Source organism: Pseudoalteromonas sp. NEC-BIFX-2020_002, from assembly GCF_013002825.1.
Taxonomy (GTDB): domain Bacteria; phylum Pseudomonadota; class Gammaproteobacteria; order Enterobacterales; family Alteromonadaceae; genus Pseudoalteromonas; species Pseudoalteromonas neustonica.
Window position 1 is genome coordinate 1 of the sequence record NZ_JABEPJ010000028.1, and the last position, 40,376, is coordinate 40,376.

Sequence of the window (40,376 nt, forward strand, 5' to 3'; positions counted from 1 at the left end):
AATGATCTTGTAGTGCATGACTACATCTCAACGTGCTTGCAACATATTGCAGAGCAGCCAAGTAACCTTGAGCCACTGCTACCTTGGAATATTAAGCAAGGCTAGGTGTCGTTAGCTATACGCTTACAAAGCACACTAATTTAGTCTTGTATGTTTATCATAAAAAGCCAATAGACTTAATGTTAAAGCCATTATTCCAAGCTGGCATAAGCTGGCATAAGCTGCGTAAAGGTACGTTACAGACGAAAAGTATGTACAGAGCGAAAAATTGCGTAAAGCAGAGCGTACTTTTTTAATCAAATGGTTGCGCAATACCGAGAACGTTTAAGGCGTATTGGTAGCCTGAGCCGGTATGGCATACGTTGATTTAATTCTAATGATGCTCGCATTTTGAGGTCACTTGGCTATATTCGCTTTGATTACAAATTATATGTTGTAACTATGGCTTAATGATGTAAAGTTTTAGCTGTATTTGTTAAATTATGTTTGTTTGTAATAATGTGTAATATTAAGCATGCAATAGAGTTGTTAATATATCCATTGCAAATGAATATATTGCCATTTCATTAATTTTAAAATATTTGTATTTAGCAGCAGTCTATTAATAATGATAATTTTATTAAAGATACGCTAATTGAAAAGGAATAAAAAGGACCCCCCATGCTTACTAATAAAAAAACGTTACTTGCTTTGTCTGTCGCTTCTGTTTTTGTTTTATCTGGTTGTAATGATAATGACAAAGATGTTGTTCCACCAGTTGTAGTGCCTCCTGTTGTTGTCGCGCCTGACGCGCCTACGGAGCTATCTGTTGTTGTTAATGCGAATGTTGTTGATTCAGTGACTAATAACGCTATTGCTGCAAAGGTTACATTTTTTGAAAATGGTGTGGCTTCTGAAAATATAGTTGATGTTGATGGTAATGAACTAACATCTGTTGACTTGGCTGATGGTAGCTTAGCGTTTACAGTTAAAGATGATGCAAATATCAGTGAAGTTACAGTCAATGTTTCTGCTGATGATTACATTGGTAAAAGCTTTATTGTTGACTTAACGACTGCAGAAGGCGTGATGAGCGTAAATGCTTTACTTGCCCTTGTTTCTGAGTCTGCTGATGGTATCTCTAATAAATCGGTAGTGTCTACTGTTGAAGCTGGTGGTACAACGTCAGCGGTAATTTCTGCTGCAACGGATCCTGGTAAATCAAGTGCATCAGCAAGCGTTCCTGCTGGCGTAATTTTATATGATGCGAGTGAACAACCAGTTTCAGGCGAAATTACGTTAAAAGTTAATGGCGCTGACTCATCTACTGGTGCGGCTTCATCAATTGTTCCAGCTGGTTTAAACGATGCAGATGCAACGTCAATTGTAAAATCAGTGGGTGTTGCAAATGTAACGATGGCTGATGGCACAGGCAAAAAAGTTAAAAAATTCTCAGACCCAATTACAGTATCAATGACTATTCCGGCGACGACCATGCTCAATGGTGAAGCTATTCAGCCGGGTGATATGCTAGGTCTTAAATCACACAATGAAGATACAGGTGTGTGGGCAAGTGAAACTAACAAAGTAGAAGTGGGTGCTTTAAACGCACAGACAAATACTTACACTGGTACTTTTAAAACAACGCATTTAACCTTTTTCGCCTCAACTGTAAGTGCTCCTATTTGTACTGACGGTATTGCAGTAAACTTAAGTGGTGATGCAGTGCCTGCATCAGGTTTGTATGTATCTATGAGCTCATCAGATGCAAGTGCTACAAGCTATTTAAGAGCCAATGCGGCGAGTAATGTTATTGTTTCACCATTAAATACAAAGCGCTTTGGCATTTCAGCAAATGCTAAAGCAACTGTAAAAGTATTTGATGTTAACGGAACACCTTGGTTTACTTCAGATGGCGAAGTTAATGTGTGTGGTGCCGCTGCAGTGGTACTGGCAAACCCAGCTACGTTAGTAAATGAAGACTTTGCAGTGACGGCTGCGTGCGCGAATGACACAACTAAAACGGTTGATATGAGTAATGCTGTTGTTAGTTATAGCTTAGCTGGTAAGGCTAAAACACTGGCTTCTGGTACTGCGGGCACATTCACACTTGCAGATTTAGTTGATGGCAGCACATACAATGTATTTGTTAATGCGCGTACTCCACTAGTTGGCGATACGACTAAAGCAACTACAACGATTACAGCCGATGGTACAGCTGAGTCTTTAGCACTTGAAGTGGTTTGTCAAACTACAACGGGTACTACTGGTTCAGGCAGCTAATACATTAATATAACTTTTAAAAGCCGCATTAATTGCGGCTTTTTAATGTCTGTCGTATATTAAAAATACGGGGCTAGTTAAAACGTACTTGTTTTATTTCTGATCTGTAATTTAGCTTAGTTATTATGCTTGTGTATTTTTTTGTTCTATTTCAATTATTTGTTTGTCTATTTGATCTGCTTCAAAAGTGAGTTGAGAATATGTGCGTATATCACCTTTGCGTTGAGCTTCCATCGCTTCTTTTAACTTAATCGAAAGAAGTTTATTTAATTTTTTGGTTGGATCTTTCTTAAATAGTGAAAACATAAATTGCTCTGTTAGTCTTTTATGTACATATATACGCTTTAACATGCATATTGGTTTACATTATGCTCAAATAACAGAGTGCTTAAATACGTAGTATGTGTTTTAGTTTATCAGCACCTGCGCGGCTAGTACTGAGCTCTGATTTTTCTTCATCATTAATAATCACCATGAGCTTGCCATTAAACCAACGTTGAATTTCTTTAATATGATCGATATTAACGAGGTAACTGCGATGAATACGAATAAAGCTTTGTGATGATAGAACTTGTTCTAACTGATCTAAGGTATCAGTTAAGTGATAAAATACCTCCCCATTCCAAGCTAAACTGTTTCCTTGTTCTGATTTTATAAATTTAATGTCTGCTGGTGATAAAAGAAATATTCTTTCGCCATTTTTACTGATCAATTTGTTGAGCTTATTTTCATTATGTGAAAATTGAGGCTGTACAGTTTGTTTATTTACATGCGCTACGGCGTGTTGTTGGTTCAGCTGGGCTTGTACTTTGGCGAGTGCTTTTTTCAATCGGGCAATAGGGAATGGCTTTAACAAATAATCTATTGAGGCATGTTCAAAAGCTGCAATTGCAAATTGATCGTACGCAGTCGTATAAATAATCATGGGTTGGTAGTTAAGTAAATCAACTAACTCTAAGCCATTGATTTCAGGCATTTGAATATCCAGTAATACAACGTCTGGGGTGAGTGAGTTGATCAGCGAAATAGCTTCTTTACCATTTGTAGCAACTCCAACCACGTCTATATTGTCCATTAAACTTAATTGATGGCTTAGCTTTTCACGTGCAGGGAGTTCATCATCTGCAAACACTAAGCGAATTTTTTCACTGTTTGCAGCGGGTGTATGTTTGCTCATAATGTTATATCCAATGTGATTACTGCACCATTATTATTACTTAGCATGACTTTACTATTACTTAATTGTTGAATACGTTGCTGCATGTTTTTCATTCCAACACCTTTGCCATAACCTTGTTGTAATACGTGTTGGTTAAAGCCTTTGCCATTATCGCTAATAATAATTTTTATGCCGTTATCAGTTGTAGATATAGCAATGTTTAGGATTAGTTTGGTTTGTTGGGCATTATGCTTAACGGCATTTTCAATAATGGGCTGAATAAGGAGTGGGGGTATTTTTATATTTTTAAGCGGCGTGGGGATGTTGTAGTTTATCTGGAGTTTTTCACCAAACCGTGCTTTTTCAATATTTAAATATTTCTCAATAATAGCAAGTTCTTGTTGCAGTGGGATAAATTGTTGCTCTGCGGTATCTAATGAGTAGCGCAAAATATCAGCTAGCTCGTGCAGTACTTCATCGGCTAAATCTGGGTTGGTATGAATATAAGCCGAAATAGTATTGAGACTGTTAAACATAAAGTGTGGATTTAGCTGATAGCGTAAGGTGGCTAATTGAGCTTGTTTGCGAGCGTGCTTTTCAGTTACCACCTTTTTTTTACTCTCTATATAAATCGTTGCAAGGTAAATGCCTGATCCCCAAAACAAGCCATTAAATATTACAAAAATTCCTAATGGTTGGTATTGGTCAAACAGGGTGGTTAACGTCAAGTCTGTGATGGTGTTACCTAGCGCCATAAATGAGGTTACAATTAACCATTCAAGTGCGAGCTTATTTATGTTTTTTGATCTTAAATAAAAAATTAAAATAGCCGCTGCCCAAACAGGTAACCAATAAAAGGTTACAAACCATACGAGTGCTGCAAGAGCAGTGTCGCCTGAAATAGGTGAAGAGGTTGCAATAGCAATACCTAATGCATAGGCGATATCAATGGCAAGTAATATAAAAAAGCTATATTTAAAAAAAGGCTGTTTAAACATTTTGGTCATTTTGTTTTTAAAGTTATATGGCAGTTTATACAAAACCAAAACAAAGGCTAATTTTGGTTTTAATAGTGTAAACTAGAGTTTAGGTTAAATGACTTTTAAAAGTACACGAGTTCTTTTATTTCAAGTGTGTTTTTTAAGATGTCGTCACTGGCACCGGGCATTTTTCGCCACATTAAGTTAAAACCGGAGAGTTTAGTTGCTGACCATTTCACTTGATTACCAAAGCCAAATTGCTTGAAGTCACTAAATGGGATCTCAAGGGTCTTCCAGTCATTGCTAGGCATTAAAAGCGCAGAAAAGTTATCCCAGTCTTTTACTTCACTATGATAAATAGACAGTGCAAATGGGGTGCTCGACCCTTTATAAGTCAAGCGGATACCTTTGAATGTAGATGCATCAACTAGTTGCGGGTATTTTATTTCAGCGCCCGCCCATGCACCAAAGTTAGTTGCCTTAGCAACTGCTGTGTTAATTGTTAAGCTTTGTTTTTCTGACTTTAGTTCAACGGATGATTGTCCGCCCATTACTTTGTCGCTTAATGCTTGCCATGGTGACTCTCCAATAAAGTCGTCTATCATTATGTGTGCTTTACGGCTTGTAATTGTTGGGTTACAGGCTGGGCCTTGTGGCTCTATGGTTTTATTTTCAGCTATTAATTTTGAACGATCGATTCTTTGTCCTGATTTAAATACCTCTGCAATGTTATGAAGCGATTTAAGATCAACGAGTGGATTTTGTGCGAGCAATATAAAACTGGCTTCATATCCTGGTGCTAATTTACCAATATGGGCGCCTTGGTTTATTGCTTGAGCACCATTGAGCGTCGCCGCATTAATTATTTGGTCATTTGATAGCCCTGCTTTTTTGAGCGCATCTAGCTCATTGTGAAGCCCTGTGCCGTGTAATGTGTACGGATTACCCGCATCTGATCCTGTGCCAATAACAACGCCTGCTTGATGGAGCTTTTTAATATTGGCGTAGGCCGTATTTCGAGCTTGCCATGCATTGTCTGTCCACTTAGACGGGGCTGGTACTTTTTCAAATAAACATTTTTGTAATTTAGCGGGCACTGTTCTTAGTAATTGGCTTTGTGAACTTACTCCATGGTTATGTTTTTCGTCACTGTGATTATGATACACAGCCAGTGTTGGTATATAAGTTACTCTGTGGTGCTTCATTAAGGTAATAAATTCTTCATCAATGGCTTCATTATTAATCCCATGAGCAAGTGCCGTAGCGCCTGCTTTGATAGCGCGTTTACCATCAAGTAACGTTGATACATGCACAAAATAAGGTAAATTAGCGGCTTTTGAACGTTTGCCAAGTTCAGTGAGTTGGCTGTCAGTTAACGATTTTCCCATACCACCGAATGTTTCAATAACGGCTTTAGTAATATGTGGGTTAGTGGCTATATGCTTGTTCCATAATGTATCAATATCTTCATCTTTTGTAATTTCGTACACACTGCCACCAAATTGGGTGCCATGCCCGCCAGGATTGGTGAATAACGTACCAGCATAAAATAAGTTAGGCGTTACGTGTGTCGCTTTTAATTGTGCAGCTTCATCAAGGGTTTGCTTAAATGAAAACAAATCGACTATGTTTGTGACGCCTAAATAAAGATTTGAATTAAAATGCGACTTAACAGGCAAGTATTGAAACTCAGAGAAGTTGCTGCCTGACGAGCCCAAATGAACATGTAAATCAATTAGTCCTGGCAGTGCAAATTGGTTGTTAGCGTTTATAGTGGCATCTGCTTTTTGCTTAGTATCAGTTGCTTTAGTGATAGTAACTATTTTTCCGTTTTCTATATAAAGCGTGCTTGGGGGTGAAAAATTAGCAGTACTATTTTGATATAGACGAATATTATCTACACGTAAATCAATTGCGTGTGCATTAAACTGGCTCAATAAACTCAAGGTGATGGCTGTTTTAGTGATTACTTTCATTATTATATTCCTTATTAAACTGTGTACGGTGTAACGTGCTGTTGATAGGGAATGTAGGAGATTTTATTCGTGTGTTCAGCACCATTCGCGTGAACCGACATGATTTAAGGTTGAACCGACATAAACGAATAAATAACCCAAGGACTGGATAAAGAAACTATCAGTCGTTACTTTTTGAATGGCATGACTATTAATGAGACTAAACGTGAGTGTGAGTTTGATGTACTAAATTCTTTTAAGCCAATGTTAAGAGTATCATCACTTAGTTTTGCATAGGGCGTATAACTGCCAAATAGGCGATCCCACCACGTTACACTAAAACCAAAGTTACTGTTGGTTTCAGTCACAGTTTGGCTGTGGTGAATACGATGTAATTGCTGGGTAATAAGTACATACCGCAGTACACGTTCCACTTTATTTGGCAGGCTAATATTCGCGTGGTTAAATAATGCTAAGCCATTGAGGGCAATTTCAAATATTAATACCGCTAATGCTGGCACGCCTAATAGGACTACAATAATCAGTTTGATTATAATACTTAAAATAATCTCAAGCGGGTGAAAGCGCAGGCCTGTACTAGTATCAACATGAGGGTCTGCGTGGTGAACGCGGTGCAAGCGCCACAGTAGCGGCACTTTATGAAATAACCGATGTTGCCAATAAATAACGATATCGAGGAGCAGTAAACTCAAAACTACCGCCAGCCACAAAGGCAACATAAATTGATTAAATACACCAATTGTGTGTTGTTGGCAATAAAGCGCGACGCTGGTTAAACCTATAGGAATGGTTAGTCGAGCTAGTACTGAAGCCAGTACGACTAGCGAAAAATTTGCAAACCAACGTTTACGTGCCGCTACAGGTGATGTGCGCGCAGGGCTAATTGCTTCTACTATCATCATAACTGTCAAAATAGTAAGGAAAGCGCCTAATCGCCACAGTGCTTCATTCGTCATTATTTATTTGCCTTAAAGTATGATAACCACCATGAATACGCGTAAAAATAGTGATACTGCCAAGTACTGCAAAACTATATGCAAGCAAGCTAAAGTGCTGCGGCCAAATACAAAACGCGACGAAAAATGCGATGGTTTCAGTGCCTTCAGTTAAGCCGTTTAAATAGTAAAAGCTTTTATATTTAAACTGAGGTTTAGCTAAGCTAAATTTTTCAGCGGCAATGGCAAAGGCTAAAAAGCTTGATCCTGTGCCAATAAAAACCAGCAATAATGCGGCTGCGGCAACAGCATTTTGTGCGGGATCGGCTAAAGCAAAACCTAGTACAATCGCGCCGTAGAATAAAAAGTCGAGGCAAATATCTAAAAACCCACCCGCTGATGAACTTTGCTGTTGATGACGCGCAAGTGCACCATCTAAACCATCAAACACGCGATTTAAAATGATCACCACTAAAGCGCCATAATAAAATTCAAACGCGAGTAATGGTAAGGCAAACATACCAATAATAAAGCCAATAACAGTGAGCTTATCGGCATTGAGGCCACACTTATCCAGTATTATAACCACAGGTTTTAAAAGTGGTTTTATAGCAGGTGTAATAAATTTATCTAACATGTTGTTTCCTGAATATGTGCGCTGAGAGTAATTACTTTCCCCCCAGCAGCATGTGCATCGCTGTCATCATGGGTGACCATTACTGCGGGAAGTTGGCGTTGACGAATTTGCTCAAATACCAGCTCGCGGGTATCTTTTCGCAGTGTTGCATCAAGTTTACTAAACGGTTCATCAAGTAAAATTGCTTTTGGCTCGCTCAGTAATACACGTAAAAGCGCAACCCTTGCTTGTTGCCCGCCTGATAAACTATGTGGGTGGCGTGCTGCCATGCCCTCTAATCCTAGTTGTGTTAGCGAGTCGTTGATTTTTTCTATACGCTGCTTTTTATTCCCTTTAGGCATCGCAAAGGCAATGTTATCAGCTACATTTAAGTGCGGAAATAATAAAGGATCTTGATACAGTAACCCCACATGACGTTGATGGCTGGCTAACTGAGTAATGTTTTGTTCGTTTAAAAGCAAGGTCCCCTGTGCGCTAAAACCATGTGGCAGCATGCCAGTTAACCAATTTAGTAACGTTGATTTACCACTGCCTGATGGACCCATAATACTGAGAACTTCACCGCCTTTAATGCGTTCATTTAAGGAGATAAGTTGCGTTTTTTCTCGCCAAATAGTGAGGTTTTTTATATTAAGTGACGAATGCATATTAGGCCTTAGATTGTTGTTTTAAGGTTGGGTGTTGAAGTTTATGCGGGGATGCAGTTTGTTTTGCAAAAACGAGCTTAGGGATAAACCAAGCTAGAAAAAACGCAATAGCAGGTAACAACATTTGCATTAATGCATAAACGGCACTCACTCGACGACTTGCACCACCTGCAAGGGCGACGGCTTCGGTGGTAATGGTGTTAATACGCCCACCGCCGCTGAGTAACGTGGGTAAATATTGACTAAAACTAACCGCTAAGCCAAGTGCGAATGCAATCAGGATAGGCGCTAATAATTGTGGTAGTTTTACCCGTAAAAACACCTTGCTGGGTGTGGCTCCTAGGCTTGCCGCAAGGTGAGAAAAACGAGGGTCTAAACGTCGGTAACTACTTGCTAATGATAAAAACACATAGGGCAGTACAAATAATAAATGCCCAAATATCACATTAAAATACGCATGATGGCTACCAACTTGCTCCTGCAACCAGACTAAGCCGAATAAAAACGCAATGCTTGGGATCAGCATAGGTAAATAAATTAGCAAACTGGCAAAATTGGATAAATTACGCGTACGCAATTGTTCTGCCTCTAAGGTAAATAAGGTCAAAATAACAGCCACTAAGGTAGCAACAAACCCGATAACAACCGTGTTAAGTAAAGGTGTTTGCATTTGTTGTAAAGCATGCTGCCAATGCAGTAACACAAATTGTGATGGCAACGCATCAGGAAAACGCCAATACCCCGCAAATGACCATAGAATGAGCCCCGCTAATGAGAGCATAATTATACTGAGCAAAATAAACGTTAATACCTGAGTAAAACGCTGAATAAGTTGCCCAGCATATTCGCGTCTGCCGTTGATTAAGCTGCCATGGCTAAACTTTTTTGTGAGCTTTTCAAGTAGCCACCAGCTGAGTAACAAGCCCATGGTCAACAGTAATTGCATGATTGCTCCCGCAGAGGCTTGAATGCGCAAGGTTAAATCAACATCGTTAAACCAGTGCATAATAGCAACCGCGAGTGTAGGAGGCGCATTTGGACCAAGGATCAGCGGTATTTCAACACTGGCACTGGCATAAGCAAGTACGGCTAAAATTGGTAAGCGTAAAAATGGGTATAGGTTAGGTAATACTACTTTAAAGAAAGCGGTCATTGGGCAATAACCTAAACTCAAAGCGACTTTATGTTGGGCTCGTAGTTTTGCACCTAAATCGGCTTGGGCAAGGGCACCTAGCGCCATCAGTAATAAAAAAGGTAGCTCTTTTAACGTTAAGCCTAGCACCATACTTATCCCCCATGAATCGTGTGGAAACATCCAGTCAGGTGGGCTGTCCCATTGACTAAGCCAAGGAGAAAATAAGCGCGAAATCATGCCTGATGGGGTGATCAAAAAGCTAATTGCAATTGCCGCGGCGGCATGGGGGATCACTAAAATAGGCCCCAATAAACGCTGTATACGATAAAGCCAAGGGCTATTAAAATAACAGGCTAAAATTAATACGGTAATAATAAATGCCAATAACGTGCTAACAAGACTGCTAATCGCACTCAGTAGCAGCATGTTTGCAAAACCAGCGGTATTAAATAGCGAATAAAAACCGCGAAGGGTAAACGTGGTTTTATCAAGTGCAGGGATATAGCCAAACGCGGGTAATAATACACCAATTAGTCCACCTACAACTGGGATCACTAATAGCGCCATTAATAGCGTTGGGGTTAATTTTATGCTCCGAGTAAATATATCACGCGCGTGTATCATTATTGCGCTCCATATCGTTCAAGCCATTGTTGCTCAATTACTTTTACCCAACTTGGGTGAGGCTCTGCAAGGGCTGGGCTATTATGGTTTGGCGCTAAACTGCTTGGGTGCGGGTTTGATAATTGGAATTGAGTTACTTGATCTGCAGCTAAAATAGATAAATCCAATACGGTATTATCACCCCAAGTAGTTGGGCGTTGCTTTTTAGCTTGTGCATTTACGCTGAGCATGAAATTAGCGACCAACTTAGCACTGTCTGTATGCGCTGCATTGTAAGGTATAGCAACAAAGTGAATATTACTGAGGCTACCATCACTCATAGCATAACTGCGAATGCTGGTGGGGAGATCAAAGCGGGTGACAGCAGCAGGGACTTCGGGCGCTGAGAATGTCATGGCAAGGCTCAATTCAGTATCACCCATTAAACGTCTAAGTGCGGTGCTGCTAGAGACAAAATGCTGGCCTGCACGCCATAAATTAGGGTGTAGTGTATCTAAAAACTGCCATAATTTAGGCAATAATAAAGCGCTGTTTTGCTTTGTAACAGGTTGATAAAGCTTCGCTTGTAGTGATGCTGGCGTTAAACTAATCAGTGCATACTTTAAAAAGCTTACGCCAATAAAATCAGGCGGTTTGGGATAAGTAAATCGACCTTTATGTTGTGTGCTCCAAGTAAGTAATTGCGTGAGAGTTTTAGGTGGCGAAGTTATTGCAACGCTGTCGTAGTAAAAAGTAAGTGCAGCTTGCCCCCACGGTGATTCCATGCCTTGAGTTGGCACGCCAAAGTCTAAACTCATCGCTGGGTTTTTTGCGGGATTAGTTAATGAAAAATTAGGTAATTTAGTGGCCCAATTAGGCGTTAGTAAACCGTGCTTTGCCATTGCCGCAAAATTTGCACCGTTGATCCAAATAAGATCGACTTTTCCTTCGCTGTGATTACCTGCTGATTTTTCAGCTAAAACGCGGCTTACAGCTTCACTGGTATCGGTGAGTTTGATATGGTGTAGATCAATATTATATTGCTGCTTAACTTGCTGTTCAAGCCACTGAATATAGGCATTTATTTGTGGGTCGCCACCCCAAGCATGAAAATATACACTGTGGTTTTGGCCGTTATCGAGTACAGTTTGCCAATTTTTTGCAGCGCTGTTTGATGAAAATATAAAACTAAGCATAGCAATAAATACCAAGGCGTAGTGTTTAATACGCTTTGGTTGTAATAACAGATAATTACTGGTTGTCATTCAATGCCCAGTTGTAATCTAAAAATTTCACTTTCATGGTGTTACTTTTAAGTTTTGCTTGTTGACTTGGCGTTAAGTTTAGCGCATCTGGGTATAATAAGATAAATGCTTGTAATGATTGCGTATCACGAAAGCTATTTTCAAAATCATCTTGGTACCATTTAAAAATAGAAGATAAATAAAGCGTGTTATCTTTTACATAGTTACGGGTTATATCAGCTAAAAATCGCTGAGTTTGTTGCTCAAGTTGAGTATCAAGTTTAGCGGCAGTATACGCTTCTTCGCGCAGTGCCGGGCAGCCGATGCTGGCACAATTAACCGCAAAGTGGATGCGCGGTTCGTTGTATTTACCACTGCCACGAATAAGCGTATGTTCAATATTATCAAGGCTACGGGTTTCGCCTAATAATGGCACAAACTCCTTGCTCCACGGGGAACTAAAAAAACTCCCTAAGTCTTTAATTGATTCAATGTTTGGGTATTCAGTTAGAATCAATTCGACCGTCCATGCGTTGTATGCGTTGATCAAAAAAGCTAACTGCTGCGCATTATCCCATTGTTCAAATTGCGCCTGGGTAACATCGCTAAGGGTACTCAAGTAACCTTTTAGTTGTGCATGTTGCTTTTTAAATGCGCTGTAATCTACTGCTGTACTAACGCCGTGGTTAATCGATTTTACGTGGCTGCTGAGCAGTTGCTGCCAAGGCTGATGAAGTGAATCATCAGCTTTAGCATGCGTTATAAATAGCAGACTCGTTAATACAATAAAAAATAACGATTTCAAAATACTACCCTCGACGCCATGTATGGTATTTCTCAAGCCAATTAAGTACCGTTTGCGGTGCGTGGGCGCGTTTCCACTCTCCTGCGGCGTATTTGTTGCCCTCAGCCCAGGTTGGGTAGCTGTGAATAGTGCCTAAAATTTTATTAAGGCCTAAACCATGTTTCATCGCCAGTACAAACTCAGCAATTAAATCGCCAGCGTGCTCAGAGACCACAGTAACGCCGAGTATTTTGTCTTTACCCTTTGGTGTGATCACTTTAATAAAGCCTTGCGTGGCACTGTCGGTAATTGCGCGGTCAAGCTCTTTAAATTCAAAGCGGGTGATTTCATAATCAATACCTTGGTCAATCGCATCTTGCTCGTTTATACCCACGCGGGCGACTTCAGGGTCAATAAAGGTAGTCCATGGGATCACGCGGTAGTCCACTTTAAACTTCTTCAAATTCCCAAATAAGCCGTTGACTGCGGCGTACCACCCTTGATGGGCGGCTACATGGGTAAATTGATACGGGCCGACAATATCGCCAGCCGCAAAAATATTAGGGTAAAGGGTTTCTAAGTACTCATTGGTCACGATAGTGCGGTTGGTTTCAATGCCTAATTCTTCAAGACCATAACCGCTTAAACGGGCGCTGCGTCCAACGGCACACAGTAGCTCATCGTATTCAATTTCGAGCTCTTGCTCAGCATGCTTAACAATAATGAATTTCTGCTCGCCGCGTTTTTCACAACGTAATGCTTGGTGATTAGTTAATACATTCACACCACTTGCTTTAAGGGCGTGTGTTGCAAACTCTGATACTTCGCTATCTTCTTTGATCATCACGCGATCAGCCATTTCGATTTGTGTTACTGATGAGCCTAATCGTGCAAAGCTTTGCGCAAGCTCGGAGCCAATAGGCCCGCCGCCTAACACCACGAGTTTTTTAGGTGCTTCATCAAGCTCGGCAAATTTGCTCCATAACGTATCGCTTGTGACATAACCTGCATCTTCAATGCCTGGCAGTGGCGGCACAAATGGGCGTGCGCCTGTGGCGATTACAATGGTGCGAGCAGTAAGAGTTTGTGTGCCACCATTGTTGAGTTTAATCTCAACGGTCCAAGGGTCAGTAATTTTTGCGTAGCCTTTAAGTACTTCTACTCCTAAATTTGTGTAACGTTCAACACTGTCGTGTGGGGCAATATCAGCAATCACTTGATGCACACGTGCCATTACTTTTTTAAACGAAAATTGCGGTGTGCTATTTTCTAGGCCGTACTTATCGGCGTGCTTAATTTGCTCCGCGATTTTGGCGCTTTTGATAATTGCTTTACTGGGTACACAGCCGTAATTTAAGCAATCACCGCCCATTTCGCCCGCTTCAATTAAGGTCACTTTCGCTTTAACAGCAGCGGCAATGTAACTTGTCACTAAGCCACCAGCACCACCACCAATAACTATCATGTTACGGTCAAATTGTTTAGGTTTAGTATAGTTTTTATAAACACGGCGCTTTTTAATCGTGTTGAGGATTGCTTTCGCTATTAATGGGAATATGCCAAGCAACACAAATGATAAGATCAAGTTAAGCGATAAAATGCCCGATAAACTGTCAATTTGTGCCAGTTGAGTGCCTGCATTAACAAACACAAAAGTACCTGCCAGCATACCAATTTGGCTTACCCAGTAAAAAGTCCATGACTTGATTGACGTAACCCCCATTAATAAGTTAATTAAAAAGAACGGGAATACCGGCACTAAACGTAAGGTAAATAAGTAAAAACTGCCTTCTTTTTCAACGCCAGCATCAATTGCGGCTAAACGCTCAGGAAAACGCTTTTTAATCGCATCACGTAATAAGTAACGCGATACTAAAAAGGCTAATGTGGCGCCAATGGTTGAGGCAAATGAGGCAACTAATAAGCCTTCAACTAAGCCAAATAAAGCACCTGCTGCAAGGGTTAAAATAGCCGCCCCTGGTAGCGATAGGGCTGTTACGATAACGTATAATAGAAAGAATCCACCAATGACTAATAAAGGGGATTGCTCTTTGTATTGGTTAAATTGATCCATTGATCCTTTTAACCCATCAAGTGTTAAAAGCTGATGTAAATCAAAGTGAAAAAACAGCCCAATGGTGAGCAAAGCAACAATAAGTAATGTAATTTTTTTAAACATAGGGTTCGCTCTTAAAAGCTGTGCTGAAATGTCAGCTTGGCATTAATTGGTAGCTCAGGAAATACTAAGGTCGAGCCAAAGTAACCGCCCTCAAACACGGGTCGCCAGTTGTCTTGATTTGTAACGTTGTTAATATCTAATCGCAGCTTTGTTTGCTCAGTAAAGTCATAACTTGTATTGATATTTAATGTGTATTGATCACGAATATTAACGGTTGCTAAGAAATCAAGCGGGTAGCTTTTTGTATAAATACCACCAAAGCCAATTTGCCAATTGCTTAAGATAGACCAGCCTCCATTAATACTCACGGATTGCTCTGGAATGCCTTGTACTCGCTGCGTTGAAGGCGCAAATGCAGTAAAACTGGGTGCGCCAACACTTGTACCATTGATGATGTCTGGGCGTGAATTATCAAAGGCGTCGGCCACTTGACTTGAGTCTTGGCTACTCGCTGAATTATCATAGCGAGCATCAATATAGCTATAGCCTGCACTTAACCAATAAGGGGATGCATCATAAAATAACTGGGTTTCAAAACCTTGAGTGCGAATGCCAGTATTACTACCATCACGGTTTCGTAAACTACGACGCTGATTAAATACCGCACCGTCAATATACCATGGGCTATCCTCTGGCGCGTATTTTACACCCACTTCAAGCAATGTGTTGTCGGTTGCAAAGTTTTGCTCGCTAATTTTGTTATCACTGCCAAGCGTGTGACCACCTGCCATACTGTTTGACGTAGCTTGATTATAACTGCCGGCAATATAGCCTGTAGTGCTTGGGATAAATTTATAATTGATACTTGCCTGACCTGAATGCAGCGTTTCATAGATACTGTCTTGCGCGGCACTGTGTCCTTGTGGCGGGAGCGCATCTTTGGCTACTACATCATAATAATCTAGTCTATAGCCAATACTGGTGCGCAGTTTATTTGTCCATTGACTGTCGTGTTGAAATGCAACACCTGTTTGCCAGCTGGTTGAGTCAGTGGTGTCAGATAGTGAAAAATCACCATTGCCATCATTGTTTATATCGTATTGCGCACCAGGAGAGACAAAAACACCGGGGCGCAGTTCAACTAAACGTGCTTGCTGCTGTGCGGTTAAAGGAATGCGGCGATTTTCAAGTGGCCCAGTTAAATCAATCGGTAAATCGGCCTCAGTCGTAAATTGGCTATAGCCTTTTACTTTGTTATAACGTACATCAAATGCAAATACCGTTGTTTGTGAATCATTCCATTGATAACTCAGTTCGGTACGGTTTTGTGCTGTGTCTGCGCCATCAATAATTTCAACAAAGCTGTTTTTAGCGAGTGACTCGCGCTGTAAATGCTGAAAGTAAGTAATGTTTTTAAGCGTTGCTTGGTTGTTTAATTCACGTTTATAAATACTGTGAAATAAATACGTTGTGGCATTATTGATATTATCTGGATCGGTTAAAACTTGGTTTCTCGGGATCACAACTTGCCCCGTTGGTGACACAATAGCACCTGCACCAGGCACGTTACTGCCATTTGGCTGTATGCCTTGACCAGTAATATAAAGGCCATCATCAATTAATGCTTGAGTTGGCCTATTTATACCAGCGTTGTCGGTATAATCTACACTGTAAAGCTCAAAGTTGAGATCCCAGCTGCTTTTGTCATCTGGTAAAAAGCGCAGTGCAGCAAACAAACTATCACTTTCATATCCTGCGTAGTCGTAAAAGCTACCGTTATCGATATGTTCAGCACTGACTCTAAAGCCGCTCTGGCCTTCAACAATAGGCGCACTGTAATCAACTAGCGCCCGATATTGATCCCAACGTCCTGCTGACAGCTGAACTTTACCTTGCTGCTGATCAGTGCTGGCTGTTTTTGAGCGTAAATTTACAAATCCCCCGTTACGCTGACTACTACCAAAAAGTACCGGTGGCGCGCCTTTTACTATATCTATTTGTTCAATGGCATTAAATGAAACTGGGATCCCAAACCCATTATTCCCCGCTTGGCGGCGAACACCATCTTGAAATAATTCACCTAGTTGAGCGCGTAAAGTTGGCAAGCTTGGCGCGCCAAAGCCACTTGCAGAATAACTGTTTGGAGCCACTGCGAGCATGTCTTGTAGGGTCGTAATGTTAAGTTGTTCGATCATCGCACTCGAAATTGGTGTTACTGCACGTGCAATATCTGACAGCGCTAAATTATCACCAAACGGTCCATCAACGGTGCTATCTTTTGGTGAAAGACTATGAAGTTTCACCGCTTCACCAGATACTTGAATAACCTCAATAGGGTCATTAGTTTTTGCCAATGTTGAAAAGCTAAGGGAAATGCTAAGTGCTAAAAATGCGTATTTCAAAACTCTCTCGCTGTGGTTAAATATGTTATATACGATGGATTAGACCGTAAGGTTTTAAAAATACTTTCATTGATACTGATTAATTTAATTAGATACAGGATATTAGGGCGTGTTGACCTTTGTGGATTGAAATTTGTTCAATCTAGGGGCGGTTTAATCACGGCGCGAGGTTTGTAAACTAGCGGGCTCGATAACTGCTCCTGCATTATTCTACTGGTTCACATCCATGTGAGAATAAGTAAAAACCGAGCAAAGCTTGTGCGCCCTGCTCACACCCATTATCTTCATCCGTGTCTGTCTCTTGATCACAAGTTAGTATCCTGCTGCAGCGTTTTTAATAGCTCAGTAGCTTCAACCATATCCATTAGCCTATTCCAGCCTAGCCTGTAAGGCTCATAAAAAGTAAAAGTTATGCAATAAAACTTTAAAAAGACGGTCTTGTTAGATTCATTACTGAAATGACAACACTTAATTTAAGGAATTTAAATGTCTCACTCTTTCTCATCGGATTTAAAAAATCGCTTGCAATGGTCTCTTTTTTCATTACGTTTAGGCGTTTTTATTGTAATGCTTATGTGGACCTTGGATAAATTTGTAAACCCAGGGCACAGTGCACGTATATTTGAGCACTTTTATGGGATTAGCGGGTCAACTGATGTTGTCGCTTATATATTAGGGGCATTGCAATTGATTTTGGTTTTAGCTTTTATGGCCGGAATTAAAAAGCGTATTACTTATGGACTGATATTTTTAATGCATGGCGCATCAACACTTTCATCATACGGCCAATATATTGATGGTTTTAATAACTTACTATTCTTTGCTGCTTGGCCAATGTGGGCGGCATGTTTTGCGCTATATTTACTGCGTGATGAAGATGTAAAGTTTACAGTTAAATCATAATTTAACTGTAAACACAAAAGCCCAGCATTGCTGGGCTTTTTAACTTATAGCAATGCTGAATTAAAAGCTATAACTCATCGATACCCAAAAACTACGGGCTTTTTGAGTCGTATTATAATCAGACGTGCATTCATACTCGTCTTCTGTCGCTGCTAATAAGCAAGAGCGGCTAGATAAATCATCATCCAGTAAATTATTAATGCGTGCATTTATCGCTAGACTATCGTTTACTTTATAGGTAGCTGCTAAGTGATATAAATCATAGGCTTTGTAGTACAGCTTTTGTGTTTCAGGTCCTTGTGGGCCAGATACATTAGCGGTGCCTCGATAACGATTACTGCGAATTTCTGAGATAAGCGACACACTCAGATCATCAAGTGGTTGCCATGCTAGTGTTAAGTTATACATATTTTTAGGCGTGTTAACTAAAGGAAGGCCTGTATCACGGCCACTTTTAACTTCACTGTCCGTGTATGTATAGTTACCACGCAGTGATAGGCTGTCAATGATCTTCCAATTTGCGGCTATCTCGATACCGCGTGTGGCAGATTCATCAACGTTAGCTGCTTGACTAAACGTGGTGCTACCAATACCCGCCCAGCCTTTGCCAATTTCTACACAAGGTTCGTCGGCAATGGCTATTTCACAGTTTGGTAATCTGTCTTGGCGAATTATTTTGTCATTAAAGTCATTGTAAAACACTGTGATATTACCGCTGAAACTATCCATACCATTAAAGTAAGCCGCTACTTCATAGTTAACGCTAGTTTCTGGCTGTAAATCAGGTGTGCCTACGAATGGAATAGTGCCTTGACCACCAAACCCAGTAATTCCTGGAAATAATTGGTTTGGCTCAGGGGTTTTATAGCCGGTACTGATACCGCCTTTAAATGTCCACTCATCAGCAGGTGAGTAAGCTAGATAAGCACGAGGGCTCACTTGCGAACCAAAAATGTTATGGTGATCGTAACGTGCACCTAACGTTGCGGTTAAGTTAGAGGTGATTTCCCAATTATCTTCAGCAAATACGGCCGTTTGACGATGATCTTGAGTTGTGCCTGCTTTATAAGCATCACCATACATACCAAATACGCCATCTTCCATTTCAGCATCAAAATATTGTGCGCCAATAACAAAGTAGTGATTATCAATGTTTGACTCAAACTTAGTATTAATAATGAGGTTATCAAGTTTTAGAGCACGTAATGGGCGCGGTAAAAAGGTTTCATCAAGTTGCGTGTAAATTTCATCTGTTAGCTTTGGTTTGTCAGTACCCTGATCTTGTACTGCTTTATCCCAAATAGCTTGAACGCCTAAGCGTTCTTGTACATTCAATGGTAATGAGCGGCCAAAATTTTCACTGCTGCTACGGGTAATACTGCTGGTTAAAGTGCCAGCATCGTAGCGGCCAACGTGCGCGAGAACAAACTGTTCACGTTCAACACGTTGGTAAGGTGTATAACCTACGCGAGGATGCACAATGCCTTTTCGTATACGCCATAAACTATTAGGGCTATCAAGCGTGCCAGTTTGCCCTTGAGTATTATCATAACGTTGCTTTGCAATGTCATACTCAAAAGTAATGTCATTTTGTTTATCAATTTGATAATTAACGCTAAGGCCTGCATTGAAGTTACGTGCAGCAACGACTTTTTTATCACCAAAACTGCCATCATCTACCCACATGCTACCATCTGGAAGTGGTAAATTTTCACTGTATGTAGGCTTACTTTCTTGGCGGTCATAAAAACTACCGCGAACGCCATAGGTTAGACCTTCCACACCAGTAGGGCCTGTAAGGTATAAATCGATCTTGTTATCATCGCCGTACTGATCATCAGTCTGAATATTGCTACTTACAGTAACGCTACCATGCGTGCTGTCGAGGTTTTTTCGTGTGATAATATTGATCACACCACCGATTGCATCTGCACCATATAAAGTAGACATAGGGCCACGTACAACTTCGATTCGGTCAATGGCTTCAAGAGGTGGCATATACATAAATTGGCTATTACCAAAATTATTTGGGCCAATATTCCCAACGTCACTTTGGCGACGGCCATCAATTAACACTAGGGTATAGCTGGCAGGCAAACCACGCATTGTAATACTAATATTGCCGTTTTTATCTTGTCCCGCACCTACATCAATACCTTCGATATCACGAAGTGCATCCGCAAGGCTAGTAAAAGGCTTATTTTGTAAATCTTCACGTGAAACAACCGAGACACTGGCTGGTGCATCAATTAATTTTTGCTCATAACCAGAAGCAGTAACAATCATTACTTCCATGTTTTCTGCTGTTACATCGTCTGCAAGTAATGTCGTCGATGTAAGTAATGTGCTGATCAGTGAGGCCAAGTAAAGCGGGCGGGATTTCATTGTACTTCCTTTAATAATGATAACTAAATCGTTAGTGTAACTTTTGCGGTTATGATAATGATTATCAGCATCATTATCAATTGAAATGTGAAGTATTTACTTTAAATAATAAGCAGTAAAAATTTAGTAGTGGTTATACGCGCTATAACAATATATTTCGGTTTTGATGATCTTGGTTAAAAAAGTACGTAAACACGCCACAGATGGTAGCGTATTTTATATGCAGGCAGAGGAGAACTAAAAGGTTAGTTCATGGCTTCAGTGTACTGTTTTGCTAGTGTTATTTTTTGAGTGTCAGTAAGTACTTTTCCTGCTAGTTGAAAAGCTTCATGTTCTTCTTCCGCAAGGTGATGATGCACAAGGTGATGCAATTTTTTAGCGGTAATCAGCCATGCTGATGAAGTCATTTTAGTGTCTTCAAGTTTTTCAATTAGGTCGTCAATTTCATGGTGCTCTGCTATGCCATGTCGCGCTTTCTCTTGGGTAAGATCATCACATATCAATGGATTATAAAAGTAGCGCTCTTCAAACTTTGCATGCTCTTCTAACTCATTTTTTAAGTCTTTCATTATTGATTGTCGATCAGATGACTCGCCATGTGTGTTTATCAATGCATCGACAAGTGAACGTTGTTTGTCATGATCGTGACGTAGTGCTTCAAAAATGTTCATGGTTTTTCCTTACATTGTTCATTAATTTCAATGAATGTTGCAAGGTAAAAGCCATATTTTAAGCTTTTGTTATATAATGATTTATTTTTAAATTCATAATTTCAGGTAAGGTTTTTTTGTAAGTTTTACTGATAGCAGTATTTATATTACACCTAACGATAGCTATGTTTAAAAATAAAAAGGCCAACGTGAACGTTGGCCAGTTAACTTATTTAACGCAAAAATAATGTTATTTGTTTGCGTCTTTCGCTGCTTTTAATTTTGCTGCATGATCGATCTCAAATGCTGGCATGTCTTTTTTACCATCAATTAAGTAGTTATCCATCCAGCGCATTAAGCGCAAGCTGTAGTCGTATTGTGCAGCTACTTTACGGTTACCATGGCCTTCACCTGGGTAGTAAACTAGACGCACGTCCTTACCTTGCACTTTCATATAACGGTAAAGTTCCATTGATTGCGCCGGGTGTACGCGCGGATCTTCTTTACCATGCATTATTAGCAGTGGTGTCTTAGATTGGCCAGCCCAGTAAATAGGGCTACGCTCTAAATACCACTGCCATTTATCCCACGGATATGAACGCGCATGCACTAGGTTCATTTCATTTGAAATGTCAGTAGTACCAAATTTAGACAATTGGTTTGTGACACCAACAAACATCACGCTTGCCGCAAAATGTTCAGTCAGTTTTGTTGCGCCCCATGCAGACGCATATCCGCCATAAGAGCCACCGGTAATACCAACACGTTTAGTATCAACTAGGCCCATTTCGACAAGGTGCTGCTTAAAATCAACTAAATCGTCAAATTCTTTACCTGCGTAATCGTTTTGGCCAAGCTTTGAATAATCAACGCCTTTACCTGTTGAACCACGATAGTTTGGATAAAATACTGCATAACCGCGCGCCGCACCCATTTGACCAGGACGAGAGTAGTTAGTTACCCAGCCATCTTTATCATGGCTTTCAGGACCACCGTGCACAGACATGATTAACGGGTAGCGAGTACCTTCACTGTAATCAAGAGGATAGACAAGTACGCCGTCAATCTCAACGCCGTCACGGGCTTTAAGAGAAATAGTTTCTTGTTTAGCAAAACGTTTGTCATCTAACCATGTATTTGAATTAGTTAAACGCTCTGTTTTTTTACCACGAATGATAAATACTTCGTTAGGGTGTGTTGCTGTATTGCCACGTAGCGCCAAGGTTTTATCTGAATCAGATATACTTAGGTTTGCTGCAATAAATTTGCCTTCTTTAATAACTTTTTTGTACTTATTAGAGCCAGTTTTAATCGTTGCTACAAAACTTTGTGTGCCAACATTGGCAATAAAGTTAAGTGTGTTACGTTTATGAGACCATTCAAAGTCAACAACATGGCCCATAAAGTTAGGCAGCCAGTCAGTTACATCGCCGGTTTTTGTATCAGCTAAAAATAAACGACCTGTTGATGGGTCATGCTTATCTTCTGCGCCTAAGATTGCAATGTATTTACCATCATGCGATAACTCAGCATCACCTAATTTGCCTTCGGTAGCAAATGACATGGTTACTTTATTGCTCGCGATATCAAATAAGTGCCATTGTGACTTAGTATATTTATCGTCAATTAAAGCGGTTGGCTGAGTTTTAACCAGTAACTTTTCACCATCGGCTGCCCAGTTAACTTCACTCACGTAGTTGGCAATGCTCAGTGCATTAGGAGTGAGAGGCTTGTCAGCTTTGGCTAGATCAATAATAAAAAGCTGTTTATCTTTTAAGCCAAGCTCATAAACTTCAGCCATAAAGCCAAGCTTTTTAAGTTCTTTTTCAGATTTATCAGCCGCTGGCATAGCTAAAATAGCTAGCTGCTTGTTATTTGGGCTTAATTCATAGCTTGAAATTGATGTGCCTTTTAACGAAAGCACTTTGCTCGCTTGACCGCCATCTACAGGAATTTGGTACAGTGAGGTAAATTTATCTTCATTTAGCTTGGCTAAAAAATAGATTGTTTTACTGTCATTAGACCATTGAATGCTCTTGATACTAACGGAGCCTGTGATAAACGGGCGCTCTACGCCTTGGTCGTCAACAACGTAAAGCTCACTATAGTTAGTGCCATTTTTGTCTACGTAAAGTTCACGCGGTACAGAGCGAGTAAATGCAACATTGTCGCCATCAGGACTAATGCTGGTTTGAATAACCGATTGAATTTTTGGTATATCTTCAACGGTTAAAGGCGTTGCGGCAAATGCCAACGAGCTTGTAAGCCCAATTGCCAGTGCTAAGCTAGTTTTTAGCATTGTTATTTTCCTTCGCAAGTTTAATTATCGAAGGATTATATCAGGATGTACCTAACAAACGAATAAATGCGATTAAGCTCCGTATTTGACGATTAATGACTATAACGAACGCCAAGATAAAAGCGACGACCATTTTGGTAAATCCCCGTTGGTGCATATTCATTACGTTCATACAGGTAAGTGATCTCATCGGTTAGGTTTATCGCTTCAATAACAAAGTCAAAACTATCAGATACTTTAAAGGTAATACTGCCATCAAGCTGACCAAAGTCATCCATCATGGTTTCCCCTACGCCAGTGGCAAAATGAGTGCGGTAGTTGTACGCAAGACGTGAACTTATCCAATCATTTTCATAGTAACTGGTTAAATTAATGGTGTGTTTTGAGGTGCCAGGAACATAATTATTGCGCCCTGAGACACTATCTGTGCGATCACCATTAACAAAGGTATAATTGGTGATTAAGCCGAATCCATAAATGAGTTCTTGTTGGTAGCCAATCTCAACACCGCGGATAGTACCGCCGCTGCCATTTATCGGTCTATCTATTGTCATATCAATGCCTTCGTGTTGTTCAATGCTACGCTTAAATTCAACAAACGATTCAACATCTTTATTAAATAAGGCAAATGAGAGCAGGGCGGCATCATCAAAATACCACTCGACGCTTAAATCAAATTGATTGGCACGATAAGGATCGAGATCAGGGTTGCCGCCTTGGCCTTGTGCTTGAGTAACATTATAATTTGTTGAAGGCATTAAGTGATTATACTGCGGACGTGACATTACTCGCGCAGCACTTACTCTGGCGATTATATTTTCGCTGAGATCGATACTGATGTTGGCGCTGGGTAAAATGTCTAGATAATCCTTTTTATGTTGCTGCCACATAAAACGATCTTGCTCGGAGCCAACAGAACTAATGCGTCGGTATGCTCCCGAGTTTTGCTGAGTGTTAACAAGCCTTACACCGAGGTTCGCGCGGTACTCATCACCATCAAGCATTAATTTAACATAACCTGCGGTAGTGCGCTCTTGAATATCAAAGCGGCTGGCTTTTTCTTCTTGTTGGATAAAATCGATGTCTGCGAAGTCTGCAGACAACGCACCTATATCAGCATAGCTATAATTTTTTAGCGTGTGTTGATTGCCAATACCAGCTAGAAATCCTTGAGGGAACGTTGCTGGGTAATCAGCTAAGGTCCAGTCAAGTTGCTGCGCTATGCCATCAAATGCACCATTGAATGAGCGATAACGAATAAAATCGCGTTGATGATCGCGGTACTTTGCCCCTATTTTGATCGCGCTGATAATTGAATGATCAATAGCGCGTTCAAAGTCTCCTTGCAAATATAATTCTTGATCATTGGAGTCTTGGCTGTCGTTGCGCGCTTGTGTGAGTTGCCATGATTTTGCATCGAGTGGGGAAGTGTCGTAACTGGCAACAATGTTTTTCCGCTGCCTAGTGTCGACGCTAAACGCGGTATTCGCTGAAAACTGTGATGTATGATCTTGTTTTGAGCCGCCACCTCCTTTGGTAAAACCAAGTTGATATTGATTTTGCCACAAGTGAGCTTGCTGACTGATAATTAGATGAACACTGCTAGTATTGATTTGTGAATCACGCCAAATAGCCTCCATTGCAGTACTAAAAGGTAAGTTTTGCGAATTATCACCTGGGACTTGTGAGTAACGAGCGTAGCTCAATGTATTGTCGTTTATAAGTACATTACTTATGCTACCACCGCGAGCAAATACGCTACTTGGTTGCCATAAAAAATTTTGATTATTGTTGTCGGCATTGAGGACAGAGTACAAGGTGTTAAGCTGTATATTCCAATCTAAGTTTGGTTGGTATTCAAAATTGGCAGTGGCACTGGTTAAAACACGTTGCTGTTGAAAAATGGCTGAGCCGCCGCCGCCGGGTGTCCAAAGGTTTTTAATATCAGCATTTTCATTGGTCGTGGGGCTTAGAGTATCATCGGGGTTTTTATTAAAATTTTGTTCATGCCAGCCCCATGACTCAAGGCCATCTCGGCGCAGTGAGCGTTTATTTCGCGTTACAGTAATAAGCGCACCAAAATCTTTTTCTGGATTTGTCCAATTATAAAAAATGGCTAGTTGTGGATCAAATTCGCCAGATAAATCATTGTATTGCACTTGTGCGTTAGCAACAAAGTGGTTGCTATCTGTGTGCAGCGGTCGTTGTGTTTTAATATTAACAGAGCCACCTAATGAACCTTCATTATGATCGGCTTGTGGTGTTTTATAAACCTCAAGTGAAGAGACGAGGTCTGCAGGTAATAAGGTATAGTTAAAGCCACGGTTTGGTTGAGTTGAAATCCACCAGTCTGCGGAGGCGATAGCTTGGCCATTTAAAAAGGTGCGATTTTGTTCTGGGGTTGTGCCTCTTACACCTACGCGTTCACCTTCCCCCTGTGCGCGTGATAAAGAAATTCCCGTGATCCGTTGGAGTGCTTCAGCAACATTTTTATCAGGAAATTTACCGATATCTTGTGCGCTAATAGCCTCTATAATCGAATTACTATCACGTTTATCTTGTAGTGATTTGATAGCGCTGTCATGAAACCCCCTAATTTGTATGGTTTCTAGCTGCTTTTTATTAGTGTCAGCTACAGCGCTCGTTATACCCATAAAAAAACAAAGAGGGAAAAGAATCGTTATGTTAACAAATTTTAGTGTGTTTATCGTCATACCCGACCCAATTAAAACGATTTGAAAATTTCGCTACGGATTAAGTGCTTATAAAATAAGTAGCTATTAATGTGCTGTGTTATGATGAATCATATTTATCTATAATACGCCTTCTTGGCTTATTTAACCATAGATTAACGTGTGTGAAAAACGAGCGATGCCTACAACCATACCAAAACAGTTATTACTTAATGATGTACTTGTTGACTTTGCAGCCTTAAAAATAAAAGTTGCTGGAAGTTGGTGTGCAGTTGAAGCTAAGCAATTGGTATTGCTAAAGTTACTATTAAACAATCAAGGGCAGCCAGTATCTCGAGATTTAATTATGGATACGCTGTGGCCTAATGTTGTTGTAAGTGATAATTCAGTAAGCCAGTTGGTCACGCAATTACGAAAAAGCTTGCATGATGATAAAAATACGGCTTTGTTTATTCGTACTGTACCGCGGGTTGGTTATCAGCTAATAGCAAAAGTAAGTGATGCCCCTTCGTTCCTAGAAAAAGTGACCCCTACAACGCCGCGAATATCTGCTTTATTTGTTGCTGTAGGCTTAATTTTAGGTGCCGGGCTTACATTAGTTAGTCAGTATTTACTCTCTCCTAACGTGCCCATTCTAAACTATGAATATCAATCTCGTATTACTTCAGCTCCTGGTGCCGAAGTATTTTTACGTTACTCACCCAGTGGCAGATATTTAGCGTTTAGCCAATCAAACGATCAGCAAAGTCAGTTTGATTTAGCTGTTTATGATCACCAAAGTAAAACGGTACATAGTATTAAAAGTTCCGGTTATTCAGAAGAAGCGCCAGTATGGTCACCCGATGGTAAATGGCTTGCTTACTTTAGGTATGATCCTATTAGCTGTGATATCCGTGTTATGCCAGTATCGAATGCGATTGAAACTTGGCGTTTGAGCCCTGAATTTAGATTAACCCGATGCCAACAAAGCCATGGGCCCACCAAATTACATTGGGTGGATGAGAGCACTATTTATACGACTCATTGGCAAGATGAGCAGCCACGCCTTGTAAAATATACGTTAGGCTTCTCGCCTACGCCAACCTTATTAGATCAAGAAATAGTCGGTGATTTTAAGCCAATCACATTTGATATAAACGACCATAAAAAAATGTTGTTACTTGAAAAAGATCAGGGGTGGTTTAGCGTCAGTGAGGTCGATTTAACAGGCTCACTTAAACGCAATGAAATAAAACGAAGCCGTCATAGCCATGCACCGTTATTATTTGATACGCAAGACAATTATTATTGGTTAGGAGATGATGCATTACGTCGTTATGATTATCAAGGTAACGAACAGGTAGTACACCAACCATTAGGTTTTATTGCTGATTTAGCAGTTAACCCGCAAACCGGAGATATCGCTCATGCTGAAGGGCAGGCAAGGGTGAATTTGTATCAAATTGAATTAGATCTAAGCAAAGATACCCCAGAGATCCTAAGTACGATGCAACTATCATCGTCAGCACGGATGGATATTTTGCCTGCCGTATCACCAGACGGGCAGCAAAGTGCGTTTATTTCATTGCAAAGAAGAGGCATCACAGGGTTTAAGCATATCGAGGTGTGGTTAAAACATAAGCAGCGTAAAGCGGCTAACCTTATTGCCACATTACCCAGTGATATTACACCAAAGTATCTACTTTTCTCTCCTAATGGTGACAATGTGTTGTTGGCTGACGAGCAGCAGAATATCTATTTGATTAACACTTTTTCACGCCGCTTAGTGCCCATTATTTCTGGTTTTGATCAACTCAACGGGGTGCATTGGTCACAAGACAGCCACAGTATTTATTATCAAGTGAAAAGCGCACGAGGCATTAATAAGCAACCACAATGGCAAGATTGGCGCTACGATATTCAGCTAATGAGTAATACATTGGTTGCAGATAATACTAATTTTGAAACATTAGATGAAGAGCATGCTTTATGGCAGCTCAATAGTTCCTATTTAGAACATGATTTACATGTACGTACTTACCTATCGAGGGTATTGGAACATCAATTACCGCTTTCGCAGTTGTTACCTTCGCTTGAGCTTTTTAAACCCGCGGTTTTTAAACAAGGGATTTATTATGTGTTACGTCAAGGTCATCAACTATTGCTGTATTGTTATTTAACACAGCAAAACCGAAATGTATTTATAAAAGAGCTTGGTGTATATGGTTATGATATTGATATTAATCTCAATATCAGTAGCTCTGAAGATGGAAGTCAAGTTGTGTTTAGTCAAGTAGATGGGATTGAGACTGATATTTTATTACACAAAGCAGCTAAGGCAATGTCGCAATAAAGTGCCTAATGCTACTTTGATCCCAGTTGCGGGTTTGCGCCTCCTTTAGTGCGCTATTAGAAAGCTTTCTAGCATCATTTGAATTACCAGTAGCAGCGTGTATTTTCGCTTTTAGCAATAATAATTGTGGGTGTTCATTATCACCAGCCAACGCTTCATTAAGGGCAGTGCTGACTTGCTGCATTGGTCTTTTTAAATCAAAAAGTAACAAGGCAATATCGCGTTTTGCACTAAATAGCCCTTGTTCCGCTGCGGCTCTTAGCCATTTTAGCGCCTTATTTGGGGCGTAATCGACATACTGGCTATTTAATAGCTCTCGGCCTAAGCGGTATTGCGCACTAGCAAAACCACTTTGTGCGGCAAGTAAAATCCAGTTTAAGCCTTTTTCGCGATCAACTTTGCCATATTTACCTCGCAGCATATTTGCACCAATTCGATACTGCGAATTAGCATAGCCGTTTACGGCAGAGCGTAACAAGAGCTCACCATTGGCGTTGGCTTGTTGCCAATGATATTTTAGTAAGCGTGTAGCATTGTAATCATTTGAACTCAGCCAATTCGCAATATAATATTGGACTAACGCGTTGCCTTGTTCAGCAGCATCGATTAGATCTGAAATTTTTTCGTTATATTCACGCTGTTGACTCTTAAAGCTTTGTTCGTATTGCTTGCCTTTGTAGGTTGTAAAATGGTAAAGCAAAGAGCGATTATAGTAAGGTAAGGTTTGGTTATTACCTTGGTATTGCCAACGTCTAACGGCATTAATAATTGCTTTATCAAAGGTTTTTTCAGGGTATGAATCAATTAAAGTAATATCAGTGACTGCGCCACTTTTATCAATATCAAACTCTAACCATACCCAACCTTCAATGCCATTTTTGTATGCGTGTTCGGGGTATTTAGGCTCGACTGTGTAGCGACGTTCAGGGCTCAAATGCAATGCAGGACTGGCGTTTAATTCTGGCCGTAATTGTTGGTCATACCATTGAAAGCTAAGTTGTTTTAGTAATGCATTATAGGCATCATCAAGTGGTTGCTTATTATCTGTTTGCTCCGCAATCAGCATAGCTGTATCGCGAGCATCAAGTAGGCCAAAATCTGCTGCTAAACTAAACCAAGCAAATGCTTGGGCTTTGTTTTTTTCGACACCTTGACCATGTAAATACATCACTGCAACATTATAAATCGCATCTGCATTACCTAAATGGGCAAGTTGTAAAAATTCACGTTTCGCTTCGCTATAGCTTCCTTGGTGGTAATTAAGCGTCGCGCTGAGTAAATCTGCTTTCGTTAATGGCGTAAAAATCAGGCAAAACAATATTACTAAGGATTTGTAACTACAAAACCCTATGTATTGTATTTTAAGATGAATTGCTGCGCTTGTTGACACGTATTAAGTTTCGCCGATGTTGACCAAGTAACGTTTTTAACTATTGATTGTACTTGTTTTGTTTATTATTACTAGGGCGGGTTTGCCTTAGTAATACTTTAATTTGCCTACAACGAAAAAAAGCAGATAGTCAAATGACTACCTGCTTTAAACCCCTGGGCATAGGGGCTGCCATCCATGGCGAGAGTCGAATACCTGTGTTAGCTTGGAGTTCGACAAAAACGACTTTAAAAGTTAAAGCGAATTCCAGCTACAAACCGGCGACCATCAGCATACACACCTGTAAGTGCTTGTTGTACGCCTTCTTCTTGATAGCTAAACGTATGCTCATCAGTTAGGTTAATGGCTTCGAATACCAGTGCTAAGTTATCATTTACATTATAAGTAAAGTTAGCATCTACTTGACCGTAATCATCTACATAGCCATGGCCTTGGCCTGAGTTATAACCAGTACGGAAATTATATGAAATACGCGTGCTAAAGGTCTCTGTTTCATAGTAAGTGCTTAAGTTAACTGTGTGCTCAGAGTTGCCAGGAATAATAGTATCGTTACCGTCTGCGTCTTTTGCTTCGCCATCTACAAACGTATAGTTTGCATTTACACCAAAGCCATCATAGATCTCTTGTTGATAACCAAGCTCTAAACCTTGAATTCGTCCAGAACGACCATTAGTAGGGCGGTTTACTAATATTTCTACGCCTTCGTGTGTTTCTAGGCTGGGTGTAACATCTAAAAATGATTGAATATCTTTGTAAAATACGACCGCAGAGAACAAGCCTGCTTCGCTGAAGTACCACTCAATACCCGTATCAAATTGTGTAGCACGGTACGGGTCGATTTCAGGATTACCACCGCTGCCTGTTTTAGTTTCAAGGTTATAAGATGTAGATGGTGTCATTGCAGCGTAATCAGGACGAGACATAACACGCGCGGCACTAAATCTAAGTAGTAAATCTTCATCTAAGTCAACGGCTAAATTGATGCTCGGTAATATATCAAAATAGTCACGATCATCATGAGTCCATACTTCAGAACCGCTGGTACCAACGTACGCTGCTGTAGATTGTTGAGTTTGCACTAAACGTACGCCTAAGTTACCGCGCATACCATCAACATCAATATCTGCTTTTATATAACCAGCGGTGATTTTTTCTTCAACTTCAAAGGTACTTGCTTTTAGTACGCGGTAATTCCAGTCTAGTGCATCACCTTCTGCACGAACTTTATTTGAATCAGTGATTGCATAGTTACGTAATGTGCCGTCAGAACCTAGCCCTGATAGGTAATCTGATGGCATTGAAAGTGAGTAATCAGCCAAATTCCAGTTTAAATCTGTACGGTTGTCGGTAGTGTGTTTTGTATTAAAGCGAGAATGATCACGGTATTTCAAACCAAACTTCACATTATTAAAGACAGCGATGTCAATTGGGCGCGAAAAATCAACTTGTAAGTACGTTTCATCATCTTTAGCATTGTTGCTGTCGTAGCGTAAAAAACCTAAATCCCATTGTTTACCGTCTGCAGGATCTGCACCATATGTGGTACGTACATCTTCCACAGCAGAAGTATCAAAGCTGTGTACGTAGTTACCTTCCCAGCCCACACTTCGGTCAGCTTGTGAACCACCACTGCCTTCGGTATAACCAACATGTACACTGGTTAGCCACAATTCACCTTGGTAATCAGCCTTTAAATCATATGATTTAGTTTTAATCTCAGAGTTACGTACTTTGGTTTCATCAAGAATGTTGTTTCCTGTTGGTGACAATGCGAGCTCACCACCGACTAACATTTGACCCACTTTGTCGTGATTAATAAGGTCTACGCTATTGTAATGTGGATCTGCAGGGCGAGTTAAAACATCATTTTGGTCGTACTCAGCTGCACGTTGACCATAACCTGGGATCCATAAGAAGTTTTGATTTTCGTTATTTGCTTCAAGCGTTGAATCTAATGCATTAAAAGTTAAGTCTAATTGTTCAGTTGGGCGATATTGTATGGCTAAGTTAATACCGGTACGGACACGCTCTTGTAAGAACATGGCTGAACCGCCGCCGCCTGGGCTGTATACATTTTTATGAACTGTGCCATCAGTTAAAGTGATGTCACGTTTTGCCCAGCTCCATGATTCAATTCCGTCACGGCGAAGATTACGCTGTTGGCGAACTAATGAAATAAGTGCACCAAATGTTTCATCGTCATTCTTAAAGTTATACATGACAGATAACTGTGGGTCGGTCTCACCCGAAATTTCACTGTGCTGCGCAAGCACCGAGCCAGCAATTTTATTGGCTTCTAAATCAAGAGGTTTACGGGTTCGAACAATAACGGTACCGCCAATTGAGCCTTCATCTATATCAGCTTCAGGTGACTTATATACTTCTAGGCCAGATACAATCTCAGAAGGCAACATAGTGTAGTTAAAACCACGGCTCGCTGCTGAGTTCGTCCACCAGTCGGCAGAGCCAACGGCTTGGCCATTTAATAAGGTACGGTTTTGGCTTTCAGCTGTACCACGAATACTGACTCGTTCACCTTCACCAAAATTACGGCTAATTGATACGCCTGTTATACGTTGTAGTGATTCTGCGACGTTTTGATCGGGGAACTTACCGATATCTTCAGCGGTTACAGCATCAACGATTGAATCTGAGTAACGCTTTGTATTAAGTGATTTAACGACACTGCCGCGAATACCGCGTACTTGTATTACTTCAACTTCATCGGTACTTTTTGCTTCGGCACTGTGTGCTACCATAGGTAGGCTTAATGCTGATGTAATAAGCGATGCGCTCACTGCTAGATGCAGTTTATTCATTTTTACTTTTAACATCCTCGATTCCCCTTGAATCAAAACTTCATTTTGTTGTATCAAATTGTCGGTTTGCAATTCGTACTTATGTATTCATTTTTAATAGCCGAATGATCTTGCAAAACCCTGCTTACAAACAAATACAGATCACTAAAAATTAGTTAATAGTTACTCTTGTATAGAAAGTAACGAGAGCCTGCTTTGTTTGTGACTCTATTAAACGCCTTTTTAAAATCAGAGTCTTGAATTTAAGTGAATAGTTATGAAAGTAACTAAATTGAAAATAAAATGATGTGAAATTTAAATTTAATCCATAAAAATCAATTGTTTTATATTTATTTTTTATGTGAATTAATTTAATAAATTAAGTTTACTTATTAATTTTATTGTTGATTCTCTTTTGATTCACAACTAGTTGATTAAAAATTAATAGGGTAGATGTCATGAATGAAACTAAAAAGATAAAATATCTCGAAGAGGGTTGTTGCTAATCTTGATTTGTATTTATGGTTTTATATTATATATCGAGTGACATTGTGATTGGTTGCTATTGAAGGTTTTAATCTCTTTGGTTTTAATTCTCTGGGCTTGCAAGTGAGAGTAAGCTAATCAATACCAATCTGGATAAATATTTGAACAATTTAACGAATTAAATAGACCCCACATTTATCCAGATTGGTATAAGATCCCCCTCATCGCAAAGCGAATTTGAGCCTAAGCGAAAAGCTTTGCCATGGGGTAGGTCATTAAAAAGAGGAATACGAAGTCATACGTGACTTTTAAAATATCTTATGTTGATAAATAAATTGATAACCTTAGACACTTGCTGTGCATTGAACTACCACTTGACCTTATATACCCAAGTCACCTCAAGATGTGAGTTTCAGTTGGAATTAAAAGCGATTTAGGCAAGGCATTGATTGCAGGTAATGGTTATTCCCTTACCTAAATCAATTATGCAGGATAAATCGCTTTTAAACCAACCCTCTGGGCGTTTCACAGGCGCTTACTCTCTACGTTGTTACTTCCTATAAGGGACGACCATTATTGTAAAGTAACGCCTTGATATTAAGCCCCTGTGAAACGCTGAACCCTGCATCTTGAGGCGGCTTGGGTATACAAGGCGTATATCAGTAATTACTGTCACAGTAAGTTATATAATTTGCGAGAATGGTCACGTATTTAATAAAATTTGGATTGTTTTCGACTCGAATAAGTTAAGTTTTAAATGAGTCTTTTTAATCTATTTAATGAACAGGGAATAACTGATATAGATTTAGGAGTAGCTCCCAAGTCACTGTAAATGCGCAATGTATTGGTTTTATGTGAACTTGCATTTAAATGACTCGGGTGTGTGTTACAAACTCTTTTTCGGTGGTAATGCTACGTTAGCAAAGATTAAGCCAGCTACGAGTGACATAAAGATTAGAAATGTTTGCTGCCCGATATGTTCAGCATAAACAAAATCTTGCCCTTCAATAAGTGAATTTAGCCCGATATAGGTTTTACTCCCCGGTACTAGTACTATTAGGCCCTGCATAGCAACGATAGACGCAGGTGCATTAGCGATACGATTAAATAAGTTACTAAAAACACCGACAGAAAATGCCCCTACGAATGTCCCTAAGGTGTAATCCAAATACATCGCAGAGCCAATACTTGTGCCATAAGCAATAAAACCTGACGCAATCGACCATGAAGCATGTTTGAGTTTAGTTCTAAAAATAACGATTAAGCTACTACATAAAAGTAGAATTGCTAGCCATGCAGTCCATTTTGGTAAAGGCTCTGGCGGTACAAAATCAACCTGACCGAAAATAGCAAATCCTATCGCAATACCAATAAAGGCACCAAAATAAAGCTTAAACAACAACATAAATGAGTCCATGACGCGCGCTGTACCTGACACTAAATGTCTTGCTGCGAGTTCTGCAAGCCCTAATGCCAATGCAAGCCCGGGTATAAACACAATGATGGCTGACAGCACGACTAGCCGTATATTAATGCCCACATCTAAGTAAACGCTTATCGCACATGCCAAAATAGCAGAGACGATGGCAACGAGTGGTTCAAGCATGTGCGCTACTCTTTTGGAGCGGCTTGACCACATTACAAATAAATAAACAACTAATGTTAAAGTCGCAGACCAGAATACGTCATTCCAGCTAGTGCCCATTAGCATTGCAAAAGCTCCACCAGAGGTAGCAAAAGCAATACCGGTTGTTACTTTATTATAAGGGTTGGGCATAACAAAAATGGCATCAAGCTGAAGGTCAACTTCTTGCAGAGTTAGTTCGCCGTTTAGCATCTGATTCACAAGGTCGTCGGTGTCGGCGAGTGAACCTAAATCATGATCGCCAGGGTCAACACGTGCAACGTGGGTGTATTCGTCTTCGTGGCCGTCAGTCCAGATAACAAAAGTAACGGATGTGGGGGACATAACAAACGATGATTTAAGATCAAGGTATGTTGCCACTTCCATTAAATGGGCTTCGAGTCGATAAGCTGGAGTGCCATATTTATGGAGCATTTTGCCAAGCTTAACGATAAATTTTCGTTTTTCAGTAAACGTTGCGGTTTTCAAATGATGTTTGAACCAAAGGTTAAATTGTTCAGTTAAAAAATATAGACAATGTAGCTTAAATTGCCTATGTAATTGGCGGCGATTTTAAACACTAATCCCCGCCTGTCTAGTTTTTTCTTAACTTAGTTTACTTGTTCTTTGCTTCAATCCATTGTGCCATGTACTGAGTACTGCGCATCGTGTGGTGTTTAAGCATTTGGCCCGTAAAATTGCTTTCACGGTGAGCTTTGAGCTGTTGAGTGATGCTTTGAATTTTTTCAACCAATTGACTTGCCAGCGGGTGTTTATCGTAATGTGTTTCTAATAAAGCCGCACCCGCGTTTTGTGCTTGTGCAAACAAAACGCTATCTTGATAAAGAGCAACAGCTGCGTCAGCAAAATGTTGTGGATCGTTTTCAATAGACCCATTCCATGGCAGATCATTATGCATGCCTTCACTGCCGATAGACGTTGTAACGCTTGGTGTTTGCATTATCATCGCCTCTAGTAACTTACCTTTAATACCAGCACCGAAACGAAGAGGTGATAAGCATACGCGTGCACTTTGCATAACCTCGTATGCATCATCTGCCCAGCCTTTAATTAAGAATCCTGTTTTGGGATTGTTCAGGGCTGTGGCTTTTGGTGGCGGATATGAGCCATATATATGCAGTTGCGCGTGTGGTAGCTGTTTTCTGATCAGTGGCCATATTTGTTGCAGGTATAAAACTGCGTCCCAATTTGGGGCATGGCGAAAATTACCTATGGTCATAAAGTGTTCACGTTCATCGAACGATTTAGTTTTCTCTGGCAGTGCAGCTAAATCGACCATAAAAGGCAAATGATGTAATAGCGAGCTATCTACTTTGAACACATCACCAAGAAGTTGCATTTCATAACTGGAAATAATTAAACTTAAATCGCACCGTAAAATAGCAGCAATTTCTCGTTTTGCGATATCAGAATGTAAATCGCTGTGATCAAACGCTCTATTTCCTTTATGTGCTTCATGGCGGGCATTACGTAAACACTGTAAATCTTCTGTATCGAGTACTTTTAATGCTGTAGGGCAGTATTTATCTACGCGCCAACCAAATTGCTCTTCCATCATAAAACGGTCAAACATGACAATGTCAGGGGCGTAATGTGCAACATATTCATCAAAACTAGCGCAATTGAGAGCGATAGTTGTACTACTAATACCAAAATCACTAAGGTTTACCATGTGCTCAGTTTTTTGTGCAGGGCTGGCAAATTCAACGTCCCAACCTTGGGCTGTAAATGTGTTTAACAACGACATCATATGCGTGCCTGCCGCTGATGAATTGGGCTCTGGCCACACATAGCCAATTACTAATACTTTTTTCATTGACTTGAATCTCTTACTTTTAGGTGTACGTCGATTAATGTTCTTACCGCAGGCGTGCCGTGGCTAAGTAATTCTTGCAACACGTGGCAGGCTCGCTTGCCTATCTCATTTGCATTGATGGTCACGCTACTCAAAGAAGGTGACATTAAACATGAATCAGCTAAGTCATCAAAGCCGACAACTTTTATATCTTTGCCTGGGATTAAGCCTTGCTCGCGGATCGCTTCAATAACACCATAAGCAATGACATCGTTAAAACAAATGATTGCTTTTGTATCAGGGTATTGAGCATACAGCGAGTTAAATGCATCGCGTCCGCCTTGGCGATTAGTTACTGCATTTAGGCATGGCTTATCATCGCTGATTTTGAAATATTGTAAGGCGCTTTTAAAACCAGCTAAACGTTCATGATAATCTGAGATATCGTCGGTTCCACCTATAAACGCAATGTCTTCAATACCTTGTTGCAGAATATGGGTGGTGGCTAGGTGGCTGCCTTTTTTGTTATCGGGTAAAATCGTTGGGGCTGCACAAAAGGGAACTTCTCGCATGATGTGAATGACAGGAAAGCCACTGTTAATTAGTTCATCAACCCACTGTTGTGTAGTTCCTGGTGCCGGGCACATTATAAAAGCGGCGACGTTGTACTCTTTAAGTGTTTTAACAACTTGTGTTTGACGATCAACACTTTCTGCGGTGTTTACCAACATAGGCAGCATACCAAGCGCATGAATATGGTTTTCAAGCCCAACAGCTAGCTGAGCAGAGTAGGGGTTGGTTAAGTCATTGATGACTAGCGCCACTAAGTTAGAACGGCGACTGCGCAGTGCAGCAGCATCGCGATTATATACATAACCTAACTTATCAATTGCTTGCAATACCTTTTCTTTACTTTTATCACTGACTTTGTCACTTTGAGTGAGTACTAAGGAGACCGTTGACTTGGAAACTTGTGCCTCTTTGGCAACGTCAAAAATGGTTATATTGTCGGTTTTATTTTTCATTTAGATTACGAGACAGTGATTATATGGACCAATTAGGGAGTTTAACGCAATTTAGCCTAGTAATGAACGCAAAAACTTTATGGATTTTACGAAACATGTTTAGATACACACCTAATAAAAAATACCAAGGATAAAAAATGAAAGGCATAACGCTTTTATTTGCTCTCGGGCTCAGTGTTTGTTTTAGCAGTGCAAGCTATAGCACACAAGGTTATCAAACCCCTTCAAGTGATTTAGCTGCACTAGTAGATGCAAAGTTAGCGCCTAGTAGTTATTTATCATCGGATGGGCAATGGCTTGCATTATTTGACCGTAAACGTGTTGAAACATTGGACGACTTAGCAAAAGAAGAGGTGAAGTTAGCAGGTATAAAACTAAACCCAGCTAACTTTTCACGCTCTCGTCCTCGCTCAAAGTTTAGTAGCTTACAATTAAAACACATTGAAACAGGTGCTGTAGTTGAAGTTAATAATTTACCACAAGGTGTGATCCGCTCACCTAAATGGTCAAGTGATGGCGAATATCTTGCGTTTATTGTTGAGCAACCTACCGAGGCTCATTTGTGGGTTTACAACACGCAAACCAAACAAGCGCGTGAGCTTGCGGGAGTTGCATTAAATTCAGTATTAACAGCAACACCATACCAATGGCTGCCGGATAGTACTGCAATTGTTGCTAATGCAGCTGTTAATATCGGTAAGTCGCGTTTGGTTAGTGATGCAGACAGTGTGGTGCCAGTTATCCAACAAAGTAGTGGCCAAAAAGCACCTGCTCGTACTTATCAAAATTTATTGACGAGCCCGTTTGATGAACAACAGTTTAAATTTTATGGGCAAGGTCAACTTACCTATATTCCACTCAGTGGTGTGGCGACAGCAATAGGGAAAGCGGGTTTATTTAAATCATTTTCAATTTCACCAGACTCAACGAACATTTTAGTTGCGAGCATTGATGAACCTTTTTCCTATCAAGTACCTTACAGTCGCTTTGCGACAACATGGCAAATACTGGGGATGCGAGGTTTTGCGTTAGCTGAACTTGCTAAGCAGGCTCTGGCTGACAATATTCCTCAGGGTTATGATAGTGTACGAACAGGTCGCCGAAGCTTTCAATGGCGTGCTGATCAAGGAGCTGAAGTTATATGGGCACAAGCGCAAGATGGTGGCGATATGAAGACAGATGTGCCTCATCATGATCACATTTATAGTTTACGTTCGCCGTTTAAACGTGAGCCTAAATTATTTGCTAAAGTTGAACGTCGATTTGCGGGTATTGAATGGGTCAACGATAATGTTGCGTTGCTTAGTGAATGGCGTTTTAGCGATCGCCAATTACGTACTTATGTCATCCAACCTCGTAACGCAGATAAAAACCGTATTTTGTTCTCTGAGCGAAGCTACAATGATGCTTATAAAGATCCCGGTAATGCAATTTATGAGCGTAATGATTTAGGCGAAAACGTAATCAAAGTCGTCGGCGGACGTTATATATTCTTACGCGGAAATGGCGCATCAGAACAAGGTAATGTACCATTTTTAGATCAATATGATATAAAAACAAATAGCAGCAAGCGCTTGTGGCAATCTGCTGCACCATATTATGAGCGTGTGCGTGCGATGCTTGATGACGAAGGTGAAAAACTAATCACCATCAGAGAATCAAAAAAAGAGCAGCCAAACTTTTTTATTCGTGATTTAGGCAAGGACACCTTAACTCAGCTTACGACCTTTGAGCACCCTTACCCTGCATTTAAAGGTGTAACCAAGGAGCTCGTACGTTACAAACGTGATGATGGAGTGGAGTTATCAGGTACATTATACTTACCGCCAGGTTATGATAAAACACAGGGTACTTTACCTGTACTAATGTGGGCTTACCCACTGGAATATAAAGATAAAGCAGTGGCATCGCAAGTACGTGAGTCTGAGTATGAATTTACATATATAGGCTATTGGGGCCCAATGCCTTACCTTGCTAAAGGGATTGCTGTTTTTGATGACCCTAAAATGCCTATAGTAGGTGTTGAGGGCAAAGAGCCAAACGACTTATTTAGAAAGCAATTAGTGGCAAGTGCAAAAGCTGCCGTTGATGTCCTGGTTGAAAAAGGCATTGCGGATAAAGATAAAATTGCGATAGCAGGGCATTCCTACGGTGCCTTCATGGTTGCAAACTTATTAGCTCACAGTGACTTATTTAAAACCGGTATAGCTCGAAGTGGCGCTTATAACCGCACACTAACGCCGTTTGGTTTTCAAGGTGAGGAACGCGATTTTTGGCAGGCTCAAGACGTTTACGCAAACATGTCACCGTTTTTTCATGCTGAGAAAATTAACGAACCAATGCTAATGATCCATGGGCAAGAAGACCCTAATTCAGGCACTTTCCCAATGCAAAGCGAGCGTATGTATGCCGCACTAAAAGGGTTAGGCAAAGATGCCCGTTTAGTGATGTTGCCATACGAAGCGCATGGATACCGTGCTCGTAAGAGTTTGCTGCATGTACTTTGGGAGCAAGAGCAGTGGCTTGATAGATATTTACTGAGTGATGATAAAACCACAGACGCAGTAATTTCAGCTGAGTAATTGAGTTAAGTTGCACTCTGAATTGATAAAACGCGGTTTGATACCGCGTTTTTATCATTCCTACTAAACAAGGAGATCCCGCCTTTAATCTCACGGCACTTTCCCAATGCAAAGCGAGCGTATGTATGCCGCACTAAAAGGGTTAGGCAAAGATGCCCGTTTAGTGATGTTGCCATACGAAGCGCATGGATACCGTGCTCGTAAGAGTTTGCTGCATGTACTTTGGGAGCAAGAGCAGTGGCTTGATAAATATTTACTGAGTGATGATAAAACCACAGATACAGTAATTTCAGCTGAGTAATTGAGTTAAGTTGCACTCTAAATTGATAAAAACGCGGTTTGATACCGCGTTTTTATCATTCTCACTCAACAAGAAGATCCCGCCTTTAATCTCACGGCACTTTCCCAATGCAAAGCGAGCGTATGTATGCCGCACTAAAAGGGTTAGGTAAAGATGCCCGTTTAGTGATGTTGCCTTATGAAGCGCATGGATATCGTGCTCGTAAGAGT

General features: G+C 40.4%; 25 protein-coding genes and 1 pseudogene. 5 read left to right on the plus strand and 21 right to left on the minus strand.

Annotated features, from left to right (window positions below):
- The first annotated feature begins 660 nt into the window (after positions 1–660).
- Positions 661–2,262: a hypothetical protein gene (locus tag HJP15_RS20405; RefSeq protein WP_170174513.1), complete on the plus strand. Its 1,602-nt coding sequence runs from the start codon at positions 661–663 to the stop codon at positions 2,260–2,262.
- 123 nt (positions 2,263–2,385) lie between these two features.
- Here HJP15_RS20405 and HJP15_RS20410 read toward each other — a convergent pair whose 3' ends face one another.
- The 12 genes from HJP15_RS20410 to HJP15_RS20465 form a co-directional block, all read right to left on the minus strand.
- Entirely contained in the window at positions 2,386–2,568 is a 183-nt protein-coding gene (locus HJP15_RS20410; RefSeq protein ID WP_054206734.1) for a DUF6435 family protein, read from the minus strand.
- An 82-nt stretch (positions 2,569–2,650) separates the two neighbouring features.
- On the minus strand, positions 2,651–3,439 hold the full coding sequence (locus HJP15_RS20415; protein WP_170174514.1) for a LytR/AlgR family response regulator transcription factor: 789 nt from the start codon (positions 3,437–3,439) through the stop codon (positions 2,651–2,653).
- Positions 3,436–4,419: a sensor histidine kinase gene (locus HJP15_RS20420; protein WP_170174515.1), complete on the minus strand. Its 984-nt coding sequence runs from the start codon at positions 4,417–4,419 to the stop codon at positions 3,436–3,438. The genes HJP15_RS20415 and HJP15_RS20420 overlap by 4 nt, the downstream gene beginning before the upstream one ends.
- Before the next feature lie 104 nt (positions 4,420–4,523).
- Positions 4,524–6,377 (minus strand): CIA30 family protein, encoded by a 1,854-nt coding sequence (locus HJP15_RS20425; RefSeq protein WP_170174516.1) that lies wholly within the window; start codon positions 6,375–6,377, stop codon positions 4,524–4,526.
- A 167-nt stretch (positions 6,378–6,544) separates the two neighbouring features.
- Positions 6,545–7,333: a sterol desaturase family protein gene (locus HJP15_RS20430; RefSeq protein ID WP_170174517.1), complete on the minus strand. Its 789-nt coding sequence runs from the start codon at positions 7,331–7,333 to the stop codon at positions 6,545–6,547.
- Positions 7,323–7,949: a CDP-alcohol phosphatidyltransferase family protein gene (locus HJP15_RS20435; protein WP_170174518.1), complete on the minus strand. Its 627-nt coding sequence runs from the start codon at positions 7,947–7,949 to the stop codon at positions 7,323–7,325. The genes HJP15_RS20430 and HJP15_RS20435 overlap by 11 nt, the downstream gene beginning before the upstream one ends.
- Positions 7,943–8,596 (minus strand): ATP-binding cassette domain-containing protein, encoded by a 654-nt coding sequence (locus HJP15_RS20440; protein ID WP_054206723.1) that lies wholly within the window; start codon positions 8,594–8,596, stop codon positions 7,943–7,945. The genes HJP15_RS20435 and HJP15_RS20440 overlap by 7 nt, the downstream gene beginning before the upstream one ends.
- A gap of 1 nt (position 8,597) precedes the next feature.
- Positions 8,598–10,355 carry an ABC transporter permease gene (locus tag HJP15_RS20445; RefSeq protein ID WP_054206722.1) on the minus strand — a complete coding sequence of 586 codons (1,758 nt, stop codon included), beginning with the start codon at positions 10,353–10,355 and terminating at the stop codon, positions 8,598–8,600.
- Positions 10,355–11,530, minus strand: coding sequence for an ABC transporter substrate-binding protein (locus tag HJP15_RS20450; protein ID WP_405629809.1), 1,176 nt, complete (start codon positions 11,528–11,530; stop codon positions 10,355–10,357). Before HJP15_RS20450 ends, HJP15_RS20445 begins: the two co-directional genes overlap by 1 nt.
- Before the next feature lie 55 nt (positions 11,531–11,585).
- Positions 11,586–12,350 (minus strand): DUF547 domain-containing protein, encoded by a 765-nt coding sequence (locus tag HJP15_RS20455; protein ID WP_502707002.1) that lies wholly within the window; start codon positions 12,348–12,350, stop codon positions 11,586–11,588.
- Between the two features lie 37 nt (positions 12,351–12,387).
- Positions 12,388–14,541: a dihydrolipoyl dehydrogenase family protein gene (locus HJP15_RS20460; RefSeq protein WP_170174521.1), complete on the minus strand. Its 2,154-nt coding sequence runs from the start codon at positions 14,539–14,541 to the stop codon at positions 12,388–12,390.
- An 11-nt stretch (positions 14,542–14,552) separates the two neighbouring features.
- Positions 14,553–16,883 carry a TonB-dependent receptor gene (locus HJP15_RS20465; RefSeq protein WP_170174522.1) on the minus strand — a complete coding sequence of 777 codons (2,331 nt, stop codon included), beginning with the start codon at positions 16,881–16,883 and terminating at the stop codon, positions 14,553–14,555.
- Positions 16,884–17,369: 486 nt separating this feature from the next.
- Here HJP15_RS20465 and HJP15_RS20470 point away from each other — a divergent pair, with 486 nt between their 5' ends.
- Positions 17,370–17,786 carry a hypothetical protein gene (locus HJP15_RS20470; protein ID WP_054206718.1) on the plus strand — a complete coding sequence of 139 codons (417 nt, stop codon included), beginning with the start codon at positions 17,370–17,372 and terminating at the stop codon, positions 17,784–17,786.
- A 60-nt stretch (positions 17,787–17,846) separates the two neighbouring features.
- On the opposite strand, the gene HJP15_RS20475 is transcribed toward HJP15_RS20470, so the two are convergent.
- The 4 genes from HJP15_RS20475 to HJP15_RS20490 form a co-directional block, all read right to left on the minus strand.
- Complete coding sequence (locus HJP15_RS20475; protein ID WP_170174523.1) at positions 17,847–20,171, minus strand: TonB-dependent receptor domain-containing protein; 2,325 nt, start codon at positions 20,169–20,171, stop codon at positions 17,847–17,849.
- 245 nt (positions 20,172–20,416) lie between these two features.
- Positions 20,417–20,842, minus strand: coding sequence for a hemerythrin domain-containing protein (locus HJP15_RS20480; protein ID WP_170174524.1), 426 nt, complete (start codon positions 20,840–20,842; stop codon positions 20,417–20,419).
- A gap of 229 nt (positions 20,843–21,071) precedes the next feature.
- Positions 21,072–23,120, minus strand: a complete 2,049-nt coding sequence (locus tag HJP15_RS20485) for an alpha/beta hydrolase family protein (protein ID WP_170174525.1) — start codon at positions 23,118–23,120, stop codon at positions 21,072–21,074.
- A 92-nt stretch (positions 23,121–23,212) separates the two neighbouring features.
- Positions 23,213–25,774, minus strand: coding sequence for a TonB-dependent receptor (locus HJP15_RS20490; protein ID WP_249365902.1), 2,562 nt, complete (start codon positions 25,772–25,774; stop codon positions 23,213–23,215).
- 199 nt (positions 25,775–25,973) lie between these two features.
- Between HJP15_RS20490 and HJP15_RS20495 the strand changes: the two genes are divergently transcribed.
- Entirely contained in the window at positions 25,974–28,145 is a 2,172-nt protein-coding gene (locus HJP15_RS20495) for a winged helix-turn-helix domain-containing protein (protein ID WP_170174527.1), read from the plus strand.
- Here HJP15_RS20495 and HJP15_RS20500 read toward each other — a convergent pair.
- The 5 genes from HJP15_RS20500 to HJP15_RS20520 form a co-directional block, all read right to left on the minus strand.
- Complete coding sequence (locus tag HJP15_RS20500) at positions 28,126–29,535, minus strand: TonB family protein (RefSeq protein WP_349304644.1); 1,410 nt, start codon at positions 29,533–29,535, stop codon at positions 28,126–28,128. The two genes, HJP15_RS20495 and HJP15_RS20500, sit on opposite strands and share 20 nt — an antisense overlap.
- Positions 29,536–29,762: 227 nt before the next feature.
- Positions 29,763–32,369 carry a TonB-dependent receptor gene (locus tag HJP15_RS20505; protein WP_170174528.1) on the minus strand — a complete coding sequence of 869 codons (2,607 nt, stop codon included), beginning with the start codon at positions 32,367–32,369 and terminating at the stop codon, positions 29,763–29,765.
- Between the two features lie 1,336 nt (positions 32,370–33,705).
- Positions 33,706–34,932 (minus strand): threonine/serine exporter family protein, encoded by a 1,227-nt coding sequence (locus HJP15_RS20510; RefSeq protein ID WP_082379074.1) that lies wholly within the window; start codon positions 34,930–34,932, stop codon positions 33,706–33,708.
- A gap of 127 nt (positions 34,933–35,059) precedes the next feature.
- The gene (locus HJP15_RS20515) at positions 35,060–36,280 is read right to left on the minus strand and encodes a glycosyltransferase (protein ID WP_054206710.1); all 1,221 of its coding nucleotides are present in this window, start codon (positions 36,278–36,280) and stop codon (positions 35,060–35,062) included.
- The gene (locus HJP15_RS20520; protein WP_054206709.1) at positions 36,277–37,284 is read right to left on the minus strand and encodes a LacI family DNA-binding transcriptional regulator; all 1,008 of its coding nucleotides are present in this window, start codon (positions 37,282–37,284) and stop codon (positions 36,277–36,279) included. Before HJP15_RS20520 ends, HJP15_RS20515 begins: the two co-directional genes overlap by 4 nt.
- 137 nt (positions 37,285–37,421) lie before the next feature.
- Here HJP15_RS20520 and HJP15_RS20525 point away from each other — a divergent pair, with 137 nt between their 5' ends.
- Both HJP15_RS20525 and HJP15_RS20530 read left to right on the plus strand, forming a co-directional pair.
- Positions 37,422–39,866, plus strand: a complete 2,445-nt coding sequence (locus HJP15_RS20525) for a S9 family peptidase (RefSeq protein WP_170174529.1) — start codon at positions 37,422–37,424, stop codon at positions 39,864–39,866.
- A 94-nt stretch (positions 39,867–39,960) separates the two neighbouring features.
- Positions 39,961–40,167: pseudogene (locus HJP15_RS20530) on the plus strand (alpha/beta hydrolase family protein); the annotation flags it as partial.
- Positions 40,168–40,376 lie beyond the last annotated feature (209 nt).

Coding starts and splice junctions, on each gene's coding strand:
- HJP15_RS20405 (WP_170174513.1), top strand. CDS start 661: ATGCTTACTAATAAAAAAACGTTACTTGCTTTGTCTGTCGCTTCTGTT.
- HJP15_RS20410 (WP_054206734.1), bottom strand. CDS start 2,568: ATGTTTTCACTATTTAAGAAAGATCCAACCAAAAAATTAAATAAACTT.
- HJP15_RS20415 (WP_170174514.1), bottom strand. CDS start 3,439: ATGAGCAAACATACACCCGCTGCAAACAGTGAAAAAATTCGCTTAGTG.
- HJP15_RS20420 (WP_170174515.1), bottom strand. CDS start 4,419: ATGTTTAAACAGCCTTTTTTTAAATATAGCTTTTTTATATTACTTGCC.
- HJP15_RS20425 (WP_170174516.1), bottom strand. CDS start 6,377: ATGAAAGTAATCACTAAAACAGCCATCACCTTGAGTTTATTGAGCCAG.
- HJP15_RS20430 (WP_170174517.1), bottom strand. CDS start 7,333: ATGACGAATGAAGCACTGTGGCGATTAGGCGCTTTCCTTACTATTTTG.
- HJP15_RS20435 (WP_170174518.1), bottom strand. CDS start 7,949: ATGTTAGATAAATTTATTACACCTGCTATAAAACCACTTTTAAAACCT.
- HJP15_RS20440 (WP_054206723.1), bottom strand. CDS start 8,596: ATGCATTCGTCACTTAATATAAAAAACCTCACTATTTGGCGAGAAAAA.
- HJP15_RS20445 (WP_054206722.1), bottom strand. CDS start 10,355: ATGATACACGCGCGTGATATATTTACTCGGAGCATAAAATTAACCCCA.
- HJP15_RS20450 (WP_405629809.1), bottom strand. CDS start 11,530: ATGCTTAGTTTTATATTTTCATCAAACAGCGCTGCAAAAAATTGGCAA.
- HJP15_RS20460 (WP_170174521.1), bottom strand. CDS start 14,541: ATGTTTAAAAAAATTACATTACTTATTGTTGCTTTGCTCACCATTGGG.
- HJP15_RS20470 (WP_054206718.1), top strand. CDS start 17,370: ATGTCTCACTCTTTCTCATCGGATTTAAAAAATCGCTTGCAATGGTCT.
- HJP15_RS20475 (WP_170174523.1), bottom strand. CDS start 20,171: ATGAAATCCCGCCCGCTTTACTTGGCCTCACTGATCAGCACATTACTT.
- HJP15_RS20480 (WP_170174524.1), bottom strand. CDS start 20,842: ATGAACATTTTTGAAGCACTACGTCACGATCATGACAAACAACGTTCA.
- HJP15_RS20485 (WP_170174525.1), bottom strand. CDS start 23,120: ATGCTAAAAACTAGCTTAGCACTGGCAATTGGGCTTACAAGCTCGTTG.
- HJP15_RS20490 (WP_249365902.1), bottom strand. CDS start 25,774: ATGGGTATAACGAGCGCTGTAGCTGACACTAATAAAAAGCAGCTAGAA.
- HJP15_RS20505 (WP_170174528.1), bottom strand. CDS start 32,369: ATGTTAAAAGTAAAAATGAATAAACTGCATCTAGCAGTGAGCGCATCG.
- HJP15_RS20515 (WP_054206710.1), bottom strand. CDS start 36,280: ATGAAAAAAGTATTAGTAATTGGCTATGTGTGGCCAGAGCCCAATTCA.
- HJP15_RS20520 (WP_054206709.1), bottom strand. CDS start 37,284: ATGAAAAATAAAACCGACAATATAACCATTTTTGACGTTGCCAAAGAG.
- HJP15_RS20525 (WP_170174529.1), top strand. CDS start 37,422: ATGAAAGGCATAACGCTTTTATTTGCTCTCGGGCTCAGTGTTTGTTTT.